The 55,821-nt window shown below is 70.7% G+C and carries 58 protein-coding genes (2 of these 58 only partly in view); 34 read left to right on the forward strand and 24 right to left on the reverse strand.

The genetic code is table 11. The features are described from left to right. A protein-coding gene (locus HH310_RS17920; protein WP_169176704.1) for an ATP-binding cassette domain-containing protein crosses the window boundary here: on the forward strand, positions 1-558 show its 3' portion. Its footprint begins 408 nt before the window's first position; only the last 558 of its 966 coding nucleotides appear in the window; its start codon lies beyond the left edge, outside the window; its stop codon occupies positions 556-558. On the opposite strand, the gene HH310_RS17925 is transcribed toward HH310_RS17920, so the two are convergent. Continuing rightward, complete coding sequence (locus HH310_RS17925) at positions 542-1,096, reverse strand: helix-turn-helix domain-containing protein (RefSeq protein WP_169176705.1); 555 nt, start codon at positions 1,094-1,096, stop codon at positions 542-544. The two genes, HH310_RS17920 and HH310_RS17925, sit on opposite strands and share 17 nt — an antisense overlap. A 66-nt stretch (positions 1,097-1,162) precedes the next feature. Between HH310_RS17925 and HH310_RS17930 the strand changes: the two genes are divergently transcribed. Continuing rightward, the gene (locus tag HH310_RS17930; protein WP_169176706.1) at positions 1,163-1,873 is read left to right on the forward strand and encodes an AzlC family ABC transporter permease; all 711 of its coding nucleotides are present in this window, start codon (positions 1,163-1,165) and stop codon (positions 1,871-1,873) included. Continuing rightward, the gene (locus tag HH310_RS17935) at positions 1,873-2,181 is read left to right on the forward strand and encodes an AzlD domain-containing protein (RefSeq protein WP_169176775.1); all 309 of its coding nucleotides are present in this window, start codon (positions 1,873-1,875) and stop codon (positions 2,179-2,181) included. Before HH310_RS17930 ends, HH310_RS17935 begins: the two co-directional genes overlap by 1 nt. 48 nt (positions 2,182-2,229) lie before the next feature. Here the strand turns inward: HH310_RS17935 and HH310_RS17940 are convergent, their stop codons facing one another. The 3 genes from HH310_RS17940 to nadA all read right to left on the reverse strand — a co-directional run bounded on the left by HH310_RS17940 (position 2,230) and on the right by nadA (position 5,640). Beyond that, the gene (locus tag HH310_RS17940) at positions 2,230-2,856 is read right to left on the reverse strand and encodes a DUF3043 domain-containing protein (protein ID WP_169176707.1); all 627 of its coding nucleotides are present in this window, start codon (positions 2,854-2,856) and stop codon (positions 2,230-2,232) included. 72 nt (positions 2,857-2,928) lie between these two features. Then, a complete protein-coding gene (murA, locus tag HH310_RS17945) occupies positions 2,929-4,284 on the reverse strand; it encodes a UDP-N-acetylglucosamine 1-carboxyvinyltransferase (RefSeq protein WP_169176708.1) in 1,356 nt (451 codons plus the stop codon). Between the two features lie 186 nt (positions 4,285-4,470). After that, entirely contained in the window at positions 4,471-5,640 is a 1,170-nt protein-coding gene (gene nadA / locus HH310_RS17950) for a quinolinate synthase NadA (protein ID WP_169176709.1), read from the reverse strand. A gap of 68 nt (positions 5,641-5,708) precedes the next feature. Here nadA and HH310_RS17955 point away from each other — a divergent pair, with 68 nt between their 5' ends. The 4 genes from HH310_RS17955 to HH310_RS17970 all read left to right on the forward strand — a co-directional run bounded on the left by HH310_RS17955 (position 5,709) and on the right by HH310_RS17970 (position 8,856). Then, entirely contained in the window at positions 5,709-6,815 is a 1,107-nt protein-coding gene (locus HH310_RS17955) for a glycerate kinase (protein ID WP_169176710.1), read from the forward strand. Positions 6,816-6,906: 91 nt separating this feature from the next. Next, on the forward strand, positions 6,907-7,266 hold the full coding sequence (erpA, locus tag HH310_RS17960; RefSeq protein ID WP_169176711.1) for an iron-sulfur cluster insertion protein ErpA: 360 nt from the start codon (positions 6,907-6,909) through the stop codon (positions 7,264-7,266). Between the two features lie 110 nt (positions 7,267-7,376). After that, positions 7,377-8,354 carry a carbohydrate kinase family protein gene (locus HH310_RS17965; RefSeq protein WP_169176712.1) on the forward strand — a complete coding sequence of 326 codons (978 nt, stop codon included), beginning with the start codon at positions 7,377-7,379 and terminating at the stop codon, positions 8,352-8,354. 1 nt (position 8,355) lies between these two features. Next, a complete protein-coding gene (locus tag HH310_RS17970; RefSeq protein ID WP_169176713.1) occupies positions 8,356-8,856 on the forward strand; it encodes an ATP-binding protein in 501 nt (166 codons plus the stop codon). On the opposite strand, the gene HH310_RS17975 is transcribed toward HH310_RS17970, so the two are convergent. Further along, positions 8,849-9,058 (reverse strand): sulfurtransferase TusA family protein, encoded by a 210-nt coding sequence (locus HH310_RS17975; RefSeq protein ID WP_169176714.1) that lies wholly within the window; start codon positions 9,056-9,058, stop codon positions 8,849-8,851. The two genes, HH310_RS17970 and HH310_RS17975, sit on opposite strands and share 8 nt — an antisense overlap. After that, positions 9,055-10,191, reverse strand: a complete 1,137-nt coding sequence (locus HH310_RS17980) for an aminotransferase class V-fold PLP-dependent enzyme (protein WP_312034171.1) — start codon at positions 10,189-10,191, stop codon at positions 9,055-9,057. Before HH310_RS17980 ends, HH310_RS17975 begins: the two co-directional genes overlap by 4 nt. Before the next feature lie 266 nt (positions 10,192-10,457). Here HH310_RS17980 and coxB point away from each other — a divergent pair, with 266 nt between their 5' ends. Beyond that, entirely contained in the window at positions 10,458-11,342 is an 885-nt protein-coding gene (gene coxB / locus HH310_RS17985; protein ID WP_169176776.1) for a cytochrome c oxidase subunit II, read from the forward strand. 9 nt (positions 11,343-11,351) lie between these two features. Further along, positions 11,352-11,777: a cytochrome c oxidase subunit 4 gene (locus HH310_RS17990; RefSeq protein WP_169176716.1), complete on the forward strand. Its 426-nt coding sequence runs from the start codon at positions 11,352-11,354 to the stop codon at positions 11,775-11,777. Between the two features lie 50 nt (positions 11,778-11,827). Here HH310_RS17990 and HH310_RS17995 read toward each other — a convergent pair whose 3' ends face one another. From HH310_RS17995 to HH310_RS18010, 4 genes are all read right to left on the reverse strand, one after another. Continuing rightward, complete coding sequence (locus HH310_RS17995) at positions 11,828-12,034, reverse strand: hypothetical protein (protein WP_169176717.1); 207 nt, start codon at positions 12,032-12,034, stop codon at positions 11,828-11,830. 134 nt (positions 12,035-12,168) lie between these two features. After that, complete coding sequence (gene trpD, locus HH310_RS18000) at positions 12,169-13,227, reverse strand: anthranilate phosphoribosyltransferase (protein ID WP_169176718.1); 1,059 nt, start codon at positions 13,225-13,227, stop codon at positions 12,169-12,171. Between the two features lie 39 nt (positions 13,228-13,266). After that, complete coding sequence (locus HH310_RS18005) at positions 13,267-13,701, reverse strand: hypothetical protein (protein ID WP_169176719.1); 435 nt, start codon at positions 13,699-13,701, stop codon at positions 13,267-13,269. 53 nt (positions 13,702-13,754) lie between these two features. Next, positions 13,755-14,729: a cytochrome c oxidase assembly protein gene (locus tag HH310_RS18010; RefSeq protein ID WP_169176720.1), complete on the reverse strand. Its 975-nt coding sequence runs from the start codon at positions 14,727-14,729 to the stop codon at positions 13,755-13,757. A gap of 107 nt (positions 14,730-14,836) precedes the next feature. Between HH310_RS18010 and HH310_RS18015 the strand changes: the two genes are divergently transcribed. The 4 genes from HH310_RS18015 to HH310_RS18030 are packed head-to-tail and all read left to right on the forward strand — an operon-like array spanning position 14,837 to position 19,050. Then, complete coding sequence (locus HH310_RS18015; protein WP_169176721.1) at positions 14,837-15,436, forward strand: heme-copper oxidase subunit III; 600 nt, start codon at positions 14,837-14,839, stop codon at positions 15,434-15,436. 49 nt (positions 15,437-15,485) lie between these two features. Then, positions 15,486-16,334 (forward strand): c-type cytochrome, encoded by an 849-nt coding sequence (locus tag HH310_RS18020; RefSeq protein ID WP_169176722.1) that lies wholly within the window; start codon positions 15,486-15,488, stop codon positions 16,332-16,334. Further along, on the forward strand, positions 16,331-17,443 hold the full coding sequence (locus HH310_RS18025) for a ubiquinol-cytochrome c reductase iron-sulfur subunit (protein ID WP_169176723.1): 1,113 nt from the start codon (positions 16,331-16,333) through the stop codon (positions 17,441-17,443). Before HH310_RS18020 ends, HH310_RS18025 begins: the two co-directional genes overlap by 4 nt. Further along, positions 17,440-19,050, forward strand: coding sequence for a ubiquinol-cytochrome c reductase cytochrome b subunit (locus tag HH310_RS18030; protein ID WP_169176724.1), 1,611 nt, complete (start codon positions 17,440-17,442; stop codon positions 19,048-19,050). The genes HH310_RS18025 and HH310_RS18030 overlap by 4 nt, the downstream gene beginning before the upstream one ends. Here the strand turns inward: HH310_RS18030 and HH310_RS18035 are convergent. Next, on the reverse strand, positions 19,044-20,336 hold the full coding sequence (locus HH310_RS18035; RefSeq protein WP_169176725.1) for an MFS transporter: 1,293 nt from the start codon (positions 20,334-20,336) through the stop codon (positions 19,044-19,046). The genes HH310_RS18030 and HH310_RS18035 overlap by 7 nt on opposite strands. Between HH310_RS18035 and HH310_RS18040 the strand changes: the two genes are divergently transcribed. After that, positions 20,335-21,288: an HTH domain-containing protein gene (locus HH310_RS18040; protein ID WP_169176726.1), complete on the forward strand. Its 954-nt coding sequence runs from the start codon at positions 20,335-20,337 to the stop codon at positions 21,286-21,288. The genes HH310_RS18035 and HH310_RS18040 overlap by 2 nt on opposite strands. On the opposite strand, the gene HH310_RS18045 is transcribed toward HH310_RS18040, so the two are convergent. The 5 genes from HH310_RS18045 to HH310_RS18065 all read right to left on the reverse strand — a co-directional run bounded on the left by HH310_RS18045 (position 21,271) and on the right by HH310_RS18065 (position 26,685). Then, positions 21,271-21,558: an Lrp/AsnC family transcriptional regulator gene (locus HH310_RS18045; RefSeq protein ID WP_169176727.1), complete on the reverse strand. Its 288-nt coding sequence runs from the start codon at positions 21,556-21,558 to the stop codon at positions 21,271-21,273. The genes HH310_RS18040 and HH310_RS18045 overlap by 18 nt on opposite strands. A 65-nt stretch (positions 21,559-21,623) precedes the next feature. After that, positions 21,624-22,463: a sugar phosphate nucleotidyltransferase gene (locus HH310_RS18050; RefSeq protein WP_169176777.1), complete on the reverse strand. Its 840-nt coding sequence runs from the start codon at positions 22,461-22,463 to the stop codon at positions 21,624-21,626. After that, on the reverse strand, positions 22,457-22,993 hold the full coding sequence (locus tag HH310_RS18055; protein WP_169176778.1) for an NUDIX hydrolase: 537 nt from the start codon (positions 22,991-22,993) through the stop codon (positions 22,457-22,459). The genes HH310_RS18050 and HH310_RS18055 overlap by 7 nt, the downstream gene beginning before the upstream one ends. A gap of 32 nt (positions 22,994-23,025) precedes the next feature. Beyond that, positions 23,026-24,813: a bifunctional (p)ppGpp synthetase/guanosine-3',5'-bis(diphosphate) 3'-pyrophosphohydrolase gene (locus HH310_RS18060; RefSeq protein WP_169176728.1), complete on the reverse strand. Its 1,788-nt coding sequence runs from the start codon at positions 24,811-24,813 to the stop codon at positions 23,026-23,028. A gap of 72 nt (positions 24,814-24,885) precedes the next feature. After that, the gene (locus HH310_RS18065; RefSeq protein ID WP_169176729.1) at positions 24,886-26,685 is read right to left on the reverse strand and encodes a DEDD exonuclease domain-containing protein; all 1,800 of its coding nucleotides are present in this window, start codon (positions 26,683-26,685) and stop codon (positions 24,886-24,888) included. A 105-nt stretch (positions 26,686-26,790) separates the two neighbouring features. Between HH310_RS18065 and HH310_RS18070 the strand changes: the two genes are divergently transcribed. The 4 genes from HH310_RS18070 to HH310_RS18085 all read left to right on the forward strand — a co-directional run bounded on the left by HH310_RS18070 (position 26,791) and on the right by HH310_RS18085 (position 30,932). Continuing rightward, positions 26,791-28,161, forward strand: a complete 1,371-nt coding sequence (locus HH310_RS18070) for an NYN domain-containing protein (RefSeq protein WP_169176730.1) — start codon at positions 26,791-26,793, stop codon at positions 28,159-28,161. Positions 28,162-28,256: 95 nt separating this feature from the next. Next, positions 28,257-28,478 carry a hypothetical protein gene (locus tag HH310_RS18075; protein WP_169176731.1) on the forward strand — a complete coding sequence of 74 codons (222 nt, stop codon included), beginning with the start codon at positions 28,257-28,259 and terminating at the stop codon, positions 28,476-28,478. 58 nt (positions 28,479-28,536) lie between these two features. Continuing rightward, positions 28,537-29,793: a M48 family metallopeptidase gene (locus HH310_RS18080; RefSeq protein ID WP_169176732.1), complete on the forward strand. Its 1,257-nt coding sequence runs from the start codon at positions 28,537-28,539 to the stop codon at positions 29,791-29,793. Further along, complete coding sequence (locus tag HH310_RS18085; protein ID WP_169176733.1) at positions 29,793-30,932, forward strand: glycosyltransferase family 4 protein; 1,140 nt, start codon at positions 29,793-29,795, stop codon at positions 30,930-30,932. The genes HH310_RS18080 and HH310_RS18085 overlap by 1 nt, the downstream gene beginning before the upstream one ends. 332 nt (positions 30,933-31,264) lie before the next feature. Here HH310_RS18085 and HH310_RS18090 read toward each other — a convergent pair whose 3' ends face one another. Continuing rightward, complete coding sequence (locus HH310_RS18090; protein WP_282438482.1) at positions 31,265-32,428, reverse strand: helix-turn-helix transcriptional regulator; 1,164 nt, start codon at positions 32,426-32,428, stop codon at positions 31,265-31,267. A 219-nt stretch (positions 32,429-32,647) separates the two neighbouring features. On the opposite strand from HH310_RS18090, the gene HH310_RS18095 reads away from it, so the two are divergent. Both HH310_RS18095 and HH310_RS45385 read left to right on the forward strand, forming a co-directional pair. Beyond that, a complete protein-coding gene (locus tag HH310_RS18095) occupies positions 32,648-34,597 on the forward strand; it encodes an ABC transporter ATP-binding protein (RefSeq protein ID WP_169176735.1) in 1,950 nt (649 codons plus the stop codon). An 81-nt stretch (positions 34,598-34,678) separates the two neighbouring features. After that, a complete protein-coding gene (locus tag HH310_RS45385) occupies positions 34,679-35,386 on the forward strand; it encodes a thioredoxin family protein (protein WP_312034173.1) in 708 nt (235 codons plus the stop codon). Between the two features lie 934 nt (positions 35,387-36,320). Here HH310_RS45385 and HH310_RS18105 read toward each other — a convergent pair. Next, complete coding sequence (locus tag HH310_RS18105) at positions 36,321-37,535, reverse strand: MFS transporter (RefSeq protein ID WP_169176736.1); 1,215 nt, start codon at positions 37,533-37,535, stop codon at positions 36,321-36,323. Between the two features lie 69 nt (positions 37,536-37,604). On the opposite strand from HH310_RS18105, the gene HH310_RS18110 reads away from it, so the two are divergent. Beyond that, complete coding sequence (locus tag HH310_RS18110; protein WP_169176737.1) at positions 37,605-38,099, forward strand: MarR family transcriptional regulator; 495 nt, start codon at positions 37,605-37,607, stop codon at positions 38,097-38,099. Positions 38,100-38,108: 9 nt separating this feature from the next. Beyond that, a complete protein-coding gene (locus HH310_RS18115; RefSeq protein ID WP_169176738.1) occupies positions 38,109-38,525 on the forward strand; it encodes a DUF4395 domain-containing protein in 417 nt (138 codons plus the stop codon). A gap of 80 nt (positions 38,526-38,605) precedes the next feature. On the opposite strand, the gene HH310_RS18120 is transcribed toward HH310_RS18115, so the two are convergent. Beyond that, the gene (locus HH310_RS18120; protein WP_020512124.1) at positions 38,606-39,274 is read right to left on the reverse strand and encodes a response regulator; all 669 of its coding nucleotides are present in this window, start codon (positions 39,272-39,274) and stop codon (positions 38,606-38,608) included. A gap of 7 nt (positions 39,275-39,281) precedes the next feature. Beyond that, positions 39,282-40,976 (reverse strand): GAF domain-containing sensor histidine kinase, encoded by a 1,695-nt coding sequence (locus HH310_RS18125; RefSeq protein ID WP_396027525.1) that lies wholly within the window; start codon positions 40,974-40,976, stop codon positions 39,282-39,284. 92 nt (positions 40,977-41,068) lie between these two features. Between HH310_RS18125 and HH310_RS18130 the strand changes: the two genes are divergently transcribed. From HH310_RS18130 to HH310_RS18155, 6 genes are read left to right on the forward strand one after another with little or no spacing between them, the layout of a single operon-like run. Next, a complete protein-coding gene (locus HH310_RS18130) occupies positions 41,069-41,521 on the forward strand; it encodes an SRPBCC family protein (protein ID WP_169176739.1) in 453 nt (150 codons plus the stop codon). Positions 41,522-41,536: 15 nt separating this feature from the next. Next, positions 41,537-42,349 carry a hypothetical protein gene (locus HH310_RS18135; RefSeq protein ID WP_248294106.1) on the forward strand — a complete coding sequence of 271 codons (813 nt, stop codon included), beginning with the start codon at positions 41,537-41,539 and terminating at the stop codon, positions 42,347-42,349. 23 nt (positions 42,350-42,372) lie between these two features. Then, positions 42,373-43,323: an ROK family glucokinase gene (locus HH310_RS18140; RefSeq protein ID WP_169176740.1), complete on the forward strand. Its 951-nt coding sequence runs from the start codon at positions 42,373-42,375 to the stop codon at positions 43,321-43,323. Positions 43,324-43,370: 47 nt separating this feature from the next. Then, positions 43,371-44,024 (forward strand): endonuclease/exonuclease/phosphatase family protein, encoded by a 654-nt coding sequence (locus HH310_RS18145; protein ID WP_169176781.1) that lies wholly within the window; start codon positions 43,371-43,373, stop codon positions 44,022-44,024. 25 nt (positions 44,025-44,049) lie between these two features. Continuing rightward, positions 44,050-45,393: an NAD(P)/FAD-dependent oxidoreductase gene (locus tag HH310_RS18150; RefSeq protein ID WP_169176741.1), complete on the forward strand. Its 1,344-nt coding sequence runs from the start codon at positions 44,050-44,052 to the stop codon at positions 45,391-45,393. Next, positions 45,390-46,139, forward strand: a complete 750-nt coding sequence (locus tag HH310_RS18155; RefSeq protein ID WP_169176742.1) for an alpha/beta hydrolase — start codon at positions 45,390-45,392, stop codon at positions 46,137-46,139. The genes HH310_RS18150 and HH310_RS18155 overlap by 4 nt, the downstream gene beginning before the upstream one ends. Here the strand turns inward: HH310_RS18155 and HH310_RS18160 are convergent. Together HH310_RS18160 and HH310_RS18165 are read right to left on the reverse strand one after the other, a co-directional pair. After that, on the reverse strand, positions 46,122-47,552 hold the full coding sequence (locus HH310_RS18160) for a trehalose-6-phosphate synthase (RefSeq protein ID WP_169176743.1): 1,431 nt from the start codon (positions 47,550-47,552) through the stop codon (positions 46,122-46,124). The genes HH310_RS18155 and HH310_RS18160 overlap by 18 nt on opposite strands. Positions 47,553-47,607: 55 nt before the next feature. Then, positions 47,608-48,402 carry a DUF308 domain-containing protein gene (locus tag HH310_RS18165; protein ID WP_169176744.1) on the reverse strand — a complete coding sequence of 265 codons (795 nt, stop codon included), beginning with the start codon at positions 48,400-48,402 and terminating at the stop codon, positions 47,608-47,610. A gap of 156 nt (positions 48,403-48,558) precedes the next feature. Here HH310_RS18165 and HH310_RS18170 point away from each other — a divergent pair, with 156 nt between their 5' ends. Then, positions 48,559-49,266 (forward strand): 1-acyl-sn-glycerol-3-phosphate acyltransferase, encoded by a 708-nt coding sequence (locus HH310_RS18170; RefSeq protein WP_169176745.1) that lies wholly within the window; start codon positions 48,559-48,561, stop codon positions 49,264-49,266. Here HH310_RS18170 and HH310_RS18175 read toward each other — a convergent pair. Further along, the gene (locus tag HH310_RS18175) at positions 49,234-49,914 is read right to left on the reverse strand and encodes a Crp/Fnr family transcriptional regulator (RefSeq protein ID WP_211192308.1); all 681 of its coding nucleotides are present in this window, start codon (positions 49,912-49,914) and stop codon (positions 49,234-49,236) included. The two genes, HH310_RS18170 and HH310_RS18175, sit on opposite strands and share 33 nt — an antisense overlap. A 254-nt stretch (positions 49,915-50,168) precedes the next feature. On the opposite strand from HH310_RS18175, the gene HH310_RS18180 reads away from it, so the two are divergent. The 4 genes from HH310_RS18180 (at position 50,169) to proC (ending at position 53,591) form a co-directional block, all read left to right on the forward strand. Then, the gene (locus HH310_RS18180) at positions 50,169-51,023 is read left to right on the forward strand and encodes a phosphotransferase (protein WP_169176747.1); all 855 of its coding nucleotides are present in this window, start codon (positions 50,169-50,171) and stop codon (positions 51,021-51,023) included. A 21-nt stretch (positions 51,024-51,044) separates the two neighbouring features. After that, complete coding sequence (locus tag HH310_RS18185; protein ID WP_169176748.1) at positions 51,045-51,533, forward strand: polyadenylate-specific 3'-exoribonuclease AS; 489 nt, start codon at positions 51,045-51,047, stop codon at positions 51,531-51,533. A 176-nt stretch (positions 51,534-51,709) separates the two neighbouring features. Further along, the gene (locus tag HH310_RS18190; RefSeq protein WP_169176749.1) at positions 51,710-52,738 is read left to right on the forward strand and encodes a 6-phosphofructokinase; all 1,029 of its coding nucleotides are present in this window, start codon (positions 51,710-51,712) and stop codon (positions 52,736-52,738) included. Between the two features lie 58 nt (positions 52,739-52,796). After that, positions 52,797-53,591, forward strand: a complete 795-nt coding sequence (gene proC / locus HH310_RS18195; protein ID WP_169176750.1) for a pyrroline-5-carboxylate reductase — start codon at positions 52,797-52,799, stop codon at positions 53,589-53,591. Between the two features lie 5 nt (positions 53,592-53,596). On the opposite strand, the gene HH310_RS18200 is transcribed toward proC, so the two are convergent. After that, positions 53,597-54,262, reverse strand: a complete 666-nt coding sequence (locus HH310_RS18200; RefSeq protein ID WP_312034175.1) for a DUF429 domain-containing protein — start codon at positions 54,260-54,262, stop codon at positions 53,597-53,599. Between the two features lie 244 nt (positions 54,263-54,506). On the opposite strand from HH310_RS18200, the gene HH310_RS18205 reads away from it, so the two are divergent. Continuing rightward, on the forward strand, positions 54,507-55,821 hold the 5' portion of the coding sequence (locus tag HH310_RS18205) for a glycosyl hydrolase family 18 protein (RefSeq protein WP_312034176.1). The gene runs 131 nt beyond the window's last position; only the first 1,315 of its 1,446 coding nucleotides appear in the window; its start codon is at positions 54,507-54,509; its stop codon lies off the right edge, out of view.

The following is a 55,821-nucleotide window of genomic DNA, read 5'->3' on the forward strand; positions in this document are numbered from 1 at the left end:
GACGCCTTCCTGGACACCCCGGTGCGGCAGCTGTCGCTGGGCCAGCGGATGCGCGGCGAGCTGACCGCGGCGCTGCTGCACGGCCCGCGGGTGCTGTTCCTGGACGAGCCGACGATCGGCCTGGACGTGGTCAGCAAGCAGGCGGTCCGGTCGTTCCTGGGCGAGCTGGGCCGGTCCGGCGACGTCACCCTGGTGCTGACCACGCACGACCTGGCCGACATCGAGCGGCTCTGCCGGCGGCTCGTGGTGATCGACCACGGCCGGGTGGTGCACGACGGGACGATCGAGCAACTGCATTCCCGGTACGGGTCGCGGCGCCGCCTGATCGCCGATCTGGACGCGCCGCTGCCGGACGGCTTCGAGGTGCCGGGCGCGACCGTCGCCGCGGTCGAGGCGGATCGGCACCGGGTCACCTTCGTGCTCGACGACGTCCCGGCCGGCGCGGTGGTCGCGAGCCTGGTGAACGCCGCACCGATCCGCGACCTGTCGCTGGTCGAGCCGGACATCGAAGACGTGGTGGCGCGTCTGTACACCGCGTCGGTCAGCGGTGCTCCATGACCAGGACCGCCCAGGAGTCCTCCAGCGCCTCGTAGTGGTGCGGCACGTCGCCGGGGAAGGTCACGTAGTCGCCGGGGCCCAGCTCGACGATCTCGCCGGCCGGGCCGGTCAGGATGCGGCCCGCGCCGACCACCACGTGCTCGACGCTGCCCGGGATGTGCGCGGCGGCGGCGCGTGACTTGCCCGGTTCCAGCTCCATGACGTAGATGTCGCGGCGCACGTGCGGCGACCCCGCGGCCAGCAGCTTCGCCACGAAGTCGGCCTGATCCGACTGCAGCCGCTGGCCCTCGCCGGCGCGCACCACCCGGACCTGGGCGGGCGGCTCCTCGATCAGCCGGCTGAACGGCACCTCGAGCGCCACCGCCAGCGCCCATAACGTCTCCACGCTCGGATTGCCGCTGCCGGTCTCCAGTTGCGACAGCGTCGACTTGGCCACGCCGGCGCGCCGGGCCAGCTCGGCGATCGAGACGCCGACGCGTTCCCGCTCGCGGCGCAGGGCCGCGGCGATGGTCGCGAGCGGGGGTGCCGGCTGTTGCATGTTCGCTCCGTCGGTCTTAGCGTTCGATTTGACGAACGATGGCGGTCTCGTTCAGTATTTCAATCCATGCGTACGATACAGCGAACGCCGCCGGGATTGGTGCGCGACGCGGTGGCCATCGCGGCCGCCATGATCGCCATCGGTGCGTCGTTCGGGGCGATCGCCGTCGCGTACGGGATGCCTGCCTGGGTGCCGTTCCTGATGTCGACGGCGGTGTTCGCCGGGGGCGCGCAGTTCCTCGCCGTCGGCCTGCTCGCGGCCGGCAACCCGGTCGCCGCCGTGCTGGCCGGCCTGCTGCTCAACGCGCGGCACCTGCCGTTCGGGCTGGCCGTCGCGGGCACGGTCGGGCCCCGCTGGCGCGACCGGATCGTCGGCAGCCACCTGATGACCGACGAGGTCGTCGCGTTCACGCTGGCCGAGGACGACCCGGCGCGCCGCCGGCGGACGTACTGGCTGATCGGCGTCACGCTGTTCACCTCGTGGAACCTGGGCACCGCGCTGGGTGTGCTGCTGGGCGGCGCGACCGGCGACCCGGACACGCTCGGGCTGGACGCGGCGTTCCCGGCCGGCCTGATCGCCCTGATCATGCCGTCGCTGCGGGACGGCCGGACCCGGGCGGTCGCGCTGACCGGCGCGGCCGTCGCGGTGCTGCTGACCCCGGTGCTGCCGGCCGGCCTGCCGGTGATGAGCGCACTGCTCGGCCTGGTCGTGCTGTTCCGTCCCGGCAAGCGGCGGGAGGGACCGTTCCGCCCCGGCGGCCGGCCGGAGGGACGATGATGGTGGTCGCCGCGATCCTCACGCTCGCCGTCGGCACCTACACGATGCGGCTCGGCGGGGTGGTCCTGCGCGACCGCCTGGAGCTCTCCGCGAGTCTGCAGCGGCTGCTCCCGATGGCCGCGGCCGCCTTGCTGGCGGCCCTGGCCGCCACCGCGACGCTGATGGCCGGCACCGGACTGGCGGGCGTCGCCCGCCCGGCGGGCGTGCTCGTCGGCGGCCTGCTCGCCTGGCGGCGTGCCCCGTTCGTGGTGGTCGTGGTGGCCGCCGCGGCGACGGCGGCGCTGCTGCGCCTGGCGGGGGTGCCCTGAGACGCCTGGCCGGCGTTCGAACCCCACGCCGGCCAGGCCCCCGGGCCGTCAGAGGACCTTGTCGCCGAGATTCACCTGAGGCTTCGGCACCCGCATGCGGCGGAACGTCAGCGAGCGCATCACGCCGTAGAGCTGCAGCGAACCCATCCGCTGATCCGTCTTCGGGAATTTCTCCTTCACGCTGCGCTTCACCTTGCGCGCGATGAAGACGGCGTCACCGACCACGCCGAGCGCCAGCACCAGCCAGAGGATGTTGCTGATCAGCTGGATCTCGGAGATCTTCACGGTGCTGCCGATCAGCACGATCAGCGCGCCGCCGAAGAACCACGTGCCGACCGTGCGGCGGCTGTCCACCAGGTTGCGGACCAGGCGCCGCTCCGGGCCGCGGTCGCGGGCCAGCAGGAAGCGCTCGTCGCCGGCCCGCATGCCGGCGGTGGCCTCGGCGCGCTCCTGGCGCTGCCGCTCGCGCATCTGCTTGGTCTGCTCTTTGCGGTCCGCCGGGGCCGCCGCGGAAGGTGGCCGGCGGCCACTGCTCACCCGTTTCGGGGTGGCCTGACCGAGCTCCTTCTTGCTGGGTGTGTAGCTCTTCGGGCGCGACGCGGCGTCGTCCGGCACCTCCTCCGGTTCCTCGGAGGTGACGACGTCTGCTTGTCTGCGGCGAAAGAGCGAGGGCACGCTAGGAGAGTAGCCAAGCGGCGCGGTGTGTTTCACACCGCGCCGCTGATAGTGATGAAAGCGGAAGAAAAACTAGAGGCGCTCGACGTGCGCGCCCAGCGCCGCCAGCTTGCCGTCGAAGTCCTCGTAACCGCGGTTGATCAGGTTGACGCCGTAGACCCGCGAGGTGCCCTCGGCCGCCAGCGCCGCGATCAGGTGCGCGAATCCGGCCCGCAGGTCGGGGATCACCAGGTCGGCCGCGTGCAGCTTGGAGGGGCCGGCGATCACCGCGGAGTGCTTGAAGTTGCGGCGGCCGAACCGGCACGGCGTGCCGCCCAGGCAGTCGCGGTAGACCTGGATGGTGGCGCCCATCTGGTTCAGCGCGTCGGTGTAGCCCAGGCGCTGCTCGTACACCGTCTCGTGCATGATCGACAGGCCGCGGGCCTGGGTCAGCGCGACGACCAGCGGCTGCTGCCAGTCGGTCATGAAGCCGGGGTGCACGTCGGTCTCCAGCGCGACCGGCTGCAGGTCGCCGCCCGGGTGCCAGAACTTGATGCCGCCCTCGATGCCGGTCACGCCCGGCCGGGACACCCGGTCGTCGGTGATCTCGCATTCGCCGCCGATCGAGCGGAACACGTTCAGGAAGGTCATCATGTCGGCCTGCCGCGCGCCGAGGACCTCGATCTCGCCCTTGGTGGCCAGCGCCGCGGCCGCCCAGGACGCCGCCTCGATCCGGTCCGGGATCGGCTTGTGCTGGTAGCCGTGCAGCTTCGGCACGCCCTGGATCTCGATGACCCGGTCGGTGTGCACCGTGATGATCGCGCCCATCTTCTGCAGCACGCAGATCAGGTCGACGATCTCCGGCTCGATGGCCGCGTTGCGCAGCTCGGTCACGCCCTCGGCGCGGACCGCGGTGAGCAGCACCTGCTCGGTGGCACCGACGCTGGGGTAGGGGAGCTCAAGCTTGGCGCCGTGCAGCCCGTTCGGCGCGCTCAGGTGCATACCCTCGGGCGCCTTGTCGACGATGGCGCCGAACTCCCGCAGCGCCTGGATGTGGAAGTCGATCGGGCGCGGGCCGATGTGGCAGCCGCCGAGGTCCGGGATGAACGCGCGGCCCAGCCGGTGCAGCAGCGGGCCGCAGAACAGGATCGGGATCCGGCTCGACCCGGCGTGCACGTTGATCTCGTCGGTGCTGGCGCTCTCCACGTTCGTGGGGTCCATCACCAGTTCGCCGTCGTCCGCGCCGTCGGACACCTTGACGCCATGAAGCTCGAGCAGGCCGCGGACGACCTCGACGTCGCGAATGCGCGGTACGTCGTACAGGGTGCTCGGAGACTCGCCCAGAAGGGCGGCGACCATCGCCTTGGAGACGAGGTTCTTGGCGCCACGGACCCGGATCTGACCCTGCAGCGGCGTACCGCCGTGCACGACCAGGACATCGTCGGTCAACGTAAACCTCCAGCCGGTGGGCGTACTCGCCCAAGATCTTTCGGAACCCGTTCTGCAACCGGGGAAGCATAGCGTTGCGTGACAACCGCGCGAGCGATCACACCGAACATCCCGGACTTAAATGCTGATGATTAAGACAACGGTAAGGAATACCCCTGCAGTGCGAATCTCGCCGCCTACCCTGCGTTACGGCAGGAGAAGCATCTGGTCGAGCGCGGAGCGGGCGTAGGAAGCGGTTTCGGCGTCCACTGTGATCTGGTTCGGCACCCGGCCGGCGACCAGTTCCTCGAGCGCCCACACCAGATGCGGCAGGTCGATCCGGTTCATCGTGGAGCAGTAGCAGACCGTCCGGTCGAGGAAGCTGATCTGCTTGTCCGGGTGGGCGAGCGCGAGACGGCGTACGAGATTGAGCTCGGTGCCGACCGCCCACGCCGAGCCCGCCGGCGCCTCGTCCAGTTTGCGGATGATGTATTCGGTCGATCCGACGTAATCGGCCGCGGTGACCACCTCGTGCTTGCACTCGGGGTGGACCAGCACGTTCACGCCGGGCACCCGCTCGCGCACCTCGTTCACGCTGTCGATCGTGAAACGGCCGTGCACCGAGCAGTGGCCCCGCCAGAGAATCATCCGGGCGTCGCGCAGCTGCTGGTCGGTGAGCCCGCCGTTCGGCTTGTGCGGGTCGTAGAGCACGCAGTCGTCCAGGTCGAAGCCCATCTCGAGCACCGCGGTGTTGCGGCCCAGGTGCTGGTCGGGCAGGAAGAACACCTTCGAACCCTGCTCGAACGACCACTCCAGCGCGCGTTTCGCGTTCGACGACGTGCACACCACGCCCTTCTGGCGGCCGACGAAGCCCTTGATGTCGGCCGACGAGTTCATGTACGTCACCGGGACGACGTCGCCGGCGATGCCCAGGTCCTCGAAGTGCTCCCAGGCGGTCTGCACCTGGCCGAGCACCGCCATGTCGGCCATCGAACAGCCGGCCGCGAGGTCGGGCAGCACGACCTTCTGCCCCGGGGTGGTGAGGATGTCCGCGCTCTCGGCCATGAAGTGCACGCCGCAGAAGACGATGAACTCGGCGTCCGGCCGCGCGGCCGCCTGCTGGGCCAGCCTGAACGAGTCGCCGGTGACGTCGGCGAACTGGATGACCTCGTCGCGCTGGTAGTGGTGGCCCAGCACGAAGACCCGGTCACCCAGCGCCTTCTTGGCCGCGGCGGCGCGCGCCACCAGGTCGGGGTCGCTCGGCGCGGGCAGGTCGCCCGGGCAGTCGACGCCACGCTCCGAGTCGGGGTCGCTACCCCGCCCGAGCAGCAGCAGAGCGGTGGCCGAGTCGGCGGGTTCGATCCAGGTCGAGGTCACGTTCGTCATATTCGCACAGCGCGCGAAGGCGATCGATTACGCGGACAGTGGCCTGCCACACTCTGTTCGTGCGCGTACTGATCTGTCCGGACAAGTTCGCCGGAACGCTTTCCGCCCCCGAGGTCGCCGAGGCGGTCGTCGCCGGGTGGTCGGGAACCGGCGACGACCTGATCCGCCGGCCGCTGTCCGACGGCGGTCCCGGCTTCGTCGAGGTCCTGGCCGAGGCGCTCGACGGTCGCCGGATCCCGGTGCCGACCGTCGATCCGCTGGGCCGCCCGGTCACCGGCGAGGTGCTGCTGGCGGGGCACACGGCGTACGTGGAAAGCGCCCAGGCCTGCGGTCTGCACCTGCTGAAACCGGACGAACGGGACCCCAACGTCACCACCTCGTACGGGCTGGGGCTGCTGGTGACCGCGGCGGTCGAGGCGGGCGCGGCCGAAGTGGTGATCGGGCTCGGTGGGTCGGCGGTCAACGACGGCGGCGCCGGCATGCTCGCCGCCCTCGGCGCGGCTCCGGTGGACGCCGCCGGCTACGCGTTGCCGTACGGCGGCTCCTACCTGAACTCGGCCGTCGCGCTGTCCGGCGCACCCCGGCTGCGGGAGGTCAGCCTGGTCGCCGCCACCGACGTGGACAACCCACTGACCGGCCTGTACGGGGCGAGCAAGGTCTACGGCCCGCAGAAGGGCGCCGGCGAGGAGGACGTCTTCCGGCTGGACGCCGCGCTGGAGGTCTTCGCCGGCGTGCTGGAGACGGCGTTCGGGGTGAGCGACCTGCAGCGGCAGCCGGGCGGCGGCGCGGCCGGCGGGATCGGCGCCGCGCTGATCGCCCTCGGCGGCCGGGTGGTCTCCGGGATCGGCCTGGTCACCACCCAGATCGGCCTGGAGAAGGAGCTGGACGCGGCGGATCTGGTGATCACCGGGGAGGGTTCCTTCGACCAGCAGTCGCTGCGCGGCAAGGTGGTGGCCGGGATCGCCGGCAGCGCCCGGGACCGGGGACTGCCCTGCATCGTGCTGTGCGGGCGCAACGAGACCGGCTACCGTGAGGCGGCCAGCGCCGGGGTCACCGAGACGTACTCGCTGACGGACCACTTCGGGTCCACCGAGGCGGCGCTGGAGCGCCCGGCCGAGGGACTACGTGATCTTGCTGGGCGAATCGCCCGGCTGTGGAGCCGGTGAACTAAGCCACCGAGATTGGGAATCTTGGGAAATAGGGTTAGCGTTTGCTTGTACGGCAGAAGACCGTTCGCACCTGGCAGGGAGATACGCAGTGACCACTGAAACGCACACCGAAACGAGCACGGCGTCCGGCGTTGTTCTGACCGACGTCGCAGCGGTGAAGGTCAAGGCGCTGATCGAACAAGAGGGGCGCGACGACCTGCGCCTGCGTATCGCCGTTCAGCCCGGCGGCTGCTCCGGCCTGCGCTACCAGCTCTTCTTCGACGAGCGCTCGCTCGACGGCGACGTCGTCAACGACTTCGGCGGCGTCGGCGTGGTCGTGGACCGCATGTCCGCGCCGTACCTGACCGGTGCGACGATCGACTTCGCGGACCGCATCGACGCCCAGGGCTTCACGATCGACAACCCCAACGCGCAGTCCTCCTGCGCCTGTGGCGACTCGTTCCACTGATCGTCACCTGACCGCATCCAGGCCGTCCCCTTTCGGGGGCGGCCTGTTGTCATTGGCGTGCCGTTAGGCTGGGCGCGCAATGCCACGTTCCCCAAACATCGAGGGCCGAAATGAAGATCGCCGTCACCGGCTCGATCGCGACCGATCACCTGATGCACTTCCCGGGCCGGTTCGCCGACCAGTTCATCGCTGACCAGCTGCACAAGGTGTCGCTGTCCTTCCTCGTCGACGACCTGGTCGTCCGGCGTGGGGGCGTCGCGCCGAACATCGCGTACGGCATGGGCAAGCTGGGTCTGCGCCCGATCCTGGTGGGCGCGGTCGGCGCCGACTTCGCCGACTACCGGTCGTGGCTCGAGCGGCACGGCGTGGACTGCGACTCGGTGCACATCAGCGAGGTCGCGCACACCGCGCGCTTCGTCTGCACCACCGATGACGATCTCAACCAGATCGCCTCGTTCTACGCGGGCGCCATGTCCGAGGCCCGCAACATCGAGCTGGCCCCGGTCGACGCCCGCGCCGGCGGCCTCGACCTGGTGCTGATCAGCGCGAACGACCCGGCCGCCATGATCCGGCACTCGGAGGAATCCCGGGCCCGCGGATACAAGTTCGCCGCCGACCCGTCGCAGCAGCTCGCCCGGATGGACGGCAGCGACGTGCTGACCCTGATCAGCGGCGCGGAGTACCTGCTCACCAACGAGTACGAGCGGTCGCTGCTGGAGACCAAGGCCGGGCTCACCGGCGAGCAGGTGCTCGAGCAGGTCAAGGTGCGGGTGACCACGCTCGGCAAGGACGGCGTGGAGATCACCGGCCGCGACATCGAGCGCATCCACGTGCCGGTCGTGCCGAACGTCATCCCGGCCGACCCGACCGGTGTCGGCGACGGCTTCCGGGCGGGTTTCTTCACCGCCATCTCGTGGGGCGTCGGCCTTCAGCGGGCGGCGCAGGTCGGCTCGCTGGTCGCCGCGCTGGTCCTGGAGACGGTCGGCCCCCAGGAGTACGAGGTGCGCACCGAGGACCTCGTCAAGCGCTTCGCCGCGGCGTACGGGGATGACGCCGCCGCCGAGATCACACCGTTCCTGCCCGCCTGAGATGGTCCTGGCTGTCTTCGCCGGTCTGCCCGGTGTCGGCAAGAGCACGCTCGCCGCGCGGGTGGCCGCCGAGCTGCCCGCGGCAGTGCTCGCCGTCGACACGGTCGACTTCACGCTGCGGCGCTACGAGGTGACCGAGCCGCGTCCCGGATTGGCCGCGTACGGCGTGGTGGCGGCCCTCGCCGAGGTGCAACTCACGATCGGGCACCACGTGATCATCGACGCGGTGAACCCGGGACGGCCGGCCCGGCAGCTCTGGGTCGACCTCGCCGAGCGCCTGAAGGTGCCGATGCGGGTCGTCGAGGTGGTCGTCGGCGACGACGCGGAACACCGGCGGCGGGTCGAGGCCCGGTTCGCGGCCCGCGACCACGACGGGGTCCCGGACTGGGTGCGGGTGCTGGAACGGCAGGCCGAGTACGAGCCGTACCTCGGCCCGCGCCTGGTCGTGGACACGTTTTTGGCCGAGGACCCGGTCGGCCCGATCGTCGCCTACCTCAGCTGACCCGCCGCACCTCGAACGCGGCGGGCTCGGGGGAGCCCAGATACTCCTGACCTTTCATCCGGCACCAGGCCGGGATGTCGTTGCGCGCGGCCGGATCGTCGGCGAGGACCCGGATGACCTCGCCGACCGCGACCTTCCCGATGTTCTGCGCGAGGCGGATCACCGGGAGCGGGCACTTCTGCCCGAGGCAGTCCAGCGTCACATCCCCGCCTCCGCCCGGATCTCGGCGACCAGCCCGGGCAGGACCGCGAGGAAGCGGTCCACCTCCTCGGCCGTCGTGTCCCGGTGCAGCGACACCCGGACGTTGCCGTGGCTCAGCACGCCCATCGCCTCCAGCACGTGGCTGGGCCGCAGCGTGGACGCGGTGCACGACGAGCCCGACGACACCGCGAAACCGCGCCGGTCCAGCGCGTGCAGCAGCGCCTCGCCGTCCACGTACAGGCAGGAGAAGGTGACCAGGTGGGGGAGCCGCCGGTCGGGGTCGCCGACCACCTCGACGTCCGGCACGGTCGCGGCGACCCGCTCGCGGATCCTCGCCACCAGCGCCGTCTGCCGGGCCGCGACCGAGCTCGCCTCGCCCAGCACCGCCCGCAGGCTGGCCGCCGCGGCCACCACGGCCGGGAGGTCGACAGCGCCGGGCGCGCCGGGGCGATAAAGATCATCCTGTGGAAAAGGTGAGATCCAGCGCACACCCTTGCGTACGACGAGCACGCCCACTCCGGGCGGGCCGCCCCACTTGTGCGCGCTGGCGCTGAGCAAGGACCAGCCCGCCGGCACCTCCGCGTGGCCGATCGACTGGGCTGCGTCCACGAACAGGGGCACCCCGGCCTCGGCGCAGTAGCCGGCCGCGGCCGCGACCGGCTGCAGTGTGCCCACCTCGTGACTGGCGCTGATCAGGCTGGCCAGCGCGGTGCCGGGCGCGGACACGGCCCGGTCCCATGCGTCCAGGTCGATGCGGCCGAGCCGGTCCACCGGCACCTCGACCGCCTTGCCGGTGCGGGCCGCGTGCAGCACCGCCGAATGCTCGATCGCGGAATGCACCAGCGTGTCGCCCTGCCGCGCGCGTCCGGCGCGGCCGCCGAGCACCGCGGCCTGGGCGGCGGCCGTGCCCGAGGGCCAGAGGGAGATCTCGTCCGGGCGTACCGCGAGGGCCTCGGCGAAAGCGGCCCGGGCCGCCTCGGCGAGCTGTTGCGCCCGCCGGCCCGCGGCATAGAGGCGGACCGGATCCGCCCATCCGTCGGCCAGCGCGGCGAGCAACGCCTCCCGCGCCACCGGATGAAGCGGCGCGGCCGTAGCCGCGTCCAGGTACGCCGCGCGAACCGCCCTGTCATCCACCTTGGGAACGGTATCGTCCGGTTGTCGGGGCATGTGCCGTGCGGGTGGAGATCCGACCCCCGCAACAGAATGGGACGGCCTGGTCGAGTAATGTGCGACCGTCAGTGACGCCTTGCCGCCCACGTTCCTTTTCAGGCGGGGACAGTCGTTTCGGGTGGGCGGCGCTGCTAGGGAGGCAGGAGCAGGTGGGCGCAAGAAAAGCGGCCGCACGGCCGAGAGTCGCAGTCCGCATCGCCGGGCTCGGTATCGGTGCGGTGACGTTACTGATGGTGCTCTCGGGCTGCTCGATCGAGAGCTTCGGGAGCAAGTTCGGCAACTTCGGCTGGCCCAGCAACGGCATCAGCCTGCAGGCCCACAAGATGTACGACCTCTGGATCGCCGCGGTGGTCGCCGCGCTCGTCGTCGGCATCTTCGTGTGGGGCCTGATCTTCTGGTGCATCATCCGCTACCGCAAGCGTGGCGACGCGCTGCCGGTGCAGACGCGCTTCAACATGCCGATGGAGGTCCTCTACACGGTCACCCCGGTGCTCGTGGTCGTGGTCCTCTTCTACTACACGGCGATCGTGCAGACCGACGTGGACAAACTCTCGAAGAACCCGGATCAGGTCGTCCAGATCACCGCGTTCAAGTGGAACTGGGAGTTCGACTACCGCGACGGCCAGGGCGCGCAGGCCAACACGGTCGCGTCCACCGTCGGCTCGTCCGAGGTCATCCCGCTGCTCGTCCTGCCGACCAACGAGACGATCCGGTTCGAGGAGACCAGCAAGGACGTCATCCACTCGTTCTGGGTGCCCGAGCTGCTCTTCAAGCGCGACGTCTTCCCCGGTAACGTGCGCAACGTGTTCGAGGTGACGCTCGACAAGGAAGGCAGATACGTCGGTAGATGTGCCGAACTCTGTGGCACCTACCATGCCTTCATGCAGTTCGAGCTGGTGGCGGTCTCGCCACAGAAGTTCGATCAATACCTGCAGGCGAAGATCGCCGGGCAGACCACGCAGCAGGCCATGGCGACGATCGGTTTCACCGGCAACCAGGCGTACGCGGTGACCACCGAGCCGTTCGACACCCGGCGCCAGAAGAACAGCTGGAACCAGCACGACGCGGTTCAGGGAAGCGATTCGCCGAACACCGTTCCGGCTTCGGGGAACTAGGGGACAGCCGTGAGGACCGAGTACAAAATCTTCGCCGGTGTCGCCGGCTTCCTGTTCGCCGCCGCGGCGGTCTACGGGGCGTGGACACACGGCGCTGATGGCGAGATCGAGTGGATCGGCTTCGTCGCGCTGATCCTCTCCGGACTCCTGTGCACGATGTGCGGCGGCTTCTTCTGGTTCGTCGCCCGCCGTATCGATCTGCGGCCGGAGGACCGGGAGGACGGCGAGATCGCCGAGGGCGCCGGCGAGGTCGGCTTCTTCAGCCCGGGCAGCTACTGGCCGTTCGGGGTGGCGCTGTCCGCCACCATCGCGGGCATGGGTCTGGCGTTCTGGCAGTGGTGGCTGATCGCGGTCGGCATGCTCTGCGTCATCTTCTCCGCGTCGTCCATGATCTTCGAGTACTACAGCGGCACGCGGCACACCGCCGAGCATTAGAGGTTATGAAAAAGCCCGCTCCCTCGATGAGGGAGCGGGCTTTTCGTGTTTCAGGCGGCGCGGCGTTGCTGCGGGGCTATGCGGCGCGGGGCATGCGGCGGGAACCACATGTGGACGACGATCGGGGCGACGACCTCGGCCGCGCCGCAGCGGGTGCAGACCAGCTCAGGGCAGTCGTCGTGGTCGTCGTCGCAAGGCGGCACCTCGAACATCATGTCGCCGTCGCAAATGACACAGCGCAGTTCGCGTTCCGGCACGGGTGGCTCCTCTCTTCGCCGGAAGGTGGGAATTACCCGAATGTCATTCAGACGCTGCCACGGAATTCCGGCATAGCGGAGCATTAACAACGGCGTGTCCGCTGTGAGTTGGTGCCGATTTGTTACCCGGCGGTTTACCCGGCCGCTTTCGCCTTTTGCGCCACATCCACCCAGCGGGCAAGCTGAGCGGTTGCCGCGCCGGAGTCGATAGTTTCCTGGGCCCGGGCTATTCCGTCCCGCAGCGTGGCTCTCAGGTCGCCGGGGAAGCCGCTCTGTGCCGCGAAGGCGGCCGCCGCGTTCACCGTGACCGCGTCGCGCACCGGCCCGAGCTCGCCGGCGAAGGTCCGCGAGGCGACGTCGGCGTTGAACGCCACGTCGCCGCCGCGCAGCGCGTCCGGCGCCGAGCGCGGCAGGCCCAGCTCGGTCGCGTCGATCAGGTGCTCGGTCACCTCGCCGCGGCTGGCCACCCACACCCGGGTGGGCGCCGCCGTGGTGAACTCGTCCAGCCCGTCCGCGCCGCGCATCACGATCGTCGAGTCGCCGCGGCCGGCGAACACCGCGGCCATCACCGGCGCCATCCGTAAGTCGAAGCACCCCACCGCGGCCGAGGTCGGCCGGGCCGGGTTGGTCAGCGGGCCGAGCATGTTGAAGAACGTCGGCACGCCCAGCTCGCGCCGGGTGACCGAGGCGTGCCGCATGCCGGGGTGGTAGCGCGCCGCGAAGCAGAAGCCGATGCCGGCGTCGGCGACCGTGCGGCCGACCCCCTCCGGTCCGAGGTCCAGCGGGATGCCGAAGAACTCCAGCAGGTCGGCCGTGCCGGTGGTGGACGACGCGGACCGGTTGCCGTGCTTGACCACGGTCACCCCGGCCGCGGCCGTGACGATCGCGGCCATCGTCGAGATGTTCACCGTGTTGGCCCGGTCGCCGCCGGTGCCGACCACGTCGACCGCTGTGGTCCGGGTCTCCTCCGGCAGCGTGATCAAGGTCGCGTTCGCGAGCATCGCCTCGACGAGACCCGCTAACTCGCCGGGCGTCTCGCCCTTGGCGCGCAGCGCGACCGCGAACCCGGCGATCTGGGCGGGCGACGCGTTGCCCGTCATGATCTCGCCCATCGCCCAGGCGGTATCGCGGGAGCCCAGCTCCTCGCCCCGCAGCAGGGCACTCGTCAGGTTCGGCCAGGTGGGTGAACCCATGGCGGGCCTCCGTCGGGGATCACGGCGAACGGGGATGTGTTAGCGGCGCGGACCCATCGTGCCCAGGGGGACGACGCCGTCGCGGTGGTCGCGGAGCATGCCGGCGATGGTCTGGCCGGTGGTGACCGGGTCGAGCGGGGCGACCAGCGTCTGGTCGACCTGCGCGAACGCGGCGAGCCAGCGGTCCGCGGCGCGGGCGATGACCACGCAGATCGGCGGCGGGAAGTCGTACTCGTCCTTGGTCTGCCGGGCGATGCCGATGCCGCCCGCGGGGGCCGCCTCGCCGTCCAGCACCATCAGGTCGATCACGTACTTGTCCAGGAGATCGCGGCAGTCCTCCCAGGTGGCGGCGTCGACGAACTCGACCGTGAGGTCGGCGGCCGGACGCGTGCCGATGGCCAGGCGGATCCGGTCGCGAACCGCGCTGTCGTCGCTGTAGAGGAGGACCGTGTAGGTCTCCGGCGTGTCGCTCATTGAATGTGCCCCGGTTCACGTCGTGGTTGCTGGCTGGATCGTACCGAACGTCGTTACTCGCTGTCCGGCAGTGGTGCGTTGGCCGGGGCCGGTGTGACGTTGGTCGCCCGCAACCGGGCGGCCTCCTGTGCCTCGGCCCGGTCCAGGGCCCGGTCGATGCGCCGGGCCTCCCGCTCGGACTGCTTGATCCACTGCAGCACCAGGATGCCGAGCATGGTGACGCTGACGATCTCGCCGCCGGCCCACAGGATGCCGCCCGCGGTGACCTGGTCGTCGAACGGGTTCACCCAGCTCAGATGCAGGTTCGGGTAGTAGTCGCCGCCGAGCAGCGTCTTGCTCTGCATGATGGTCAGCCCGAGCACCGTGTGGAACGGCACGGACAGCACCATCAGCAGCGCGCGGGCGGGGTAGGGCCAGCGGTTGGGCAGCGGGTCCAGGCCGAGCAGCGGCCAGAAGAACAGGCAACCGACGACGATGAAGTGCACGTGGGTCAGCTCGTGGACCCAGGCGTGCTCCAGGGTCAGCCGGTACAGCCCGGTGAAGTACAGGATGAACGGCGTCGCCACGAAGAAACCGAACGCGACCAGCGGAAACGTCAGGACGCGTACCGGCGCGCTGTGCAGCGCGGCGAGCAGGCTCTTGCGCGAGGTGCCGTGCAGCGTGCGCAGCGCGAGGGTGACCGGGGCGCCCAGCGCCAGGAAGATCGGGCCCACCATCGAGAGCACCATGTGCTGGACCATGTGCACGCTCAGCAGCGTGTCGTCGTACGCCTCGATGCCGGTGACGGTGACCGCCGCGATCGAGCCGAGTCCACCGGCGACGAAGGCCACCGTGCGCCCGACCGGCCACCGATCGCCGCGCAGCCGCAGCCGGTAGACGCCATATCCGTACAAAGCGACCGCCAGCAGCATGATCAACGCCACCAGGCTGGTCAGGTGGAGCTGCGTGAAGATCGCCCCGGGCGTGAACGGCGGCAGGTCATTATCCCCGGCGGCTACCAGGAGCGAGGGTGTTTGAACTGGCTGCACCACTTGAGGCTAGGCCCAAGCGGTATCCGCATGTCGTATCGGGCCGACACACAGCGGATTCCCACCCCCGCGGCACACACGCCTGATCGCGGGGCAATAATGAGCCCGTGACAGCGGCCTCAGCCATCGACAGAAGCAGGATCCACTCGCTGACTCGACCAAACATGGTCAGCGTCGGCACGATCGTGTGGCTCTCCAGCGAACTCATGTTCTTCGCGGCGTTGTTCGCCATGTACTTCTCGATCCGCGCGGCGGCGCCCGGCCTGTGGGCCGAACACACCAAAGAGCTGAACGTCCCGTACGCGACGGTCTTCACGGTCATCCTGGTGCTTTCCTCGGTGACCTGTCAGCTCGGTGTGTTCGCGGCGGAGAAGGGCGATGTGTTCGCGCTTCGACGATGGTTCACGATCACCTTCGTGATGGGCTTGATCTTCGTGCTCGGGCAGGCCAACGAGTACCGCAACCTGGTCGGCGAGGGCGTCCGGCTCAACGGCGACGGTTACGGCTCGATGTTCTACCTGACCACCGGCTTCCACGGGCTGCACGTCACCGGTGGTCTGATCGCCTTCATCGTCTACATGATCCGCACGACCATGGGCCGGTTCACGCCGGCGCAGGCGACGTCGGCGATCGTCGTGTCGTACTACTGGCACTTCGTGGACGTTGTGTGGATCGCGCTGTACGCGATGATCTACTGGCTCAAGTAGCCGTCGAACGTCCATGAGCTTCAGGTCAACATCCAGAGGGATACAGCCCATGACTTCAAGCACCCCCGGCCGGCGCTGGGTGTTAGCTCGGCGGCGTAAAGCCCCGAGCCGGGCGCGCCGGCGACTCGGTGCGGCGGTGCGCATGCTCGCCGCCCTCGCGCTCGCCGGCGGCGTCTACACGGCCTTCGCACCCGGAGCCTTCGCAGACGACACCCCCGTGCCGCTGTCCGCCTCCGCGCAGGAGGGCAAGCAGCTGTTCGACAACAGCTGTATCTCCTGCCACGGCGAGAACGCGCAGGGTGTCGTGGGCCGCGGTCCGAGCCTCATCGGCGTCGGCTCCGCCTCGGTCGTCTTCCAGGTCAGCACCGGCCGCATGCCGGCGACCCGCCAGGAGGCCCAGGCCGAGGAGAAGAAGCCGCAGTTCGACGACACGCAGACCAAGCAGATCGCGCAGTACATCCAGGAGCTCGGCGGTGGCCCGCAGCTGCCCGCCGACGGCAACTTCAGCGACGACCCGACCACCAACCCGGAAGCGCTGTCCCGCGGTGGTGAGCTGTTCCGGCAGAACTGCACGTCGTGTCACGGCAACGGCGGTGCCGGCGGTGCGCTCTCGTCCGGCAAGTTCGCGCCGGCGCTGCACGACGCCACGCCCCAGACGATCTACTCGGCGATGCTGACCGGCCCGCAGAACATGCCGGTCTTCGGTGACAACCAGCTCACCCCCGACGAGAAGCGGGACATCGTCACGTACGTCACGACCCAGCTCCAGCAGGACAAGGATCCGGGCGGCATCTTCAACCTGGGCCGGTACGGGCCGGTGACCGAGGGCCTGGCGATCTTCGCCGTCGGCATCGTGGTCCTGGTCTTCACGGCGCTGTGGATTGCGGGGAAGTCATGACGACAACGCACGACGGGGGCAACGGCGGTTCGCAGCCGCCGGTCGACCTGAGCGACCCGCGCCTGTCCCGCTTCGACATCGTCAAGGAGGGCCTGCGGCGCGACGACATCGAGATCGTCACGTACGAGTCGCAGTTCCCGGGCGTGAACTCCAAGGCGGAGAAGCGGGTGGTGCGCAACATCGCCATCCTGCTGATCATCTCCGGGCTGGCCGGCCTGGCGTTCGTGGTCTTCTACATCGTGTGGCCGTGGGAGTTCAAGCTCGGCGACACGAAGAGCGACTACTTCACGCCGATCCTCGGTGTGTCGCTGGCGATCGCCCTGTTCGGTCTCGGCCTCGCGATCCTCGCGTGGGCCAAGAAGCTGCTGCCGCACGAGGTGCTCATCCAGCACCGGCACGACGGCGGCGCCACCCCGGACGAGCAGCTGCTCACCGGCCAGACGATGGTGTACGTGGCGGAGGAGCTGGGCGTCCAGCGCCGGCCGCTGCTCAAGGGCGCCATCGCGATCGGCCTCGCCCCGCTCGGCATCGCCGCGGCGGCACCGCTGATCGGCGGTCTGATCAAGAACCCGCACAAGCCGGAGAACGGGCAGAACCCGCCGCTGTTCCGCACCGGGTTCGACCCGGTGGCGAACAACGGGCAGCTGGTCCGGCTGACCCGCGACGACGGGACGCCGGTGCGGCCCGAGGACGTCAGCACCGGTGGTCAGATGACGGTGTTCCCGGGCATCCCGGGCGGCGCGACCAATGAGTACGCCGACTCGCCGACGCTGCTGATCCACCTGCGTCCGGAGGATGCTTTGGTGGCGCGCGAGCACGCCGACGCGGATGCGCGCAACAAGGGCTCGATGTTCGGCGACTACGTGGCGTACTCGAAGGTCTGTACGCACGCGGGTTGCCCGGCGAGCCTGTACGAGCAGCAGACGCAGCGTCTGCTCTGCCCGTGCCACCAGTCGCAGTTCATGGTCACGCGCAACGCCCAGCCGATCTTCGGCCCGGCGACCCGGCGCCTGCCCATGTTGCCGCTGGAGGTGGACTCGGAAGGCTTCTTCGTGGCAAAGTCCGACTTCAAGGACACCGTCGGACCCGACTTCTGGGAGCGGCCGTGAAGCGCCGTAAAGTCGATCTCGCACAAGCCCCCGCGGACATCGCCCGGGGCGTGGACGAGCGTTACCAGGTCGCCACCCCGCTGCGCGCGATTCTGAACAAGGTCTTCCCGGACCACTGGTCGTTCCTGCTGGGCGAGATCGCGCTGTTCTCGTTCATCGTGCTGCTGCTGACCGGTACGTTCCTGACCCTCTTCTTCGACCCGTCGATGAAGGAGGTCGTCTACAACGGTTCGTACACGTCGTTGCGTGGCGTCCCGATGTCCGCGGCGTACGAGTCGGCGATGAACCTGTCGTTCGACGTGCGCGGCGGTCTGTTCCTGCGGCAGATGCACCACTGGGCGGCGCTGCTGTTCGTGGCCGCGATCGTGGTGCACATGGCGCGGACGTTCTTCACCGGCGCGTTCCGCAAGCCGCGCGAGGCGAACTGGGCGATCGGCGTCACGCTGTTCCTGCTCGGCTTCCTCGAGGGCTTCACCGGCTACTCGCTGCCGGACGACGGCCTGTCCGGCACCGGCCTCCGCATCGCGTCCGCGATCATGCTGTCCATCCCGGTGGCCGGCACGTGGATCTCCGCGGCGGTCTTCGGCGGGGAGTACCCGGGTGACCTGATCATCGGGCGCTTCTACATCGCGCACGTGCTGCTCATCCCGGCCATCCTGCTCGCGCTGATCGCGGTGCACGTGGGCCTGGTGTTCAAGCAGAAGCACACGCAGTGGCCGGGCCCGATGCGGACCAACACCAACGTGGTCGGCGAGCGCATGTTCCCGCGGTACGTGATGAAGCAGGGCGGATTCTTCATGTCCGTCTTCGGCGTCATCGCGTTGATGGCCGGTCTCTTCCAGATCAACCCGATCTGGCTGTTCGGCCCGTACTCGGCGGCCAACGTGTCCTCGGCGAGCCAGCCCGACTGGTACGTCATGTTCATGGACGGTCTGCTCCGTGTCATGCCGAACTGGCAGATCTACCTCGGGCCGTACAGCATTCCGCCCTTGTTCTGGCCCGCGGTCGTCGGTCTCGGCGCACTCACCACGGTCCCGATGTTCTATCCGTTCATCGAGGCCAGACGCCATAAAGACAAAGCGATCCACAACCTGCTCCAGCGTCCCCGGGACAATCCGGAGCGGACCGCGATCGGTGCGATGGCGTTCGCGTTCTTCATCTGGGCCACGCTCATGGGTGGCAACGACGTGATCGCGGACAAGTTCCACATCAGCCTGAACGCGATGACCTGGTCCGGCCGTATCGGGTTGCTGGTCCTGCCGCCGCTGGCGTACTTCGTCGCGTTCCGGGTCTGCCTGGGTCTGCAGATGCACGACCGCGAGGTGCTGGCACACGGTGTGGAGACCGGCATCATCCGGCGCCTGCCGAGCGGCCAGTTCGTCGAGGTCCACCAGCCACTCGGCCCGACCGACGACCACGGTCACCCGATCCCGATCGAGTACGGCGGCTGGGTCGTTCCGAAGAAGATGAACCGGGTCGGTGCGCTCGCGCCCGCGATCAAGGGATTCTTCTTCCCGGTGGAGACGCCGCCGGAGGCTCCCGTTTCCCCCGGTATGCCGCCGGTGACGGGTCCGGACGACCGCGAGGAGATCACTTCCGGTCACTGATCGGATGTCACGCTGAGAGGGCCCGCTTCGGCGGGCCCTTTTCGCGTGTGCGAGAAGGCCCGGCCGGCGATCAGGAAGGTGCCGGCCCCGGCGGCCAGGAAGAGCCCGCCGAGCAGCAGCCATCCGGACGTGCCGTGGTTGATCGCGGTCGAGGTCACCACGGCCGGGGCCAGCGCCGAGCCGATCGCGAAACCGGTCTGGCTGACCCCCTGGTACGCGCCGGTGTTGCGCGGGTCGGCCAGCTCGAACGCGAGCTCCCAGCCACCCGCCTCGGACATGATCTCTCCGGCGCTGTGCGCGATCACCGCGAGGACCAGCACGGCGGTGGCCATGACCAGGCTCCCGTACGCCGCGGCGGCGTACAGGAGGCAGGCCAGCATCAGCAGCAGGACCGCGATCAGCACCGCGCGCCCGGCCCTGGCGATGTCCCGGACCGTGCGGGCCGCGGGCACCTGGCAGAACATCACGATGACCGTGTTGAGCACCAGCAGCAGCGCCACGATCGGCGCCGGCGCCGCGGTGTGCCGGGTCACCCACAGCGGCACCCCGACAGTCAGCAGACCGAACTGGATCGTGATGATCCCGTTGAGCGCCGCGATCGCGACGTACCGGCGGTCGCGCATCGGCGCCCGGAACGACGTCCGCGTGTGCTCGGCGGCCCGGGCGACCGGCAGCGCCCGCAACGGCACCGCCGACACCAGCACCAGCACGGCCGCGAGGCTCATCGCCGTGGTGTAGGCCGCCGCCGTCCCGACCGCGAGAGCCACCGCCACCAGCGCCGAGCCGGCACCCACGAAGGCGTTCGTCACCACGCGCAGCCGCGCCCGCACGTCGATGCGGTCGTCGCCGGTGAACTCGCGGGCCAGCAACGTCACCTGCGCGGTCCGTTGTGCACCCTGGGCCGCCGAGGCGAGACAGGCGATCAGCACGAACGCGACAGCCGTCCGGGCGAGACAGTAGGCGCCGATCGCCGCCCCCTGGCCGAGCATGGCGACCAGCAGGATGCGCCGCGCACCGTAGCGGTCGGACAGCTGCCCGGCCCCGAACGACGCGAGCATGCCCGCGACGCCGGCGGCGGTGAGCCCGGCACCCACCGTCGCCGGGCTCAATCCGATCACGGTGGTGAAGTAGAGGGCGCTGACGCCGAACATGACGCCCTTGGCGAGCGAGGAGGAGGCGGACGACCACATCAGGGCCCGTTCGACCGGGCTGCGGGGAATGCTGATCACGCGATAGTTCTGCCAGGCACGTCCGCGTCCGGCGATCGATGTAGCGTATTCCTTCATGGTCATCCGATACGAGCTGGCCGGTCCCGATCTCGGCGGTGTCCGCTTCGCGATCTCGCCGCTCAACGAGATGACCCTGTCGCTGCGCGCGTGGCGCGACCCGGGCCGGTATCCGTTGCACCTGCCGTGGATCCGAGCGGTCGAGGCGGCCCGCCCGCACCTCGACGCGGAACTGTTGATGACGCTGGTCAACGAGGAACTGTGGACGCCGGACTTCCTGAATCCCAACCCGCGCTCGCCGCTCACCCGGATCGAGGAGGAACTGGCCGCGGTCGCCACGGTCCCGGCCGAGATCGTCGACCGGGATCTGCGCGCGCTGTACGACGGGGTACTGCCGCCGCCGCTGCGCGGACCCCGGGTGGCCGAGCGGATCGTGAGCGCTCTGCAGGCGTACTGGGAAAGGTGTTTCGCCGAGCACTGGCCGAGGATGCGCGCCCTGCTGGAGGGCGACGTGACCTTCCGGGGGCGGGAGATCGCCCAGCGCGGCCTGGCCGCGATGTTCGGCGGGCTGCCCGGCCGCATCAGCCTGACCGACGACATGGTGGAGCTGCGGCTGCGGACCAACGTGCACTACTCACGGCCGACGACAGGCGGGCTGACGCTGATGCCCTCGATCTGGATCCGGAACGCGTCCGGGCCGATCTCGCCGTCCGAGCCGCCGCTGATCATCTACCTGGCCCGCGGTGGGGGAACGCTGTGGGAGGCGCAGGATCTGCCCGCGCCCCGCGCTCTGATCGCGCTGCTCGGCGATCGGCGGGCCGGGCTGCTGGTGCAGCTCGGCACGCCGGGCTCATCGACCGAGCTGGCCACCCGCCTCGGCGTCACCACCACCGCGATCAACCAGCATCTGCGCGCGCTGCGCGATGCCGGGCTGCTGGTCAGCGCCCGGCACGGCCGCTCGGTGCTCTATCGCAGGTCGGATCTGGGCGACCAGCTAGTCGGCGTCGGGTAGCCCGATCGCGAACGCGTCCTCGAGGTCGTGCTTGGAGTAGGCCCGGAAGGCGATGTGCGACTCCGTGTTGATCACGCCGGGGGTCTTGGAGATCCGGTTGGCGATGACCTCGGCGATGTCGTCGAAACGCGACACCCGGACGACCGCGATGAGATCGACGTTCCCGGCCACCGAGTAGACCTCGCTGACCCCGTCCAGGGCCGCCAGCGCCTCGGCGACCTCGGGAATCGAGTCGGTGGCGCAGTCGATGTGCACGATCGCTGTGTTCACCCGCGGGCTCCTCGGTGGTGAGGCAGGACTAGGTCGCGACCATGGTATCGCCGGGCCGGGCCGCCTCAGACGCTGACGGTGAGACCGCCGCCCGCCCGGACCACATCGGTCAGCGACTCGTCCGCGGCCACCTCGCCGCCCGGCCAGACGACGCTGCGGGCGAGCGCGCCGCGGATCCGGGCACCGGCGCCGATCACGGACTCCTGGACGGGCCCGTCGACCGCGGCGGTGGGGTCGATCAGGTTACGGCCGTCCGCGGCGTGCAGATTGGCTCTCAGATAGTCGGCCGGGGTGCCGGTGTCGATGTAGACACCGGCATAGTTGATCAGCTCGAGGGCGCCTTCGGCCTCGGCGGGCCGCCACACCGTGCGGACGAGGTCGGACTGCACCGCCGCCAGGTCCCGCACGAAACGCCACGGGATCAGCGAGAAGCCGGTGAAGCGGCGGCCGCTGAAGCCGCCCGTGGTGCCCGGCAGCAGCGGCTTGGTCAGCATCCGCACGGTCTCGCCGGACCAGCCGTCCAGCATCGCGGCGATGTCCTTGCCCGCCTCGCGCGCGGGGTCGGCCAGGTAGCCGTCGGCGTTGCCGACCAGCACGCCGCGCCCGCCGATCCAGTCCTTGAGGCCGGCGACGCCGCCCGACGTCCCGATCGGCCCGTCCGCCTCCACCGACACATGCGCTCGGTCACCCACGTGCGCCACGATCTGGTTTCCCAGGTACGCCGCGTTCACCGCGACCGTGTCCGCCCCGGCGAGCCCGAGGCCGGCCAGCCGAGCCAGTTGCCGGTCGAGCAGGGCCACGTTGCCGACCGGGCAGAGCGCCTTGGGCAGCTGCTCGGTGAGCGGCCGCAGGCGCCGGCCCTCACCCGCGGCCAGCACGACCCCCGCGACCTCGGCCGTCACGATCGAGGCGCCTTCGGGCCGAGCGGATCCTTCTGCATCTCGGCGAGCGGGCCGATGCCGTAGCGCCCGAGCAGGTCCGCGCAGTTGCGGGTGAGCCGGGGCAGGTCGTCGACCGGGAACCAGCGCGCCTCGAGCACCTCGCCGCCGTCCACGCGCAGCGTCGTCGTGGAGGCCGGCACCGAGCCGAACCAGACCGTGTCGACCACCCCGACCGCGTGGATGATCGCGTTCGGCGAGCCGGCCGTCAGGTCGGCGGCGTCGATGCGCACCCCGCTCTCCTCGAACAGCTCCCGCGCGGCGCCGTCGGCCGGGCGCTCGTGATGTTTCAGCAGACCGGCGGGCAGGCCCCAGCCGCGGTTCGGCGGCTGGCGCAGCAGCAGCAGACGCTCGGGCGCCTCGGCGTCGCGGATCACGGCGACCGCGCCGACCAGATATTTGGGGGCGGAGAGGCGCGCGAGAAAACGACGTGTTCCGGGCGGAAGCCGATAGAAGGTTTGATACGCGTAACCGCGCAGCCGCCGAGGAAGACTCACGTCGCAAAGGCTATCGGTGAGTCGCACGGTGCTCAGTCCGGGTGGTCCACCAGGGCGATGAGCTGCTCGACCACGGCGTCCGGGTCCAGATTGCGCTCACACACCGCGACCAGCATCGTCTCCAGGTCGGGGTAGCCGATCTCCTCGGCCAGCCGGCGCAGCGGCACCTCGCTGGCGAGCCCGCGGTCGTGCTTGCGCAGTGTCAGACCGATCGTGGCCCGGCCGAGCCGCACCTTGTCGGCGATGCTGATGCCGGGCTCGTTCTTGTCGTCGAAATACTTGTTGATCTGCAGCTGCGCCTGGCTCGACTTCACGAAGCCCAGCCACTCGCGGCGCGGCCCGCGCGGCGCCCCGGGTTCGACCTCGACGTGCCCGTCGTTCTCCGAGAAGATCTCGACGACGTCGCCGTCGCGCAGCTGCGAGCTCAGCGGCGCGAGCCGTCCGTTGATCGTGGCGGCCAGGCACGAGTCGCCGGTCTGCGGGCTCAGCTCGTACGCCAGATCGACCGGGGTCGAGCCGCCGGGCAGCTCGAACGCATGGCCGCGGGCGAAGATGGTGATCTGCGCCTCGGCCAGGTCGCAGCGCAGCGAGGCGAGGAACTGGGCGGCGTCGGTCTCCTGCTGCCACTCGAGCACCCGGCGCAGCCAGGTGAGCTGGTCGCCGGCCGGGTCGGCGGTCTCCGCCACCTTCGGATAGCGGTAGCCGGTGGCCACGCCGTACTCCGAGTACCGATGCATCGTCTCGGTGCGGATCAGCACCTCGACCAGGCGTCCGTCCGGGCCGGTCACGGTGGTGTGCAGCGAGCGGTACAGGTTGTTCTTCGGCGAGGCGATGAAATCCTTGAAGCGGCCCGCGACCGGGCGCCAGCGGCCGTGGATCGCGCCGAGCGCGGCGTAACAGTCGGTTTCGGGCCCGTCCACCACGACCGCGATCCGGGGCAGGTCGAACGGGACGCTGTGGCCGCCCGAGACCGTGTCCTTCCAGATCGAGTAGAAGTGGCGGGGCCGGGCGTGCACGTCGGCGGAGACCCGCTGGCGGCGCAGGGCCACCCGCGCCTTGGCGCTGACGTCGGCGAGGTAGTCGGTCCAGCCCGGCCTGTTCTGCACGTGCTCGGCGATGCGGGCGTAGGCGTCCGGTTCGAGGTGGTAGAGCACCACGTCGTCGAGGTCGCGCTTGAGCGCCTGGATGCCGAGCCGGTCGCAGAGCGGGACCAGCACGTCGAGCGTGGCGGTGGCGATCCGGGCCCGGCTGGCCGGCGACCGGGCGTCCAGCGTGCGCATGTTGTGCAGCCGGTCGGCGAGCTTGATGACCAGCACGCGGACGTCCTTGCCGGCCGCGACGATCATCTTGCGGATGGTCTCGGCCTCGGCGATCTTGCCGTAGAACGCCTTGTCGAACTTGGTGACGCCGTCGACCAGGTGGGTCACCTCGGGGCCGAAGTCGCCGTGCAGCGCCTCCAGCGTGTAGCTCGTGTCCTCCACCGTGTCGTGCAGCAGGGCCGCGACCAGGGTGGTGGTGTCCATGCCGAGCTCGGCGCAGATCTGCGCGACGGCGAGCGGATGCGTGATGTACGGGTCACCGGACTTGCGCATCTGGCCGCGGTGCATGTTTTCCGCGATCGCGTAGCTGCGGCGCAGGACGGCGGCGTCGGCCGAGGGGTGGATGCTCCGGTGCGTGCGGGTGAGCACCGAGACCGGGTCGTCGTCACCGCCCGGAAAGCTCAGCAGCGACCGTAGACGCTGCGAGAGGGTCAGGTCGCCGGGCGAGGAGGTCGGAAGGGCACGTCCGAGGGCGGCGCCGTGGCCGGCGTCGACGTCCACAGGACACCCCCTCACGCTCGCCCGCTAAATCGTCATAGAACCCCGCGAACCCGTCACGGGACCCCACTTGCCTTACAGCCTAAGCGAGCGGGCGTCATCCGAACGGTCAGTTACCGATGAGCGAACGGCCGAGTCTTTGCCCGAAGCGGCCGCCTCGGCCCTGCTGAGCAGGGCGGTGAACCGCGCGGCGCCACGAACCGGTGACACCCAGTCGCCGGAGGTTTCCACCAAGCGGGTGTCCGGCCGTTCCAGCCACGCGAGGACGCGCTCGGTCTCCTCGGCGGACGCGGCCGGCACCGGACCCGGTCCGGGTAGGACCGTCTCGGCGGTGAGGCGGGCCGCGTCCAGGGTCGGGCGCGGGTGCTCGCGGGACGGGGACGTGGCCGCCGCGGCGAGCCGGCCGTGCCGGACCACGACGATCTCCCAGCCGCCCACGTCGTTGCGGCGCGCGGCGACCACCTCGGGGACCCGGGTGATCGCGGCCAGCCGCTGCATCCGGACGGTGGCGCGCAGCAGCGCCACGAGCCGGGACCGGATCACCGCGGCCTCCTCGTAGCGCTGCCTGCCGGAGAGCGCCTCGATGCGGTCCATGAGCGCCTCGACGACCTGCTCCGGGTCGCCGTGGATGGCGCTCCGAAAGGGCAGGGCGGCGTTCTTCAGATACGCCTCGGGGCTGATCCGGTGCTCGCAGGGCGCCGGGCATTTGCCCAGCTCGGCGAGGGCGCAGGCGGCCGTCGGGGTGGTTGCCGAGAGGGTCAGGGTGCACTGGCGCAGCGGGACCGCGTCGTAGACCCCGGCCGCGGCCAGCTCGGCGGTGCGCCGGCTGGAGAACGGGCCCAGGTAGGCCGCGTCGTCGTCGGCCAGCTTGCGCACCACCGACAGCCGCGGGTACGCCTCGGCGGTCAGCTTCAGCCAGACCACCCGCTCCGGGTACTTCGACCTGCGGTTGTACGGCGGGGAGTGGCTCGCTATCAGGCGCAGCTCGCGCACCTCGGCCTCGAGCGTGTGGGCGCACTCGACCGCCTCCACCCGGGTCGCGGCGGCGAGCATCTCGTTGATCCGGGCCCGTTTCTCGCTGGCGGTGAAATAGCTGCGGACGCGGGTCGCGATGTCCTTCGACGTGCCGACGTAGAGCGGGCGGTCGTCGGCGGCCCGGAACACGTAGACGCCGGGGACGTGCGGCAGGCCCTCGGCCAGGTGCCGCTGGCGGCGCTGGGTCGGGGTGACCGCCCGGGCGAACTCGATCGCGTCACCCAGCGTGTGCACCTTGAAGCTGCCCAGCCGCTCGATCAGCCCGTGCAGCACGTCGACGGTGGCCTTGGCGTCGTCCAGCGCGCGGTGCGTCGGCTGCACCTCGGCGTGGAAGAACTGGGCCAGCGTGCCCAGCTTGCGGTTGGGGACCTCGTCGCGGGTCAGCGCGCGCCGGGCCACCGCCGCCGTGTCCAGCACCTTCGGCTGGGGCCACGGGTAGCCGTGCCGGGCGCAGGCGGCCTTGAGAAACCCCACGTCGTACGGGGCGTTGTGGGCCACCAGCACCGCGCCGCGCAGGAACTCGAGCAGGCTGGGCAGCACCGACTCGATCGGCGGGGCCGGGGCCAGCATCGCGTCGGTGATGCCGGTCAGCACCGTGATGAACGGCGGGATGCGCTCACCGGGGTTGACCAGGGTCCCGAAGGTGCCGAGCTGCTCGCCGCCGCGCACCTTCACGGCGCCGATCTCGGTGATGCCGCTCCCGTCCGCGGCGCCGCCGGTGGTCTCCAGGTCGAGCACCACGAAGGTGGTGTCGGCCAGGGAGAGGGCGGCGGGGTCGACCGACCCGTCGGCGGTCAGGAGCGTGTCCAGAGTGCCCTGGACGTATGCCGGTTGTGCCACGGCGGGAAGATTAGGTCCCGGGTACGACATAAACCCATCCGGCGTCCTCAAAAGATCACTTGCTACCGCAAGCTTTTCCCAGGCCCAGGGTGTGACAATGGTGGGATGTCCGAGCCTCTGCCGTCCGGCGACCGCCCCGAGGAGGAGGCGGCTGTCCAGGATGCGGAGTTCGTCCCGGAACCGACCCTTCCGGAGCCGGTCCGGCAGCGGATCACCTCGCTGACCGCGGCCGCGCTGCCGGGCCTGGGCGCGGATGAGATTCCCGTCGCACTGCGACGTGTAGCACGTTTCGCCCCGAACCGGCGGGCCCGTCTGGGCGGCCGGGAGATCGCCGCGCAACTGGCCGGCGACCCGCTGTTCCGGCAGCGGATCAGCACCCGCGCCCTGGAGGACGCCGGTGATCTCGGGACGGCCGTCGCGAGCGGGATGGCCCCGGCCGCCGCCGACCCGGTCGAGGTCGCCGCATTGGCATATCTGGCCCGCCCGGACGGCTGGCGCGACCTGATCGACAACGCCGGCCAGGCGGTGCAGGCCGAGGCCGACAGCGCCGCGGTGGCCGGCCAGTTGCGCGCCGCCGAGCACCGCGCCGCCCGCGCCGAACACGATCGCGCGGTCGCCAAGGTGGAGGCCGACAAGCTGCGTGACGAGCTGGCCCGGGTCCGTGAGGAACTGGGCCAGCTGCGTGAGGAGGCGCGGACCGCCACCAGGGCCCTGCGTGAGACCCAGGCGGCGCAGAAACGCGCGAGCGACCTGCTGGCCACCGAGAAGGGACGCGCGTCGCGCGTCGCGGCGGATCACGACGCCGAGCTCCGCCGGTTGAAGACGCGCCTGGCGGAGGCGGAGGCACTGGCCGCCACCGGCAAGCAGAGCGCCAAGGACGCCCGGGCCGCCGACGACGCCCGGCTGTGGCTGCTCGTCGAGACCATCGGGCAGGCGGCGTCCGGCCTGCGCCGCGAGCTGGCCCTCGGGCCGTCCGACAAGATGCCCGCCGACTTCGTGGCCGACAAATCGGCGGAACGCCCCGGCTCGCCGGAGCGCTCCCGGGCGCGGGCACAGGACACCGACGACCCCGGCCGGCTCGATCAGCTGCTCCAACTGCCGCGGGCGCACCTGGTCGTGGACGGTTACAACGTGACCAAGCGCGGCTTCGCCGACATGTCGCTCGAGCAGCAGCGCAAACGGCTGATCACCGGGCTCGGCGGGATCGCCGCGCAGACCGGCGACGAGGTCACCGTCGTCTTCGACGGCGCGGAACGCGTGCACGGCCTGCCGCCGGCCCCCCGCGGCGTCCGCGTGTTGTTCTCCCGCAAGGGCGACACCGCCGACGAGCTGATCCGCCAGCTGGTGCGCGCCGAACCGGCCGGGCGGCCGATCGTGGTCATCTCGTCGGACCGTGAGGTGGCCGACGGAGTGCGCCGCCACGGGGCGTACCCGATGGGCGCCGACTCGCTGCTGCGCCGCCTCGCACGCTCCTGACCTGCGCCGACGCGTTTTTGTCGTACCCGTCGCATAGCGTGACCCTCACCTAGCCGGGGGCATTCGTCCCGGCTTCGGCTCCGTGAGGAGGAGTCATGATCATCGACTGCGGTCGCTGCTCCCAGCGGCCCGACGAGTGCGACGGCTGCCTGGTCAAGACGCTCGCCGCCACCCCGGACGGCATCGAGGACCTGACCCCCGGCGAGCTGCGGGCGATCGAGGTCTTCGAGCTGGCCGGGTTCGAGGTCGAGCTGCTCGAGACGCCCGAGCCACCGGTGGTGGTGCCGATGTTCCCGCGCCACCGCGACGTGGCGTGACCGGCTTTCCCTAGGATGGACCGATGCTCTCCCACCCGTTCCCGCGCCTAGGTGCGGCGTGACGCCGCGGCTCTGGGCGGCCTGCGCGCTCGCCGTGCTCGTCGTCGCTCTGGTCGTCTTCGCCGCGCTGACCATCCCGTGGCACCGGCCGCCGGCCCCGCGCGCCGACCAGCTCGACGCGCTCGGCAAGCTCCCGTCCGACGCGGTCGGCCGGGCCCGGCGGTTTCACGCCGAGCTGCGCCCGGGGGCGTACGGCGGGATGGCCGTCGGTCTGATCGCCGCCCTGGTGCTCGGGCTGACCCCGCTCGGGTCCTGGCTGGTCACCCAGGCGGGCCGGCCGTTCGGGGGGAACTGGGTGGCGCGGGCGGTGCTCGGCGGCCTGATCGTCGTGCTCGTCACCGAGGTGATCACGCTGCCGTTCGCGGCCTGGCGGCACACCGTCGTGGTGAAGTACGGCATCTCCACCCAGTCGTGGGGCGCCTGGACGGTCGACCTGCTCAAGGGCTGGGCGGTCGGGGCGGTGATCGGCATGATCGCGCTGCTCGGGTTCTACACGGTCGCGCATTACGCACCGCGCTGGTGGTGGGCGTTCGCGGCGCCCGGGGCCGCGGCGCTCGTGGTGCTGCTGTCGTTCGTGCTGCCGGTGCTGGTCGAGCCGGTGTTCAACAAGTTCACCCCGATGGCCGACGGGCCGCTGCGCACGTCGCTGGTCGAGCTGGCCGCCCGCGACGGCGTACCGGTCAAGGATGTGCTGGTGGCGGACGCGTCGAGGCGTACGCGGGCGGTCAACGCCTATGTGTCCGGCCTGGGGCCGACCCGGCGGATCGTCGTCTACGACACGATGCTGACCGAGGCCACGCCGGACGAGGTGGTGTCGGTGGCCGCGCACGAACTGGGCCACGCCAAGGACAACGACGTGCTGATCGGCACGATCCAGGGGGCGCTCGGCGCGGCGCTGGCGGTGATCGCGCTGTACCTGCTGGGTTCCTGGGGCTGGCTGCTGAGCCGCGCGCACGTGGAGTCGTTCGGTGAGCCGCGGGCGATCGGGCTGATGCTCGCCGTGGTCGCCGTGGCCGGGCTGGTGTTCGGACCGGCGCAGGCGCTCGTCTCGCGGCGGATCGAGGCCCGCGCCGACGCGCACGCGCTGGCCCTGACCGCCGACCCGGCGACGTTCGAGGCGATGCAGCGCCGCCTCGGCACCGTCAACCTGTCCGACCCCGACCCGCCCACCTGGGAGTACGCGATGTCCGCCTCGCACCCGTCCACGGTGGAGCGGATGGCCGCGGCGCGCGCCTACGCCCGGGGTGAACGCTGATGGGCCGCACCCTGCTGATCACGAACGACTTCCCGCCCCGCCCCGGCGGTATCCAGCAGTTCGTGCACAACCTCGCGGTGCGCCAGCCGGCCGGCTCGCTGGTGGTTTACGCGTCGAGCTGGCGCGGCGCGGCCGCCTTCGACGCGGAACAACCGTTCGAGGTGGTCCGGGAGAAGACCGGGATGCTGCTGCCCACGCCCGCGGTGGCGCGCCGGGCCGCGTCGCTCGCCCGCTCCTTCGGCTGCGACCGGGTCTGGTTCGGTGCGGCCGCGCCGCTCGGGCTGCTCGCCGCCGGGCTGCGCCGCGACGCCGGCGTGACGCGCGGGGTGGCGCTGTCGCACGGGCACGAGATCGGGTGGGCGGCCCTGCCCGGCGCCCGCCAGCTGCTGCGCCGCATCGCCCGCGGCAACGACGTCGTGACCTATCTCGGGGACTATCAGCGCACCCGGCTCGCGCGGGCCCTCGACGGCCTGACGTCGCTGGAGAGGCTGGCCCCCGGCGTCGACGTGGAGACCTTCCACCCCGATGTGGACGGCACCGTGGTCCGCAAGCGCTACGGCCTCGGCGACCGGCCGGTGATCGTGTGCGTGTCGCGGCTGGTGCCACGCAAGGGCCAGGACATGCTGATCCGCGCGATGCCGGCGATCCGGCGGCGGGTGCCCGGCGCGGCGTTGCTGCTGGTCAGCGGCGGCCCGTACCGTAAAAAGCTCGCCCGGCTGGCCCGCGAGCACGACGTCGAGTCCGATGTCGTCCTCACCGGTTCGGTCCCGTGGGCCGAGCTGCCCGAGCACTACGCGGCCGGCGACGTGTACGCGATGCCCTGCCGCACCCGGGCCGGCGGGTTCGACGTGGAGGGCCTGGGCATCGTCTACCTGGAGGCGTCCGCGTCCGGCCTGCCGGTGCTGGGCGGCGACTCCGGCGGTGCGCCGGACGCGGTCCGCGAGGGCGAAACCGGGTACGTGGTGGACGGCCGGGACGTGCCGGCGATCGCGTCCCGCCTGATCGAGCTGCTCAGCGACCGGGCGCGGGCCAAGGAGATGGGCGCGGCGGGCCGGGCCTGGGTGGAACGGGAGTGGCGCTGGGAGACCCAGGCGGCGCGGCTGGAGGCCCTGCTGGACGGCTTACCCGCCGGATCGTGAGCGGTTCAGCGGTCGTCGCGGGACAGCTCGATGATCCGGCCGACGGCGGCGGCGTGCTCGGCGGCCGACTGGGCGGCGGCCGCGCGCAGGATCGCGGCGCGGCGTCTCGCCCGCATTTTCGATAAGCACCGGATTGGCCGCCGCATGACCCTGCTCCCGTTCTGTGCGGGGAAGGCGGCAGGGGATCTCCGGGGTGCGACGGAGCCGGGGGACGGCCTGCCGCCTTCCGGCTTTCCATGGTGGGGCGGCGTTTACCGATCGTTCAGGGGGACGGCGTCCGCAACCGTGTCCGCAACGGACCCCGGCCGTCCGCAAAACCTGCGGACACCGGCCTACGCCGCGGGGTCGGCCGCGGCGGCCGCCTCCTGGATGGCGTCGAGCAGCCACCGGGGCGCCCGGTTGCGCACGCCCCGCCGCTCGGCCCGCTGGATCGTGCGGTGCACGCGCGCCGAACCCACCCCGGCGGCGACCCGGGCCAGGTCTTGCGCCACCCGGTCGGCGTCGTGCCAGGCATGCGCCTCAACCAGGTCACAGAGCAGGTCCGCCCGGAAGACCGCCTGGTCACGGCCCTGTGCGGTGGGCAGGCTCAGCACCGCCCGCTCCGACGTGGCCACCGCGCCGTGCACGTCACCGTCGGCGCGCCGGATGTGGGTCTCGTGCCGTGCGAACTCGGCCGCGTGCCACCACCACGTCCACGAGGGATCGTCCGGGCCGACGCCCTTGTCGAAACCGCGCTGCGCCAGTTTCAGCTCGCGCAGCGCGTCGATCGGGTCGCCGAGCTGGGCCAGCGCACGCGCCCGGCGGACCCGCATCATCCCGGTGACCCGCGGCGAGTGCGGGTCGTCGGCCAGGACCCGGCCGGCCAGGTCCAGCGCCTCGGCGGGCCGGCCCAGGTAGACGGCCTGCATCGACAGGTGGTTCATCAGGAAGCGGACCATGCTCGTGTCGCCCGCGGCCTGGGCGAGCAGGACCGCCTCGGTGGCGATCCGGCGGCTGGCGTCCTGATGTTCGCTGTCGAACGCCAGCCACGCGGCGACCTCACCCAGTTCGGCCAGCGTGACCAGCAGGTCGTCGCGCTGGTGCGGGCGGACACCGGCGACGCCCAGCCGGTCGCGCGTGCCCCGGAACGTCCGCGACGCGCTGCCGGCCAGCCCCTCCGAACCGTGCAGCGTGTCCAGCGCGACGAGGTGGCGGATGGTGTCGCGGAGCCGCTCGATGTCGCGGTCGCCCAGCGGTTCGGCCCGGTCCGCCTGCCGGGGCGGGGACTCCTCGGCGTCGGTCCGCGCGATCATCCGGGCCAGCTCGCCGCCGGTGTCGAGAACGTCGTCGAGGCGCCGCGCGACCGCCTCGGTCGGCGGTTTCTGACCCAATTCCAATTCGCTGATGTACGTCTTGCCGTAGCGCGCGCGATCGGCCAGCGCGCGGACGGACATCGCACGCTCGCCCCGGAGCCTGCGGAGCGCCCGAGCGAACGGTGCATCGCGGTCCGAGGTCATCTGAGTCCCCGATGTCGGCGGTCGGCCCGCGTCCGATCGTACGTCCGCGCGACGGCATGAATGAACGGCCGAGGCGCCTGAACCCGACAGACGAACCGGGTCCAGAGGCGTAGGAAAAAGGGAGAGCTTCCGGCGCGCCGTGCCCGCGCCGTCCGAGCGTCGCGCGCCCAGCCGTGGACGCGGAGCCCTCGCCGAGGCAAACCCGAGACGGAGTCTCCGATGCCGGACGCCCCCTCGTCCACAGAGGAAGAACCTGCCCCCGCGGCGCGTAAGGATCAGACGGCCGACGAGGGCGTGCAGGCCGAGTTCGAGGACGGAGAGCTCGCCCTTCCGTACTGGCTGACCAGCACCGAGGAAGCCGCCAACACCTCCTTCTTCCGGATGTTGCGCCGGCTGCCGCGGCTGTTGCGGGACGCGTGGCTGCTCGCCTGGCGCGCCAGCCGCCGGACCACGGCCGCGGTCGTCGTGTTCCAGGTGTTCGGCGGCGTCGCCAGCGCGGTCGGGATGATCAGCGTGGTCGGGGTGTTCAACGGGCTCCTCACCGAGGCGCCCACCCCGGAGCGCGTACGGGCCGCGATCCCTTCGCTGCTTCTGCTGGTCGGAGCAGCGGCGTTACGGGGCGGGCTCGCCTCGGCCGCGGCGGCGGCCAACGGGCGGCTGGCGCCCAAGGTCTTTCAGGCGGCCGAGATGCGGCTGCTGGCGCTCACCACGCGGGTCGATCTGTCCACGTTCGACAACGCGGACTGGCGCGACGCGATGGAACGGGCCCGCGACCGCGGGATCTCGGCCGCGGAGCAACTGGTGAACCGCGCCATCGAGCTGACCACCAACGTGGTCGGGCTCATCGCGGCGGCGGGTGTGCTCGCGGTGCTGCATCCGGTGCTGCTGCCGCTGCTCGTGCTGTCCGTCGTGCCGATCGCGTGGGCGGCCGTGCGGTCGGCGCGGCTCAACCATCGGCGCATGCTGCGGCTCATCGCGGTGTGGCGGCGTCAGCGCATGCTCGCCGAGCTGCTCGCGGCCCGTGAGCCGGCCGCGGAACTGCGCGCGTTCACGTTGCGGTCGTTCCTGCTGGACGAGATCCGCCGGTTGCTGACGATCTCGACCAACGAGGAGATCCGGGTGACGACTCGCCAGGTGCGGACGACCCTGGTCGGCACGGTTTTGAGTGCGGGGGCGACCGGTGTCACGTACACGGTCCTGCTCTGGCTTCTCTGGACCGGGCGCATGGAGCTGGCCGCGGGCGGGGCGGCGGCGTACGCGGTCAGCATCGGCATCGGCAAGCTGCGGGAGATGGCGCTGACCGCCAACCGGCTCTTCGAGCAGGGGTTGTACTTCTCGGACTTCCAGGGATTCTGCGAGCTGTCGCAGGAGCGGGCCGAACCGGCGCCGGGCGGGAAGGCGCCGCGTCACTTCACCGAGATCACGCTGCGTGGTGTGACATTCAGCTATCCCGATGCACAGCAACCGGCCGTACGGGACGTGGACATGACCCTGCGTCGCGGCGAGGTGATCGCGCTGGTGGGGGAGAACGGATCCGGCAAGTCGACGCTGGCGACGCTGCTCGCCGGGTTGCATCGCCCGCAGCACGGCACGATCCGGTGGGACGAGGCGGATGCGACCTCGTTCGACCCCGATTCCGTCCGGGAGCGGGTCGCCGTGGTCATGCAGGAGCCGACCCGGTGGCCGCTGTCCGCGCGGCTCAACATCACGATCGGCCGCCATCAGCGGGTGACCGGGATGCCCGAGGTGCAGGCCGCGGCGCGGGCGGGCGACGCGCACGAATTTGTGATGGAACTGGCGCGACAGTACGAGACGTTGCTGTCCCGGCACTTCACCGACGGTGCCGACCTGTCCGGCGGGCAGTGGCAGCGGCTCGCGGTGAGCCGGTCGTTCTATCGCGACGCGCCGCTGCTGATCTGCGACGAACCGACGGCGAACCTTGATGCGCGGGCCGAGCACGCTGTCTATCAGCGGCTGCGGGAGCTCGCGGCGGGGCGCACGGTCGTGCTGATCACCCATCGGATGGCGAGCGTGCGGGAGGCGGACCGGATCTACGTGCTGGATCACGGGACGGTCGTCGAGCAGGGCGATCATGAGTCGCTGATGGCGGTGGGCGGCATCTACGCGCAGCTGTTCACGTTGCAGGCGAGCGCGTATCAGTCCGCGTAGTCGTCGCCGTCCGGATCCCGTGCCACAGTGGTGTTGCTTGTTTGTTCGTTTGTTTGCGAGGGGAGGGGACGGATGGATCGGGTGGGTGTCATCGTCGCCGTCGTCGTTCTTCTCGCGGGCTGCGCGGCGGGTTTGTGGCGCCGGCGAACCGACGGCCGGCTGCGCGACGCGCGAAAGGTGCCCCGCCAAGGCGGTGCGGGCCGCGACGGTGCGCGCGTTGCGGGCGGCGAGGCTGCCGACCGGGCCGTTGCCGGCGGCGAGGCTGCCGACCGGGCCGTTGCCGGCGGCGAGGCTGCCGACCGGGCCGTTGCCGGCGGCGAGGTTGCCGGTCGGGCCGTTGCCGGCGGCGAGGTTGCCGGTCGCGGCGTTGGTGGGCGGGATGGCGGGACGGTCGTGGCTGACCGGATGGAGGAACCGGGCGTGATTGAGGATGTCGAGCGCGAGCGCGAGCGCGCGGCGGCGGGGGAGACGCTGGCGCCGGAGCTGCTGGAGTCGCTGGGCGTCGGACCGGCGCAGGCGACGTTGCTGCAGTTCTCGTCGGCGTTCTGCACGCCCTGCCGCTCGGTGCGCCGGGTGAGCTCCGAGGTCGCCAACCTGCTGTCCGGCGTGCGGCACGTCGAAGTGGACGCCGAGAGCCATCTCGACGCGGTGCGCGAGCTGGAAATCTGGCGCACACCCACGCTGCTCGTCCTGGACGCCGACGGCCGCGTGGTGAAGCGCGCCACGGGTGTCCCGTCAAAGCCGCAGCTCATCGCCGTGCTCGGCGAGATCCTGCTGGCCCCGCGCTGAACTGACGCTTGCCGCCCGCAACCACCATCCCGGGAGGGTGTGGGGCGGGACCCGGGAGGCCTTCGCCGCTGCGGGCCGGTGTCGATCAGCCCGGCGGCGAGTAGATTGCTGCGGCTCTGGACCGTTCGCGCGCTGTGCGGCCGCGGCGGCGCATGTGCCTACGAGCGCCGGGTGTGGCGGACACGGCGGCGTAAGTGCCCGGGAGTGCCGGTGTCGCCGGTTGCGCCGAGGGTGTGGCGGGCTGGGTGGCCATGGCGGCGCGGGTGCGGAGTGCCTGGGTGCCGCCGGTTGCGCCGAGGGTGTGGCGGGCTGGGTGGCCATCGCGGCGCGGGTGCGGAGTGCCTGGGTGCCGCCGGTTGCGCCTATCACCTGGTGCGCCAAGGCAAGCGTGGTGATCCGCTGCCCGGGCTCGGTAGTTGTCCCACTATGTGGAAATCTGCAACCGCATCGTGGGTATTCGTGAACCTTGGAGAGTTGCGCCCATATTTGGACCCGAACTCTCCAAGGTTCACATTGAGGCAGGAAATCGCGCCTGGCAAAAGCCGCGTATGCGGACGAAAGATTCATCCACAGTGGACCGCCATCCCGCATCGCGGGACGCGGATCCACGATGCGGCCACCGATTCCAATGAATGGGCGCCTGTCCCGAATATTGGACGCGTCGCCGCGCTGCGGTGGTCAGACCGCCGAGTCGCCTTGGCCTTTTCCATAGACATGTCGGATATGCGCGGGTGGCGGTCGCTGATGGGCGGCATCGGGGCACCGGCGGTTGCGCCTGCCACGGGCGCTGCGCCTGCCGCGGGCGCTGCGCCTGCCGCGGGCGCTGCGCCTGCCGCGGCCGTTGCGCCTGCCGCGGCCGTTGCGCCTGCCGCGGCCGCCGACCGTGCCTACTCGCCGTTCGCGCTCGGAACGCTGGGAGGGCAGCCGCCCGCGGTCAGGCCGGGACTGGCAGGTTGGGCTGGCTCGGGGCTGCGGCTGCCCGGGTCAACGTGCGGACGGCGGGGATCAGCAGCTGGGAGAGCGCCGCCGCGGCCAGCACCAGGGCGCACACGACCAGGACCGGGTTGACGCCGAAGGCCGAGGACAACGGGCCGGCCAGGGCGTTTCCGATGGGCATCGCGATGAAGGACGCCAGCGTGTCCCAGGACGCGACCCGGCCCAAGGAAGTTTGCGGGACGCCGTCCTGGATGGCGGTCTCCCACGCGACGTCGAAGAAGATCAGGCCGGCGTAGCCGATCACGGCGCCGATCAGGACCGCGGTCAGCTCGGCGGGCCAGACGTACGCCAAAGCCCACAGCGGCATCAGCAGCAGGGTCAGCCAGCCGGCGCGGAGCGGGAATTTGGGCCGTACGCGCATGGCGACGATCGCGCCCAGCATGCCGCCCAGGCCCTCGGCGGACGCGATGAAGCCGGCCGAGGGGGCGCCGCCCAGCTTCGTCACGGCGATGACCTGCACCAACACCAGGATGACGCCGTTGGCGATGTGGTAACCGGTCGCGCCCAGCAGCCCGGCCAGCAGCCACCGGCGGCTGGTGACCTCGCGCCAGCCCGCGGCCAGCTCCTTGAGCATCGGGTTGCGGGGGCCTCGCTCGGCGCGTACGTGCAAAAGAGCGCAAGCGATCGTCGAGGCCAGGAAGCTCGCGGCGTTGACGGCGAAGCCGGCCGGCGCGCCCCAGGCGCCGACGATGAGCCCGCCGAGCGCCGGACCCAGCACCGAGCTGCCGGTCTGCAGCATGCTGAGCGTCGCGTTGGCCTGCTGCCGCCGGTCGATCGGGATGAGCAGCGGACGCAGCGCGGTGAACGCCGGGTTGAAGAAGCTGCCGGCCGCCGACGAGACCGCGGCCAGACCCGCCAGCAGCGGAAGGTGGTACCCGCCGGCGGCGAACATCGCGGCCATCGACGCGGCGGCCAGCAGGCGGACCACGTCGGAGCCGATCATGACGTGCTGGGGCTGGAGACGGTCCGCCCAGACGCCGCCGAACAGCGTTCCGGCCAGCATCGCGATGATCGAACACGCCATGACCAGGCCCAGGTCGCCGGCGCCGCCACCCGAGGTGACCACGGCGACGGCCAGCGCGACGGTCTGGAAACCATTGCCCACCCAGGACAGGGTCTGACCGGCGGCGAGCAGGCGGAAATCGGAGAGCATGATTGCGTACGCTAGTTCAGCGTCTAACTATTCGCAACCTAATAATCAGATCGGTGGCACAATGGCGTCGTGGACAGTGTGGATCGGCATGTGACCCGGTGGGCGGCGTTCTGGAGGGACGACCCGGCGTTCGACCCTGAGGTCGAGGGGGCGCTGGTCCGGATACACGACATCATGAAGTGGTCGCGGCGCGCGGATGTGGCGGCGTTCGCGGCGAGCGAGGACTTCACGCTCGAGGACTACAAGACGCTGCACGCGCTGATGGTTCAGCCGCATCCGGTCGAGGCGACGCCGGCGCAGCTCGCCGACGCCACGCACGTGACCCGGGCGGCGATGACCAGTCGCCTGGACCGGCTCGCCGCGGCCGGGCTGGTGACGCGCGAGGTGGATCCGCACGACCGGCGTCAGGTGCTGATCCGGCCGACCGCGGCGGGGCGCGAGGCGTGGAACAAGTACGTGTTCGAGGGCATCGAGCGCGACAAGCAGCTGATGAGCGCGTTATCGAGAGACGAGTTGGTGCAGCTCAACGTCCTGCTTCGCAAAGTATTGACATCTCTCGAATAGGCTGCGCGCATGGAACTCGATCCCCGGGGCCCGCGGTTCGCCGCGACGCTGACCACCGTCGTGTTGATCGTGGTGCTGGCGACCGGCTGGGGCTGGCTGGCGCTGGCGCAGACGGTGGTCTTCGCGATCACGGCGCTGGATCCCCGGCGCGGGCCTTATTCGTACCTTTATCGCGCTTTTGTCCTGCCGAGGATGGGCCCGACGACCCAGCGTGAGGCGGCCGCACCCGTGCGCTTTGCGCAGTTTGTCGGATTTTGCTTCCTCGCCGTGGCAAGCGTGGGATACCTCGCCGAGGTGACCACGCTGGGCGTGGTGTTCGCGGCGTTCGGCCTGCTGGCGGCATTCCTGAACGCGGCGTTCGGGCTGTGCCTGGGCTGCGAGGCCTACCTCGCGATCCGCCGGCTGCAGGCACGAAAAACCGCATAAAGACCGAAAAATCGGGCGGGCGCGGGTCGGAACACTGAGCGAGGCGCCCAGCTTTGGGCCGGGCGCCTGTTGTTGCTGCCTCAGAACTTGGGGGCGTCCGGGGCCTCGAGCAGACCCAGCCGCAGCGCCGTCATCAGTGCCTGTGCGCGGTTGGCCGCGCCCAGCTTCTCGTACAGCTTCGAGATGTGCGTCTTCGCCGTCGACTCGGAGACGAACAGCTGCTTCGCGATGCCGGCGACGCTCATGCCGTCGGCCAGCAGGCGCAGCACCTGGCCCTCGCGCGGGGAGAGCTGCGGGCCACTCGGCGCGAGGCGGCGCTTCATCGCCTCGGCGAGGTCGGCCGCGGTGAACGCGCTGGGCGCGGAGGCGGCGTGCCGGGCGGCCGCGACGACCTCGTCCGCCGGAGCCGTCTTCGGCACGAACGCGCTCGCACCCGCCTCGAGCGCACCGAACAGCTGGTCGTCACCGGCGTACATGGTGAGGACGACGATGCCCATGTTGGCGTTGTTCTTCCGGAGGGCCTTGGTGGCCTCGAGACCGCTGCCGTCGGGCAGGCGCAGGTCCATGATCACGACGTCCGGCTGGAGCGCCCCGGCCTGGCGCACCGCCTCCGCGGCGGTGGCCGCCTCGCCCACGACCTCGAACTGCCGGTCGCGCTCGAATGCGTGTCGCAGCCCCTTACGAATCAGGTCGTGATCGTCGACAAGGAGGACCTTGGTGCGCGTCGTCGGCGCAGGACTGGTCGACATGCTCGGGTTACTCCCCTTCTGGAGCGGAAACGCTATCCCGCACGCTATCGCGCCTGGCCGGAGATCCGAGTACTACAGCCACAGTTGTCCCGCTGGGGTGTCGTGGCGTGATCTTCAGACGGCCCCGGATCCGTTCGGCGCGTTCTCTCATGATGGTCAAGCCGTAGCGACCGTCCGGGCGGTCGTCGGCGAAGCCTTTGCCGTCGTCGGAGACCTCGATCTCGGCGTACGGCGGGTCGACGGTGCAGGTAACCCACAGGTTAGAGGCTCCCGCGTGCTTGCGCGCGTTAGTGATCGCCTCTTGAGCGATGCGCAGCAATTCGGCCTCCGTCGCGGCGGGTAGCCGCGCCGTCGACTCGTCGAAGGTAAAGTGCACCCGGAGCCCGGCCGAGGTGCCCAACGTACGCGCGTACTCCGCGATCGCCGCGGCCAGACCCCCGTTGCGGTCGACCTCGGAGCGCAGCTCGAACAGGCTCAGCCGCAGTTCCGTGATCACCCGGGTGACCTCGGCACGCAGCGTACGCAGCTCCTCGGCGGTTTCCTCGGCGCCCTCCGGCAGGGTGGCCTGAGCGTTGTCGATGCCGTAGCCGACCATGACGAGCTCTTGCGCGACACCGTCGTGGATCTCCCGGGCCAGCCGCTGGCGTTCCTCATTGGTGGCCAGCGAGCGCACGTCGTCGAAGAGAAGCGCGGCCTCCAGCCGCAGGGCAGCCGGTTCGGTCACCCAGGTGACCTCGGAGACCACCGATTGCGGGTACGCGTTGGCGACGTCCGATTCCAGGATCACCAGACCGATCGTGCGTACGCCCGCAACCAGCGGGACGACCAGCGAAGACGTGTCGCCTCGGCGGGTCGACCGGGCCTGTGAGCGGCTCGCGGTCTGGGGCTGCTGGGTCGCCCAGGCGTCGGCGATTGCGGAGTCGGCGTCCAGTGTCGTCTCCCAGTCGACCCGCTCGACACCGGTCTGCGCCAGCACGACGAGCCGGCCGCCACCGCTGGCCGACAGCACGGCCGCCCGGTCGGACGGCGTGACCAGCCGCAACTCCTCCAGCAGGTGCTCCGAGATGCCGCCCGGATCCAGGGTCGCGCCCGGCAGGGAACGGGCCACGCTGCGCAGCTGGGTCAGCAGGCGGGTCGCTTCCGCGTACGGCTGGGGGGTCTGCTCGGCGGGCTGCATGAACTGGCGCATGGTGTCGGCCGCGAACGTGATGATCGCGCCGAGCACCAGCCACTGGCCGCCGGCCGCGAGGAAGCCGGGCTCGGTGATCATCGGGCCGTCGTCGCCGTTGGTGATCGAGCCACCCACCACCAGGGCGACGGCCGCGACGCCGAGCAGCGCCGCGCCCTCGGTGGGCCGCCGCCGCAGGGCCGCGGTCAGCAGCGGCACGGCCAGATAGGGAAGGACGACCTCGGCGCCGAAGCCGGCGTCCAATGTGCCGCTCGCGTTGCTGGCCGCGGCGACCGAGCCGGCGGCCAGGCCGGTGACGGCGACCTCGGCGAAGCGGCCGAGCGGGGCGAGCACCCGGTGATCGGGCGCGAAGAAGGCGGGCAGCGCGGCGACCGCGAGCAACGCGATCCAGCGCAGCTGCGCGGGATCCTCGGTGGCGATCAGCGTGAGGGCAGCCACCAGCGCGAGCATGACCACGCGCGCCGCGATGGCGAGCGGCTGGACACGCCCGGAAAAGCTGGACAGCATCGGCACCTGACGGATGGTAGCCGCCCATGCTCAATCCGGCGCGGTCCGGAGGCGGCCCGGTCGCCGGGAATGTCGGACGCTCGGGGTAGCCTCCGTGCATGGCGGATACGTCGACGCAGTCGATCGAGGTGATCGCACCGCTCGACCGGGTTGCCGCGGTGATCAGCGACTTCCCGCGGTACCCGGAATGGGCCGACGCGATGAAGCAGGTGGAGGTCCTCGAGGAGTACGACGACGGCTACGCGGCGAAGGTTCGTTTCGTGATCGACGCCGGGGTGCTCGTCGACGATTACACGCTCGAGTACGCGTATGCCGACGACCTGTCCCGCATCGAGTGGGAGCTGGTCGCCCCGTCCAAGACGCAGAAGTCGCAGCGCGGCTCGTACGATTTGACCGAGGACGTCGACGGCACGACCACGGTGACGTACACGCTCGAGGTGGAGCTCTCCATCGGCATGCTGGGCATGTTCCGGCGCAAGGCCGAGAAGATGATCATGGATACGGCGCTCAAGCAGCTCAAGCGCCGCGTCGAGAGCCTGCCGGCGAACTGAGGAACGAGGAAAGACATGCCCTCCTCCGCGCGAGAGGAAGCCGAGCGCCTGGTCGCGGCGGTCCTCGCGATGGCGAGCACCGGCGCCGGAAAAGGCAATGATGGCCTGGGCGCGCTCGGCGACCTGGTGGGCAAGGTGGCCGGCGCGGCGTTCGGGCAGGGATCCGGCGGCAGCTGGGCGACCGGCAGCGCCGAGTGCTGCGTCTGCCCGATTTGCCGCGCGATCTCCGCCATGCGCGATCCCAGCCCGGACACGGCGGCGAAGCTCGCGGTCGGGGCCGGCGATCTGGCCCACGGCGTGGCGAGCATGATGCGCGCCTTATCGGCGATCAGCGGCGAGCGACCGGCCCCGCCGGCGAAACCGGCGTCGCAACGTCCGAGCCCGGACGAGGCATGGTCGGCGGCCACCCGGAAAGACCGCGGCGACACCGGCCGCGACGATGTCAACAACGCCGACGAGGCGTGGGCGGCCGCGACCAACGGCCCGGCCCCCGATCCCGAGTCCGACCCCTGGGGCGCCGCCAGCGCCGCGTCCGCCGAGGCCGTTCGAGCCGAGCGCCGCGCCGCCGCCAAGGCCGCCGCGGACGCCGCCGCCGAGGCCGCCCGCCGGGTGCGGGAGGCCGCCGCCCAGGCCAAGGCGGCGCGCGAGGCGGCCCAGGCGAAGCGCGAGCCGGACACCGATGTCGTGCAGAACACCACGCCGGAGGTGGCACCGCCGGGGCGTACACCTCAAAGGTTTGATGTGTGGGCGGCGGCCACCGCCGCCGACCTTGAGCGAAAGCCGGACGTGGATCATGATGACCGCGACGGTGCGGGCGATCTGAGCTAGGCAGCAAGAGGGGACGGGGCAGCGTGACGCTGACCATCGGAGTCGACGTCGGCGGCACGAAAGTTGCCGGTGGGGTGGTCGACGAGCGCGGCACCATCGTGACTACGAACCGGCGGAGCACCCCCGCCGAGGATCCGGCCGGCACCCGCGACACGATCGTCGAGGTCGCGGCCGAGCTCGCCGAGAAGCATCCGGAGGCCACCGCGATCGGCATCGGCGCCGCGGCGTGGATCGACGCGGCCGCCTCGACCGTGCTGTTCGCGCCGAACCTGGCCTGGCGCGACGAGCCGCTGCGCGACTACGTGAGCAAGGCGGTCGGCCTGCCGACCGTGCTGGAGAACGACGCGAACGTCGCGGCCTGGGCCGAGTTCCGGTTCGGTGTCGCCAAGCACGCCGACGACTCGATGCTGCTGATCACCGTGGGTACCGGTATCGGCGGCGGCATTGTTCTGAACGGCAAGCTGTGGCGCGGGGCCAACGGCATCGCCGCGGAGCTCGGGCACATCCAGTCGGTGCCGGACGGGCATCCCTGCGGGTGCGGGCGGCTCGGCTGCCTGGAGCAGTACGCGAGCGGGAACGCGCTGGTCCGGTTCGCCCGGGCGGGGGCGCGGCAGGAGCCGGAGCGGGCCAAGCAGCTGCTCGAACTGGCCGGCGGCGACCCGCTGAAGATCAGCGGCCGGCAGGTCACCGAGGCGGCGCGGGCCGGCGACGGCGTGGCCCGGGACGCGTTCTCGCAGATCGGCTACTGGCTCGGCGTCGCGATGGCCGACCTGGCGCAGAGCTTCGACCCGCAGATTCTCGTGGTCGGCGGTGGCGTGGTCGACGCGGGCGACCTGCTCATGACCCCGACCCACACGACTTATCACGATCAGCTGAAGCAGCGTGGCCGTTTCCCCGTTGCCGAAGTGGTGGCTGCGGAGATGGGCAATACGGCGGGAGTGGTCGGCGCGGCCGACCTGGCCCGCCGCCTCTGAAGCATCGAGACGAAGGGCCTAACTTGTCCGGGGTGCCGCTGCGGGTCATGAGCTACAACGTCCACGGGCTGAAGGACGACCGGGCGGCCCTGATCAGCCTGATCCGCGAATGCGCCCCGGACGTGCTGATCGTGCAGGAGGCCCCGCGCCGGTGGCGCTGGCGGCACAAATGCGCGGCGCTTGCCGACGACACCGGCCTCCTGTTCGCGGCCGGCGGCATGCCGGCGCTGGGCAACCTGCTGCTGGTGGACATGCGGGTCCGCGTGCACGACACCTGGTGCGTGCGATACCCGCTGACCCCGGGCCGGCACATGCGTGGCGCCGTCTTCGCCCGCGCTTCGGTGCACGGTGCGAGCTTCACGCTCTCCGGGTCGCACCTGGCTACGGATCCGGCCGAGCGGCCCGCTCAGGCGGCGCTGTGGAAGGAGTCCCTCGCGGCCCTGGAGGGGCCGGTGATCGCGGCCGGTGACCTCAACGAGGGGCCCGGTGGCGGCGCCTGGCGGACGGTCGGCGACGGGCTGGTGTCGTCGCAGGGCGGGCAGCCCACGTTCCCGGCGACGCTGCCCGCGCGGCTGATCGACGGCTTGTTCGTGAGCCCGGACATCACCATCGAGAAGTACGAAGTTGTCGAGTCCGAGCTGGCCCGGCGCGGGAGTGATCATCTTCCCGTTCTCGCTGACTTGAGCCTCCCTTCCGAGTGACGCCGCCTTCTGGCAGGATCGCCGCGTGCAAGACACTCCGGACATCGCGGACCGGCATGACGCGATCTGTGTGATCGGCGCCGGGGCCGGCGGGCTCGTCGCGATCAAGAACCTTCGGGAGCACGGCTTCGCCGTCGACTGCTACGAGCGGGAGACCTCGGTCGGCGGCGCCTGGAACTGGCGGCACGACCGCAGCCCGATGTACGCGAGCACCCACCTGATCTCGTCGCGCCCGCTGACCGAGTTCCCCGATTTTCCGATGCCGGACGACTGGCCGGACTATCCGCACCACACGCAAGTGCTGTCCTATCTGGAGCGCTACGCGGAACATTTCGGACTCGGCGCGCACATCTGGTTCGGCACCGAGGTCGTCTCCGCGGTGCCGGTCGGCGACGGGCGCTGGGACGTGACGACCCGGTCGACGGGCGGCGGCGCCGAGCGCGTCCAGCGGTACGCGGGCCTGGTGGTCGCCAACGGGCACAACTGGGATCCCGCCAAGCCGGAGATCCCGGGGGAGTTCCGGGGCCAGGTCATCCATGCCGCCGCGTACCAGGACACCGCCCAGCTGCGCAACCGCAAGGTCCTGGTGATCGGCGGCGGCAACACCGGGTGTGACATCGCGGTCGAGGCAGCGCAGCAGGCCGCGACCGTGTGGCATTCGACGCGGCGTGGTTACTGGTACGCGCCGAAATATCTCTTCGGCCGTCCGTCCGACCAGGTCAACGACCGCTTGCTGCGGTTGCGTCTGCCCTTGCCGGTACGCCAGTGGTTGTACCGCCGCACGGTCGGGCTCACGGTCGGCGACCTGACCCGTTTCGGCCTGCCCGCACCCGACCACAAGCCGTATGAGACGCACCCGATCGTCAACAGCCAGCTCCCGTTCTACCTGGCGCACGGCCGGATCACCGCGGTGCCGGACGTGACCCGCTTCGACGGCGCCGCGGTGGAGCTCGCCGACGGCCGCCGCGTCGAACCCGACCTGGTGATCACCGCGACCGGCTACCGCGCGCGGTTCGAGTTCCTGGCCCCGGAGATCCTCGACACCGACGCGGACGGCCGCCCCGACCTGCACCTGCACGCGTTCGCCCGCAAACATCCGACGCTCGCGGTGGTGGGCCTGCTGCAGGGCGACGCCGGGGTGTTCCCGCTGGCTCACTGGCAGAGCGTCGCGATCGCCCGCTGGCTGCGGCTGCGCACGACCGACCCGGTCCGGGCCGCCGCGGTGCAGCAGAAGGAGTCCACCCGGCCGGTCGGTGGCTGGTCCCGGACCAAAGTGGTGCATACCCGGCGGCACTGGTTCGAGGTTGATCACGTGAACTACCTGCGGTCGGTCGAGGGCTTGCTGCGCGAGATGGAGACCTCGAAATGACCATCCTGCGCTTCGACGATTGGACCGATCCCGTACGCCCGGTGAAGCGCGACGTGATAGCGAAGCTCCCCGAGGACGCGGGAGAAAACCCGCCGGTCCTGTTCGTCCCCGGTCCGGGCCACGGCGCGACCGCGTTCGCCGAGCACTGGCTGCCGCACGCCGCCGGACGCGGGTTCGCCGCCTACGCCCTCACCCCGCGCGACGGCGGCAAGCTGCGCGAACACGTGCACGACGTGGTGCAGACCGCGGCCTCGCTGCCCCGGCAGGTGGTCCTGGTCGGACACGGCGAAGGGGCGCTGGTGGTCGCGCACGCGCTCGGCCGTTATCCGGCGCGTGCGGCCGTCCTGGCGGCGCCGGTGCTGGACCGCTGGGCCACAATGGGGACGGCGCTGCGGGTCAATCCCCTGGGGGCGATTCCGGCGGTGTTCGGCGGCCGGCTGCGGTGGAGTCGCCGGCAACTGCTGAGCGCTGGCGCGCCGGTCGAGGCGTACGGGAGAAGCAGTCGGTTGGTGACCTCGCGCAAACCGGTGCCGAAGCCGGTCGGTGACCCGCCGGCGCTGGTGATCGGCAGCCCGGACGATCGGGTGGTGCCGCGTAAGTCGCTGGACCGCACGGCCGCCCGGCTCGGCGGCGCGCCCTTGCTGTTCCCCGGCATGGGTCACGACCTGATGCTGGACGCGGCCTGGACCGATCCGATCGAGGCGATCCTGGACTGGCTCACCAAGGAGCTATCGGCGGCGAGCTGATCGCCGGGGCACGCGCTGGGCCAGCTGGCCGGTCCGGTCCAGCGCGGACAGGTAGGCGCGGGCCCAGGCCAGGATGTCGTGCCGGGTCAGGTATTTGCGCATCGCCGCCATCTGCGCCGCCAGGTCGGCCGGGTCGGCGCTCATCGCCCGCAGCAGGGTGTCCTTCAGCCCGTCGACGTCGTGCGGGTTGACCAGGAACGCGTCGGTCAGCTCGTCGGCGGCCCCGGCGAATTCGCTGAGCACCAGCGCGCCGGTGTCGTCCCGGCGGGCCGCCACGAACTCCTTGGCCACCAGGTTCATCCCGTCCCGCAGCGGGGTCACCACCATGACGTCGGCGGCCTGGTAGAGCGCGGTCAGATCGGCCCGGCCGAACGGCTGGTTCAGATAGTGGATCGCCGGCTCGCCCACGCGTCCGTACTCGCCGTTGATCCGCCCGACCTCGCGCTCGATCCGCTCGCGCAGGCCCTGATAGGACTCCATGTGCTCGCGGCTCGGCACGGTGACCTGCACCAGCACCGCGTCGCGCACCTTCACCAGGCCGTCGCGCAGCAGTTCACTGTACGCCGTGAGGCGGTGCTCGATGCCCTTCGTGTAATCCAGCCGGTCGACGCTGACCAGCACTTTCTTGTGCGCGCCTAGATCGTGGCGCAGCTGCTTGGCCTGGTTCACGACGTACGGCCGGGCGGACAGCACCCGCATCTCGGCCACGTCGATCGACACCGGGAACGCGCCGGTCCGGACCGTCCGGCCGTCCAGCTTGATCGCGTCGTCCTCGCCGTGCGCGCCGAGCAGTTTCGCCGCGAGCTGGGCCACGTTGTGCGCGGCCTGCGGGCGCTGGAAACCGACGAGGTCGGCGCCGAGCATCCCGTCCAGCAGCTCGGTCCGGCGGGGGAGCTGCATGAACAACTCGGGCGGCGGGAACGGCACGTGCAGGAAGAAGCCGATCAACACGTCCGGGCGCAGGTCGCGCAGGATCCGGGGCACCAGCTGCAGGTGGTAGTCCTGCACCCAGATCGCGGCGCCCGGCTCGGCCACCTCCGCGGCGGCCTCGGCGAACCGGCGGTTCACCGCGCGATAGGTCTCCCACCAGCCGCGATCGAAGACCGGCGTGGTCACCGCGTCGTGGTAGAGCGGCCAGAGCGTGGAGTTGGCGAAGCCCTCGTAGTAGCCGTGCAGCTCGGGCTCGCTCAGCGAGATCTCGCGCAGCCGCAGCGATCCGATGTCCGGCAGCTCGCGGGCGGTGCCGACGCCGCCACCCCAGCCCACCCAGGTCGCCGGTTCCTTCTGCAGGATCGCGTGCAGGGCACCGGCCAGGCCGCCCGGGCTGCGGCGCCACTCCGACGCGCCGTCCGGCGCGGCGTTGTCATCGATGGGAAGACGGTTGGCCACGACCACGAGCGAACTCTGGCGCATCACCGAAGGTTACTAGACCGCTACGGGCGATAAATACCCACTGTGGTCAATGGCTCTAGACCACGGCTCCGTCGTCGAAGTCGTCCTCGTCGTCGTCGCCCGAGCGCAGCCGCCACACCAGCATGACCGCGCCGGTCACGATCGCCGCGAAGCCGATCAGCGTCACGTAGTCCTGGTCGATCGGGATCAGCCGCGGGAACAGGAACAACACGAAACCGGCCACCACCGCGAGGATTCCGATCACCGCGTACTTCGAGATGCGCGGCAGCGGCGGGGGCGGCGGCGGAACGTACCGCTCCTCTTCCTCGTCGTCCTGGTCGTCGAGGTCGGCGCCGAACGTGTCGAGCCCGTCGAGCAGCGACGGCTGGTCGGTGACGCGCCGCTGGTAGGTGACCGCGTCCGGCGCCTTGGGGCCGGCGCTCATCGGGGGTTCCGGCTTGGTCTCGATGTTCTCGGTGGCGGGCCACGGCTCCGCGGTGGGGTCGACATCGGTGTGGAAACCGGCGACGATCTTCGCGAACTCGGCCTCGATGTCGGGTTCGCGCGTCGGGTCCTTGTCCGGCGGCGGGGTCGGCGGCTTGCCGCCGGTGATCTTGTTGAAGTGCTCGCGGGCGGCGTCCAGGCGGGTGCGGTCGACGTAGAGCCGGTCGGTCGGGCGCGCGGGCAGCGTGGTGGCCCGCAAGATCGGATTCAGATCGGCGCTGGGCTGCAGGTACGCGGCGATGCCGTCGATCGCGAGCACGTCGAGGAGGTGTTCGCCGACGCGCGGATCCACGTCGCCCGCGACCGCGTAATCGGCCGCGTCGAGCCCGTTGTCCCGCCGCCCTCGGCGGGCGCCACCCGCTGTCACCCTGCACACTCCCTTGCCGACCGTGCCTTGAATGGTGACACGACAAGCACCGGTTGCGGGAGTGCGTTGTGGCGCGCCTTCCCGCTTCGTACGCTTCGTTTGCGCCCGGATGTCCTGAACGTCCGTCGCTGAGTCAACCTCGAGGAGCGCGACACCGTGTTCTACTGGCTGCTCAAGTACGTGGTTCTCGGGCCCGTGCTGAAGGTACTCTTCCGCCCCGATGTGACGGGGCTCTCCCACGTGCCTAAGTCAGGTCCGGTCATCCTGGCCTGCAACCACCTCTCATTCTCGGACTCGATCTTCACACCGTTGATGGTGGATCGGCGGGTGACGTTCGTCGCCAAAGCCGAGTACTTCACCGGCAAGGGCGTCAAAGGCTGGCTCATGCGGCAGTTCTTCGCGAACACCGGGACCATCCCGGTGGACCGTTCGGGCGGCGAGGCTGCCCGCGCGGCTCTGGACACGCTGCTGCGGGTGTTACGCGAGGGCGGCATCGCCGGGATCTACCCGGAGGGCACCCGGTCGCCGGACGGGCGGCTGTACCGGGGCAAAACCGGCGTCGCCCGGCTGGCCCTGGAGAGCGGCGCGGTGGTCGTCCCGGTCGCGTTGCTCAACACCGACGAGATCCAGCCCACCGGCACCCGGATCCCCGCGATCAAGCGGGTCCGGATGCGCTTCGGCCCGCCGATGGATTTCTCCCGGTACGCCTCGGCGCGCGGCGACCGTTTCGCCGAGCGTCAGATAACCGACGAAATCATGTACGAGCTGATGGCGATGACCGGTCGCGAGTACGTGAACGTCTACGCCTCGAAGCTGAAGACCGCCCCGGCGTCAGCCGACGGTCATGCCCGCGCGGCGGCGTAGGGCCTGCAGATCGGTGACCACGATGCGGCGGCCCTCGGTGCGTAGCCAGCCGCGGCTGGCGAACGAGCCGATCGCCTGGTTCACGCTCTGTCGCGAACCGCCGGCCATCTCGGCGAGCTGGCTCTGGTTCAGCTCGATCGTGATCATCGGGGCCTGGCTCTCGCCGGCGAGGCGTACGAGAGTCTTGGCGACCCGGCCCGGTAGGTCGAGGAAGACATGGTCGGTGTTCTGCTCGGTGAGCCGGCGGATCAGCGCGCCGACCGAGCGCATCACCGCGTCCAGGATGCGCGGGTTGGAGTGCACCAGGTCCATGAACGCGGCACGGGACAGCGTCAGCGCCTGACAGTCCTCGATGGCCTCGGCGGACGTGCTGCGGGTCGACGCGTCCAGAAGGGAGACTTCACCGAGCACATCGGGCGGCCGCACCACGGTCAGCACCGCGCGCTCGCCGGTCGGCGCCGTACGGAAGATGGCCACCGACCCTCGCTTCAGGATGATCAGCGACTCACCGGGATCGTTCTCCACGAAGAGGATCTGTCCCTTGCGGTACGTGCGGGGCACGGCCGCGGCGATGACGCGGTGACGGACGTCCGGCTCCAGGCCGGCGAACATCTCCACGCCGGTGAGGGCGTCGCCGCCATCAGGCATACGGTGGTCCACGGCGCTATCCCTCCCCCGGTGGGGGCGGCGTCGACTTTGCCCGGCCGGCGTCGGCCCCACGACGCGAACGATCACTCTTAGCATGAAGCAACCCTCTAGCGCCATTTCGACGCTCGCGAGTGCTACCACCGCCACATAGGATCATGTCGCGCCTGTCGCTTTCTGTAAACCTCTCGATGCCTTGAGTGATCGTCGCCCCACTTGTCCGTCACATATCCGGTTAGTACGGCCATAATCCCGCCGTGCCGGATGACGACCTCCTTGAATCGACATTGCGTGACGAGTGGCATCTCACCCCGGCCGAGATCACGGCGTTGCCGGAAGCGCTGATGTCGCGGGGGTGGCTGGTGGTGTCCGGAGCGGACCACTACGTGTGCCGGCTCCACGAGACGTCCGCCCGGCTCCCGGTCGAGGCCGGGCTCGCCGCCGCCGAGCATCTGCTGACCCGCGACATCGTGGCCGGTGAGCCGATGCGCACCCTGGGCGGCGGCCTGACCGTGCAAGTGGACGACGGCGCGTTGTCGCTGCTGCGCCGGGCGCCGGGCCGCGGGCTGGACGGCGCCGATCCGATCGATCAGCAGTGGTGGGGCGATCGGCTCGGCAGCGTGCACCGCGCGTTGCAGGGCTTCCACCATCCCGGGGTGCGGCCGTGGCAGATGCTCGATCCGGACGCGTCGCATCTCGCCGTCGCGCCCTGGCTGCGCGGTGCCGTCGCGGACGCGGTGACCGCCACCACCCGGCTGACCATCACCGATCGCCTCACCTACGGCATCCTGCACGGCGATCCGGCACCCGGCCGGTTCGTGGTCGACGTGCGTACCGGAAAGGCCGGTCTGCTCGACTGCGGCGCGAGCGGCGTCGGGCCGCTGGTGTACGACGTGGCCGCCGCCGTGGTCTACGCGGGCGGCGTGGACCGGGCCGCCGAGATGATCGACGGATATCTCGCGGCCGGTCCGGTCGGGCCGGACGAGTTGCACGCGGCCCTGCCCGTCCTGTTGCGGTGGCGCTGGGCGGTGCTGGCCGACCGCGCCGCCCGGTTGCGGCTGCCCGACGTGCTGCGACGCGCCCACGAGGCCCTGGAGTCGATGCCCGGTTGAGCATGAGCGAGTATTAAGGGGATGCCATATCGCTACTTTTATGACTGCGAGTTCATCGAGGACGGGCTCACGATCGACCTGGTCTCGATCGGCGTGGTCGACGAGTTCGGCCGTGAGTTCTACGCGGTCAGCACCGAGTTCGACGAATCAAAGGCGATCCCTTGGGTACGCCGGAACGTGCTGGACCGCCTGCCCTCGCCGTCCGACAAGTCCTGGCGTTCGCGCGAGCGGATCCGCGACGACCTGTACGAGTTCCTCCTCGAGCCGGTCCGCGGCCGGGACGAGGAGATCGAGCTGTGGGCGTGGTACGCCGCGTACGACCATGTGGCGCTCGCCCAGCTCTGGGGCTCGATGCCGGCGCTGCCCCGGGAACTGCCGCGCTTCACCAAAGATCTGCGCCAGCGCTGGGACGACCAGGGCCGGCCGACGCTGCCGACCATGGCCGGACGGCACGACGCGCTGGTCGACGCCCGGCACAACCTGGCTCGCTGGAAGGTCCTCGGCAGCTGACCGTTGTGGTTAGGCTGGCGCTGAGAAACATGCTCGTCCGTCAGCGGGCCGTCTTCCGCTGCGCGGGGGCGGCCGATAAAGTGCGCTCGCGGCTTGCCCCAGGCCCGGCACGCTGCGCGCCCTGGGGCTCGACGAGCTGACTCACCTCGCGACCCCGATCAGGGAGGACGAAACACATGCGCATCGGCGTGCTCACCGGTGGCGGCGACTGCCCCGGCCTCAACGCGGTGATCCGGGCGGTGGTCCGCAAGGGCGTCGCCGCGTACGGCCACGAGTTCGTCGGATTCCGGGACGGCTGGAAGGGCCCGCTCGAGGGCCTGACGAAGCCGCTCGGCATCGCCGAGGTCCGTGGCATCCTGCCGCGCGGTGGCACGATCCTCGGCTCCTCCCGCACCAACCCGTTCAAGATCGAGGGCGGGGTCGAGCGGATCAAGGCGAACCTGGCCGACATGGGCGTCGACGCGCTGGTCGCGATCGGCGGCGAGGACACCCTGGGCGTCGCGACCAAGCTGAACGACCTGGGCGTCGACGTGGTGGGCGTGCCGAAGACGATCGACAACGACCTGAACGCCACCGACTACACGTTCGGCTTCGACACCGCCGTCAACATCGCGATGGAGGCGATCGACCGGCTGCACACCACCGCCGAGTCGCACCACCGCACGCTGGTCGTCGAGGTGATGGGCCGGCACGCCGGCTGGATCGCGCTGCACGCCGGCCTGGCCGGTGGCGCGAACGTGATCCTGCTGCCCGAGCGCAACTTCGACGTCGAGCAGGTCGCCACCTACGTGACCAAGCGGTTCCAGGTGGAGTACGCGCCGATCGTCGTGGTCGCCGAGGGCGCGCAGCCGCTCGAGGGCCAGATGCAGCTGGTCAACCAGGAGCTGGACGCGTTCGGCCACGTCCGTCTCGGCGGCATCGGCCAGTGGCTGGCCGAGCAGATCGAAGCCAAGACCGGCCACGAGGCCCGCACGGTCGTGCTCGGTCACGTCCAGCGCGGCGGCACCCCGACGGCGTTCGACCGGGTGCTCGCCACCCGCTTCGGCCTGCAAGCCATCGACGCGGTCCACGAGGGCGACTTCGGTAAGATGATGGCGTTGCGCGGCACCGACATCGTGCGCGTGCCGCTGATCGAGGGCACCGGTGAGCTCAAGACCGTGCCGCTCTCGCGCTACGAAGAGGCCGAGGTCTTCTTCGGTAGTTAGGAACGAGCTTGGGACGAGGGCGGCCGACCGGCCGCCCTCGTTTCTTTTGGAGGCGAGAATGACCACGATTGCCGTGATCGGGGCCGGGAAGCTCGGTGAGCTGGTCCTCTCCGGACTGCTGCGCGCCGACTGGCCGGTCGGGCAGCTGATGGCGACCACCCGGCGGCCGGAGCGCGCCACCGAGCTCGGCGAGAGGTACGGGATCCGGACGGTGACCAACCGGACCGCCTTCGCCGAGGCGGACGTGCTGCTGATCGCGGTGAAGCCGGCCGACGCGCCGCAGGTGCTGACCGACTTCGGCGGTGCGTTGCCGCCGGGCCGGCTCGTGGTCTCGCTGTGCGCGGGGCTGCCCACCAGCGTGTTCAGCGAGCGGCTGCCGGACGGCGTCCCGGTGGTGCGGGTCATGACCAACACACCCGCGCAGGTCGGCCAGGCGATGACGGCGATCTCGGCGGGCCGGTCCGTCACCGACGAGCATCTGGCGCTGGTCGAGGACATCTTCCGGCCGCTGGGACGCACGGTGCGGGTGCCCGAGGCGCAGCAGGACGCGGTCACCGCGGTCTCCGGGTCCGGCCCGGCGTACCTCTTCCTGGTCGTCGAGGCCATGGTGGACGCCGGGGTCCTGCTCGGCCTGCCCCGGCAGACCGCGCACGAGCTGGCCGTGCAGACCGCGCTGGGCGCGGCGACGATGCTCAGCGAGTCCGGCGAGCAGCCGGCGAGCCTGCGGGCGGCGGTCAGCTCACCGGGCGGCACCACCGTCGCCGCGGTCCGCCAGCTCGAGGTCCACGGTGTACGCGCAGCCTTCTACGCCGCCCTGGAGGCAGCCCGTAACCGCTCCCGCGAGCTGGGCTGACTCTCCTAATACCAGATGGCGATCTTCGAGCCGTTGTCCTCTTCGGGCGGGCTCGGGTGGCTCGCGGCCGTGCCGATCGCCATCCGGTGCGCGGACCAGGCCACCGCCGCGGCGTCCAGGATGTCGTCCGGCGGTGCCTGGCCGGCCGGTCCGAGCTCGTCGGGTAACACGATGCCGTTCTTGGCGAGCAACGCCCGGCGCCGTGCCTGACCGGTCCACGTCTTCTTGGCGTACTGCAGCGGCTCGCCCGCCATGGTGCGGAACGAGACCTCGGGGTGTGCCTCGAAGAGCAGGCCCGGATGGCGTTCCCAGATCGCGTTCGCCTCGAGCAGCTTGGGGCGCAGCGCCCAGGACTGGCGGCTGAGCCCGGCGCCGGTCAGCTCGCGGCAGAGCCGGTTGGCCGCGGCGAAGTCGGCCTCCATCCAGACCGCGCGCGGCGGCACCCGGAAGACGCTGCCGCGGCGTGGCCCGAGCTGATCGGCGGCCGCGGTGTCGGCAGCCCGCCAGCGGTCGGGCAGCATGCCGAGCGGGATGTCCACCCCGATCACGGCGGCGCCGGAACTCCCCGCGACGATCTCGTACAGGGTGGAAGCGAGCAGGGCCCGGCCGAACGTACCGTCGCGAAGTTCGACGCCGACCCAGCCCAGCGCGTACGCGTCGACTCCGATCACGTGGATGCTCATCGTCGCCTCAGGGCTCGGTCGCCGAGCGATAGGCCACATTGAGCACACCGATGCCGCCGCATGGTCATGACGGCAGACTACGCGCTGTTCCCATTCATGTGCACCCCGTCACGATGGGTCGCGGCAAGTTGATAGTCGTGTGTGATCGCCTTGACGGTCATCGATGTCTGCGCCTACCGTCTCTCTTTAAGCTTTTTGGAAAGTTTCCTAATTGTTTGAAGAGGAGACTGACGTGCAGAAATCCCTGCGTCGTGCTCTCCTGGGTGCGGTTCTCGCGGTGGCGGCCACCGTGATGGTTCCGATGTCCCAGGCTTCGGGCGCGGCGGCCTGTGCCCCCGCATGGTCTTCCACCGCCACCTACACCCAAGGCAATGCCGCATCGCAGAACGGGCACAACTACACCGCCAAGTGGTGGACCCAGAACGAGTCACCCGCCACGCACAGCGGACAGTGGGACGTCTGGGCCGACGCCGGCGCCTGCGGTGGCACCACCACGCCGCCGACCACGCCGCCCACGACCCCGCCGACCACCCCGCCCACGACCACGCCGCCGACCGGCACCAGCGGCAAGAACGTCGTCGGCTACTTCGCCGAATGGGGTGTCTACGCCCGCCAGTACTTCGTCAAGAACCTGGTTACCTCCGGCACCGCCGCCAAACTGACCCACATCCTGTACGCCTTCGGCAACACCACCGGGGGTCAGTGCTCCATCGGGGACTCCTACGCCGACTACGACCAGGCGTACACCACCGCGACCAGCGTGGACGGCGTCGCCGACACGTGGGACGCCGGTGCGCTGCGCGGCTCGTTCAACCAGCTGCGCAAGCTCAAGAAGCAGTACCCCGGCATCAAGGTGCTGTGGTCGTTCGGCGGCTGGACGTGGTCGAGCGGGTTCACCCAGGCCGCCGCCAACCCGGCCGCCTTCGCGAACAGCTGCTACAACTTGGTCAAGGACCCGCGCTGGGCGGACGTCTTCGACGGCATCGACATCGACTGGGAGTACCCGAACTCCTGCGGCCTGCAGTGCGACGCGAGCGGTCCGGCGGCGTACAACAATGTGATCTCCGCCCTGCGCACCAAGTTCGGCCAGAGCTTCCTGATCACCTCGGCGATCTCCGCGGACGGCTCGAACGGCGGCAAGCTGGACGTGGCCGACTACGCGTCCGGCATCCAGAAGCTCAACCTGGTCTTCCCGATGACGTACGACTATTTCGGCGCGTTCAGCCCGCAGGGTCCGACCGCGCCGCACTCGCCGCTGACCTCGTACGCGGGAATTCCGACGGCCGGCTTCTACTCGGACGCGGCCATCCAGAAGCTCAAGAGCAAGGGCGTGCCGGCCAGCAAGCTGCTGCTCGGCGTCGGCTTCTACGGTCGCGGCTGGACCGGTGTCTCGCAGGCGGCGCCGGGTGGCTCGGCCACCGGTCCGGCGCCCGGCACCTACGAGGCGGGCATCGAGGACTACAAGGTCCTCAAGAACACCTGCCCGGCGACCGGCACGGTGGGCGGCACCGCGTACGCCAAGTGCGGCAGCAACTGGTGGAGCTACG

This window comes from Actinoplanes sp. TBRC 11911 (assembly GCF_012933445.1).
Classification (GTDB): Bacteria; Actinomycetota; Actinomycetes; order Mycobacteriales; family Micromonosporaceae; genus Actinoplanes.

Excerpts from the sequence above, each read along its gene's own strand:
- HH310_RS17925 (WP_169176705.1), bottom strand. The coding sequence starts at position 1,096 with ATGCAACAGCCGGCACCCCCGCTCGCGACCATCGCCGCGGCCCTGCGC.
- HH310_RS17930 (WP_169176706.1), top strand. The coding sequence starts at position 1,163 with ATGCGTACGATACAGCGAACGCCGCCGGGATTGGTGCGCGACGCGGTG.
- HH310_RS17935 (WP_169176775.1), top strand. The coding sequence starts at position 1,873 with ATGGTGGTCGCCGCGATCCTCACGCTCGCCGTCGGCACCTACACGATG.
- HH310_RS17965 (WP_169176712.1), top strand. The coding sequence starts at position 7,377 with ATGAAGATCGCCGTCACCGGCTCGATCGCGACCGATCACCTGATGCAC.
- HH310_RS17970 (WP_169176713.1), top strand. The coding sequence starts at position 8,356 with ATGGTCCTGGCTGTCTTCGCCGGTCTGCCCGGTGTCGGCAAGAGCACG.
- coxB (WP_169176776.1), top strand. The coding sequence starts at position 10,458 with ATGGTGCTCTCGGGCTGCTCGATCGAGAGCTTCGGGAGCAAGTTCGGC.
- trpD (WP_169176718.1), bottom strand. The coding sequence starts at position 13,227 with ATGGGTTCACCCACCTGGCCGAACCTGACGAGTGCCCTGCTGCGGGGC.
- HH310_RS18005 (WP_169176719.1), bottom strand. The coding sequence starts at position 13,701 with ATGAGCGACACGCCGGAGACCTACACGGTCCTCCTCTACAGCGACGAC.
- HH310_RS18020 (WP_169176722.1), top strand. The coding sequence starts at position 15,486 with ATGACTTCAAGCACCCCCGGCCGGCGCTGGGTGTTAGCTCGGCGGCGT.
- HH310_RS18025 (WP_169176723.1), top strand. The coding sequence starts at position 16,331 with ATGACGACAACGCACGACGGGGGCAACGGCGGTTCGCAGCCGCCGGTC.
- HH310_RS18040 (WP_169176726.1), top strand. The coding sequence starts at position 20,335 with ATGGTCATCCGATACGAGCTGGCCGGTCCCGATCTCGGCGGTGTCCGC.
- HH310_RS18035 (WP_169176725.1), bottom strand. The coding sequence starts at position 20,336 with ATGAAGGAATACGCTACATCGATCGCCGGACGCGGACGTGCCTGGCAG.
- HH310_RS18070 (WP_169176730.1), top strand. The coding sequence starts at position 26,791 with ATGTCCGAGCCTCTGCCGTCCGGCGACCGCCCCGAGGAGGAGGCGGCT.
- HH310_RS18075 (WP_169176731.1), top strand. The coding sequence starts at position 28,257 with ATGATCATCGACTGCGGTCGCTGCTCCCAGCGGCCCGACGAGTGCGAC.
- HH310_RS18085 (WP_169176733.1), top strand. The coding sequence starts at position 29,793 with ATGGGCCGCACCCTGCTGATCACGAACGACTTCCCGCCCCGCCCCGGC.
- HH310_RS18090 (WP_282438482.1), bottom strand. The coding sequence starts at position 32,428 with ATGACCTCGGACCGCGATGCACCGTTCGCTCGGGCGCTCCGCAGGCTC.
- HH310_RS18095 (WP_169176735.1), top strand. The coding sequence starts at position 32,648 with ATGCCGGACGCCCCCTCGTCCACAGAGGAAGAACCTGCCCCCGCGGCG.
- HH310_RS18105 (WP_169176736.1), bottom strand. The coding sequence starts at position 37,535 with ATGCTCTCCGATTTCCGCCTGCTCGCCGCCGGTCAGACCCTGTCCTGG.
- HH310_RS18115 (WP_169176738.1), top strand. The coding sequence starts at position 38,109 with ATGGAACTCGATCCCCGGGGCCCGCGGTTCGCCGCGACGCTGACCACC.
- HH310_RS18120 (WP_020512124.1), bottom strand. The coding sequence starts at position 39,274 with ATGTCGACCAGTCCTGCGCCGACGACGCGCACCAAGGTCCTCCTTGTC.
- HH310_RS18130 (WP_169176739.1), top strand. The coding sequence starts at position 41,069 with ATGGCGGATACGTCGACGCAGTCGATCGAGGTGATCGCACCGCTCGAC.
- HH310_RS18135 (WP_248294106.1), top strand. The coding sequence starts at position 41,537 with ATGCCCTCCTCCGCGCGAGAGGAAGCCGAGCGCCTGGTCGCGGCGGTC.
- HH310_RS18145 (WP_169176781.1), top strand. The coding sequence starts at position 43,371 with ATGAGCTACAACGTCCACGGGCTGAAGGACGACCGGGCGGCCCTGATC.
- HH310_RS18155 (WP_169176742.1), top strand. The coding sequence starts at position 45,390 with ATGACCATCCTGCGCTTCGACGATTGGACCGATCCCGTACGCCCGGTG.
- HH310_RS18160 (WP_169176743.1), bottom strand. The coding sequence starts at position 47,552 with ATGCGCCAGAGTTCGCTCGTGGTCGTGGCCAACCGTCTTCCCATCGAT.
- HH310_RS18175 (WP_211192308.1), bottom strand. The coding sequence starts at position 49,914 with ATGCCTGATGGCGGCGACGCCCTCACCGGCGTGGAGATGTTCGCCGGC.
- HH310_RS18185 (WP_169176748.1), top strand. The coding sequence starts at position 51,045 with ATGCCATATCGCTACTTTTATGACTGCGAGTTCATCGAGGACGGGCTC.
- HH310_RS18190 (WP_169176749.1), top strand. The coding sequence starts at position 51,710 with ATGCGCATCGGCGTGCTCACCGGTGGCGGCGACTGCCCCGGCCTCAAC.
- proC (WP_169176750.1), top strand. The coding sequence starts at position 52,797 with ATGACCACGATTGCCGTGATCGGGGCCGGGAAGCTCGGTGAGCTGGTC.